Source organism: Saccharothrix australiensis, from assembly GCF_003634935.1.
In the GTDB taxonomy this organism is placed as follows: domain Bacteria; phylum Actinomycetota; class Actinomycetes; order Mycobacteriales; family Pseudonocardiaceae; genus Actinosynnema; species Actinosynnema australiense.
In genome coordinates, this window is sequence record NZ_RBXO01000001.1 from 7,649,361 (window position 1) to 7,705,414 (window position 56,054).

General features: G+C 72.3%; 54 protein-coding genes. 20 read left to right on the forward strand and 34 right to left on the reverse strand.

The features are described from left to right. Nucleotides 1-629: 629 nt before the first annotated feature. Nucleotides 630-1,181: a TetR/AcrR family transcriptional regulator gene (locus tag C8E97_RS32720; RefSeq protein WP_121010043.1), complete on the reverse strand. Its 552-nt coding sequence runs from the start codon at nucleotides 1,179-1,181 to the stop codon at nucleotides 630-632. A gap of 93 nt (nucleotides 1,182-1,274) precedes the next feature. Here C8E97_RS32720 and C8E97_RS32725 point away from each other — a divergent pair, with 93 nt between their 5' ends. After that, nucleotides 1,275-2,015: an SDR family oxidoreductase gene (locus C8E97_RS32725; protein ID WP_121010046.1), complete on the forward strand. Its 741-nt coding sequence runs from the start codon at nucleotides 1,275-1,277 to the stop codon at nucleotides 2,013-2,015. 461 nt (nucleotides 2,016-2,476) lie between these two features. Here C8E97_RS32725 and C8E97_RS36725 read toward each other — a convergent pair whose 3' ends face one another. Beyond that, nucleotides 2,477-2,818, reverse strand: a complete 342-nt coding sequence (locus C8E97_RS36725; RefSeq protein WP_342776272.1) for a GIY-YIG nuclease family protein — start codon at nucleotides 2,816-2,818, stop codon at nucleotides 2,477-2,479. A gap of 28 nt (nucleotides 2,819-2,846) precedes the next feature. Here C8E97_RS36725 and C8E97_RS32735 point away from each other — a divergent pair, with 28 nt between their 5' ends. Next, on the forward strand, nucleotides 2,847-3,773 hold the full coding sequence (locus C8E97_RS32735) for a phosphotransferase enzyme family protein (protein WP_121010052.1): 927 nt from the start codon (nucleotides 2,847-2,849) through the stop codon (nucleotides 3,771-3,773). A 1-nt stretch (nucleotide 3,774) separates the two neighbouring features. On the opposite strand, the gene C8E97_RS32740 is transcribed toward C8E97_RS32735, so the two are convergent. Then, nucleotides 3,775-4,446 (reverse strand): NsdA family TPR-like regulatory protein, encoded by a 672-nt coding sequence (locus C8E97_RS32740; RefSeq protein WP_484336686.1) that lies wholly within the window; start codon nucleotides 4,444-4,446, stop codon nucleotides 3,775-3,777. On the opposite strand from C8E97_RS32740, the gene C8E97_RS32745 reads away from it, so the two are divergent. The 4 genes from C8E97_RS32745 (at nucleotide 4,387) to C8E97_RS32760 (ending at nucleotide 6,255) form a co-directional block, all read left to right on the forward strand. Further along, nucleotides 4,387-4,692, forward strand: coding sequence for a hypothetical protein (locus C8E97_RS32745; RefSeq protein ID WP_246019302.1), 306 nt, complete (start codon nucleotides 4,387-4,389; stop codon nucleotides 4,690-4,692). The genes C8E97_RS32740 and C8E97_RS32745 overlap by 60 nt on opposite strands. Next, on the forward strand, nucleotides 4,664-4,873 hold the full coding sequence (locus C8E97_RS32750) for a helix-turn-helix transcriptional regulator (RefSeq protein ID WP_121010055.1): 210 nt from the start codon (nucleotides 4,664-4,666) through the stop codon (nucleotides 4,871-4,873). The genes C8E97_RS32745 and C8E97_RS32750 overlap by 29 nt, the downstream gene beginning before the upstream one ends. A 441-nt stretch (nucleotides 4,874-5,314) precedes the next feature. Beyond that, nucleotides 5,315-5,491 (forward strand): hypothetical protein, encoded by a 177-nt coding sequence (locus C8E97_RS35055; RefSeq protein WP_170212061.1) that lies wholly within the window; start codon nucleotides 5,315-5,317, stop codon nucleotides 5,489-5,491. Beyond that, nucleotides 5,491-6,255, forward strand: a complete 765-nt coding sequence (locus C8E97_RS32760) for a site-specific integrase (protein WP_121010061.1) — start codon at nucleotides 5,491-5,493, stop codon at nucleotides 6,253-6,255. The genes C8E97_RS35055 and C8E97_RS32760 overlap by 1 nt, the downstream gene beginning before the upstream one ends. Before the next feature lie 218 nt (nucleotides 6,256-6,473). Here C8E97_RS32760 and ddaH read toward each other — a convergent pair whose 3' ends face one another. Further along, nucleotides 6,474-7,352 (reverse strand): dimethylargininase, encoded by an 879-nt coding sequence (gene ddaH, locus C8E97_RS32765; protein ID WP_121010064.1) that lies wholly within the window; start codon nucleotides 7,350-7,352, stop codon nucleotides 6,474-6,476. Between the two features lie 75 nt (nucleotides 7,353-7,427). On the opposite strand from ddaH, the gene C8E97_RS32770 reads away from it, so the two are divergent. From C8E97_RS32770 to C8E97_RS32785, 4 genes are all read left to right on the forward strand, one after another. Continuing rightward, nucleotides 7,428-7,868: an Lrp/AsnC family transcriptional regulator gene (locus C8E97_RS32770; RefSeq protein ID WP_121010067.1), complete on the forward strand. Its 441-nt coding sequence runs from the start codon at nucleotides 7,428-7,430 to the stop codon at nucleotides 7,866-7,868. A 10-nt stretch (nucleotides 7,869-7,878) separates the two neighbouring features. Then, nucleotides 7,879-8,640, forward strand: coding sequence for an enoyl-CoA hydratase (locus C8E97_RS32775; RefSeq protein WP_121010070.1), 762 nt, complete (start codon nucleotides 7,879-7,881; stop codon nucleotides 8,638-8,640). 510 nt (nucleotides 8,641-9,150) lie between these two features. Continuing rightward, nucleotides 9,151-10,971: a 2-oxoacid:acceptor oxidoreductase subunit alpha gene (locus C8E97_RS32780; protein WP_121010073.1), complete on the forward strand. Its 1,821-nt coding sequence runs from the start codon at nucleotides 9,151-9,153 to the stop codon at nucleotides 10,969-10,971. Beyond that, complete coding sequence (locus C8E97_RS32785; RefSeq protein ID WP_121010076.1) at nucleotides 10,968-12,020, forward strand: 2-oxoacid:ferredoxin oxidoreductase subunit beta; 1,053 nt, start codon at nucleotides 10,968-10,970, stop codon at nucleotides 12,018-12,020. The genes C8E97_RS32780 and C8E97_RS32785 overlap by 4 nt, the downstream gene beginning before the upstream one ends. Before the next feature lie 90 nt (nucleotides 12,021-12,110). Here the strand turns inward: C8E97_RS32785 and C8E97_RS32790 are convergent, their stop codons facing one another. Beyond that, complete coding sequence (locus tag C8E97_RS32790; protein WP_121010079.1) at nucleotides 12,111-14,495, reverse strand: sunset domain-containing protein; 2,385 nt, start codon at nucleotides 14,493-14,495, stop codon at nucleotides 12,111-12,113. A 199-nt stretch (nucleotides 14,496-14,694) separates the two neighbouring features. On the opposite strand from C8E97_RS32790, the gene rarD reads away from it, so the two are divergent. Then, nucleotides 14,695-15,621 carry an EamA family transporter RarD gene (rarD, locus tag C8E97_RS32795; protein WP_246019303.1) on the forward strand — a complete coding sequence of 309 codons (927 nt, stop codon included), beginning with the start codon at nucleotides 14,695-14,697 and terminating at the stop codon, nucleotides 15,619-15,621. 41 nt (nucleotides 15,622-15,662) lie between these two features. Here the strand turns inward: rarD and C8E97_RS32800 are convergent, their stop codons facing one another. From C8E97_RS32800 to C8E97_RS32890, 19 genes are all read right to left on the reverse strand, one after another. Beyond that, on the reverse strand, nucleotides 15,663-16,664 hold the full coding sequence (locus tag C8E97_RS32800; protein WP_121010085.1) for a polyprenyl synthetase family protein: 1,002 nt from the start codon (nucleotides 16,662-16,664) through the stop codon (nucleotides 15,663-15,665). Between the two features lie 19 nt (nucleotides 16,665-16,683). Further along, nucleotides 16,684-18,252: an NADH-quinone oxidoreductase subunit NuoN gene (nuoN, locus tag C8E97_RS32805; protein WP_121010088.1), complete on the reverse strand. Its 1,569-nt coding sequence runs from the start codon at nucleotides 18,250-18,252 to the stop codon at nucleotides 16,684-16,686. Nucleotide 18,253: 1 nt separating this feature from the next. Then, nucleotides 18,254-19,819, reverse strand: a complete 1,566-nt coding sequence (locus tag C8E97_RS32810; RefSeq protein ID WP_121010091.1) for an NADH-quinone oxidoreductase subunit M — start codon at nucleotides 19,817-19,819, stop codon at nucleotides 18,254-18,256. Further along, nucleotides 19,816-21,768 (reverse strand): NADH-quinone oxidoreductase subunit L, encoded by a 1,953-nt coding sequence (gene nuoL, locus C8E97_RS32815; protein ID WP_425470688.1) that lies wholly within the window; start codon nucleotides 21,766-21,768, stop codon nucleotides 19,816-19,818. Before nuoL ends, C8E97_RS32810 begins: the two co-directional genes overlap by 4 nt. Before the next feature lie 20 nt (nucleotides 21,769-21,788). Beyond that, nucleotides 21,789-22,088, reverse strand: coding sequence for an NADH-quinone oxidoreductase subunit NuoK (gene nuoK, locus C8E97_RS32820; RefSeq protein WP_015105349.1), 300 nt, complete (start codon nucleotides 22,086-22,088; stop codon nucleotides 21,789-21,791). Then, nucleotides 22,085-22,927 (reverse strand): NADH-quinone oxidoreductase subunit J, encoded by an 843-nt coding sequence (locus C8E97_RS32825; RefSeq protein ID WP_246019456.1) that lies wholly within the window; start codon nucleotides 22,925-22,927, stop codon nucleotides 22,085-22,087. The genes nuoK and C8E97_RS32825 overlap by 4 nt, the downstream gene beginning before the upstream one ends. Nucleotides 22,928-22,932: 5 nt before the next feature. Further along, nucleotides 22,933-23,499, reverse strand: coding sequence for an NADH-quinone oxidoreductase subunit NuoI (nuoI, locus tag C8E97_RS32830; protein WP_121010094.1), 567 nt, complete (start codon nucleotides 23,497-23,499; stop codon nucleotides 22,933-22,935). After that, nucleotides 23,486-24,835 carry an NADH-quinone oxidoreductase subunit NuoH gene (gene nuoH / locus C8E97_RS32835; RefSeq protein WP_121010097.1) on the reverse strand — a complete coding sequence of 450 codons (1,350 nt, stop codon included), beginning with the start codon at nucleotides 24,833-24,835 and terminating at the stop codon, nucleotides 23,486-23,488. The genes nuoI and nuoH overlap by 14 nt, the downstream gene beginning before the upstream one ends. Further along, a complete protein-coding gene (locus C8E97_RS32840; protein WP_121010100.1) occupies nucleotides 24,832-27,450 on the reverse strand; it encodes an NADH-quinone oxidoreductase subunit G in 2,619 nt (872 codons plus the stop codon). Before C8E97_RS32840 ends, nuoH begins: the two co-directional genes overlap by 4 nt. Then, nucleotides 27,447-28,727 (reverse strand): NADH-quinone oxidoreductase subunit NuoF, encoded by a 1,281-nt coding sequence (gene nuoF, locus C8E97_RS32845; protein WP_121010103.1) that lies wholly within the window; start codon nucleotides 28,725-28,727, stop codon nucleotides 27,447-27,449. Before nuoF ends, C8E97_RS32840 begins: the two co-directional genes overlap by 4 nt. A gap of 14 nt (nucleotides 28,728-28,741) precedes the next feature. After that, the gene (nuoE, locus tag C8E97_RS32850; RefSeq protein WP_121012861.1) at nucleotides 28,742-29,482 is read right to left on the reverse strand and encodes an NADH-quinone oxidoreductase subunit NuoE; all 741 of its coding nucleotides are present in this window, start codon (nucleotides 29,480-29,482) and stop codon (nucleotides 28,742-28,744) included. 56 nt (nucleotides 29,483-29,538) lie between these two features. Beyond that, entirely contained in the window at nucleotides 29,539-30,933 is a 1,395-nt protein-coding gene (locus C8E97_RS32855; protein WP_121010106.1) for an NADH-quinone oxidoreductase subunit D, read from the reverse strand. Beyond that, the gene (locus C8E97_RS32860; protein ID WP_121012863.1) at nucleotides 30,930-31,712 is read right to left on the reverse strand and encodes an NADH-quinone oxidoreductase subunit C; all 783 of its coding nucleotides are present in this window, start codon (nucleotides 31,710-31,712) and stop codon (nucleotides 30,930-30,932) included. The genes C8E97_RS32855 and C8E97_RS32860 overlap by 4 nt, the downstream gene beginning before the upstream one ends. Before the next feature lie 5 nt (nucleotides 31,713-31,717). Further along, nucleotides 31,718-32,266 carry a NuoB/complex I 20 kDa subunit family protein gene (locus tag C8E97_RS32865; RefSeq protein ID WP_121010109.1) on the reverse strand — a complete coding sequence of 183 codons (549 nt, stop codon included), beginning with the start codon at nucleotides 32,264-32,266 and terminating at the stop codon, nucleotides 31,718-31,720. A gap of 12 nt (nucleotides 32,267-32,278) precedes the next feature. Further along, complete coding sequence (locus C8E97_RS32870) at nucleotides 32,279-32,644, reverse strand: NADH-quinone oxidoreductase subunit A (protein WP_015105359.1); 366 nt, start codon at nucleotides 32,642-32,644, stop codon at nucleotides 32,279-32,281. A gap of 346 nt (nucleotides 32,645-32,990) precedes the next feature. After that, entirely contained in the window at nucleotides 32,991-34,268 is a 1,278-nt protein-coding gene (locus C8E97_RS32875) for a geranylgeranyl reductase family protein (protein WP_121010112.1), read from the reverse strand. A gap of 84 nt (nucleotides 34,269-34,352) precedes the next feature. After that, nucleotides 34,353-35,048, reverse strand: a complete 696-nt coding sequence (locus C8E97_RS32880) for a demethylmenaquinone methyltransferase (RefSeq protein ID WP_121010115.1) — start codon at nucleotides 35,046-35,048, stop codon at nucleotides 34,353-34,355. A gap of 221 nt (nucleotides 35,049-35,269) precedes the next feature. Further along, nucleotides 35,270-36,379: a glycosyltransferase gene (locus C8E97_RS32885; RefSeq protein ID WP_121010118.1), complete on the reverse strand. Its 1,110-nt coding sequence runs from the start codon at nucleotides 36,377-36,379 to the stop codon at nucleotides 35,270-35,272. Further along, on the reverse strand, nucleotides 36,376-37,479 hold the full coding sequence (locus C8E97_RS32890; protein ID WP_211347178.1) for a glycosyltransferase family 4 protein: 1,104 nt from the start codon (nucleotides 37,477-37,479) through the stop codon (nucleotides 36,376-36,378). The genes C8E97_RS32885 and C8E97_RS32890 overlap by 4 nt, the downstream gene beginning before the upstream one ends. Nucleotides 37,480-37,634: 155 nt before the next feature. On the opposite strand from C8E97_RS32890, the gene C8E97_RS32895 reads away from it, so the two are divergent. Beyond that, nucleotides 37,635-38,459: an inositol monophosphatase family protein gene (locus C8E97_RS32895; RefSeq protein ID WP_121010121.1), complete on the forward strand. Its 825-nt coding sequence runs from the start codon at nucleotides 37,635-37,637 to the stop codon at nucleotides 38,457-38,459. Nucleotides 38,460-38,538: 79 nt separating this feature from the next. Here the strand turns inward: C8E97_RS32895 and paaE are convergent, their stop codons facing one another. Genes paaE through C8E97_RS32925 form a run of 6 tightly spaced genes read right to left on the reverse strand, consistent with a single transcriptional unit; the run spans nucleotide 38,539 to nucleotide 42,680 of the window. Continuing rightward, nucleotides 38,539-39,573 (reverse strand): 1,2-phenylacetyl-CoA epoxidase subunit PaaE, encoded by a 1,035-nt coding sequence (gene paaE / locus C8E97_RS32900; protein WP_121010124.1) that lies wholly within the window; start codon nucleotides 39,571-39,573, stop codon nucleotides 38,539-38,541. Then, nucleotides 39,573-40,064, reverse strand: a complete 492-nt coding sequence (gene paaD / locus C8E97_RS32905) for a 1,2-phenylacetyl-CoA epoxidase subunit PaaD (RefSeq protein ID WP_121010127.1) — start codon at nucleotides 40,062-40,064, stop codon at nucleotides 39,573-39,575. The genes paaE and paaD overlap by 1 nt, the downstream gene beginning before the upstream one ends. Then, entirely contained in the window at nucleotides 40,058-40,939 is an 882-nt protein-coding gene (gene paaC / locus C8E97_RS32910) for a 1,2-phenylacetyl-CoA epoxidase subunit PaaC (protein WP_121010131.1), read from the reverse strand. Before paaC ends, paaD begins: the two co-directional genes overlap by 7 nt. Then, on the reverse strand, nucleotides 40,936-41,220 hold the full coding sequence (gene paaB, locus C8E97_RS32915; RefSeq protein ID WP_121010134.1) for a 1,2-phenylacetyl-CoA epoxidase subunit PaaB: 285 nt from the start codon (nucleotides 41,218-41,220) through the stop codon (nucleotides 40,936-40,938). Before paaB ends, paaC begins: the two co-directional genes overlap by 4 nt. Then, nucleotides 41,217-42,152 carry a 1,2-phenylacetyl-CoA epoxidase subunit PaaA gene (paaA, locus tag C8E97_RS32920; RefSeq protein ID WP_121010137.1) on the reverse strand — a complete coding sequence of 312 codons (936 nt, stop codon included), beginning with the start codon at nucleotides 42,150-42,152 and terminating at the stop codon, nucleotides 41,217-41,219. The genes paaB and paaA overlap by 4 nt, the downstream gene beginning before the upstream one ends. A 42-nt stretch (nucleotides 42,153-42,194) precedes the next feature. Continuing rightward, entirely contained in the window at nucleotides 42,195-42,680 is a 486-nt protein-coding gene (locus C8E97_RS32925; RefSeq protein WP_121012867.1) for a DUF3592 domain-containing protein, read from the reverse strand. 12 nt (nucleotides 42,681-42,692) lie between these two features. Between C8E97_RS32925 and C8E97_RS32930 the strand changes: the two genes are divergently transcribed. The 3 genes from C8E97_RS32930 to C8E97_RS32940 are packed head-to-tail and all read left to right on the forward strand — an operon-like array spanning nucleotide 42,693 to nucleotide 45,659. Further along, entirely contained in the window at nucleotides 42,693-43,961 is a 1,269-nt protein-coding gene (locus C8E97_RS32930; RefSeq protein ID WP_121010140.1) for an isochorismate synthase, read from the forward strand. A gap of 44 nt (nucleotides 43,962-44,005) precedes the next feature. Next, nucleotides 44,006-44,560, forward strand: coding sequence for an RNA polymerase sigma factor (locus C8E97_RS32935; RefSeq protein WP_246019304.1), 555 nt, complete (start codon nucleotides 44,006-44,008; stop codon nucleotides 44,558-44,560). Further along, nucleotides 44,553-45,659, forward strand: coding sequence for a CU044_5270 family protein (locus C8E97_RS32940; protein WP_121010146.1), 1,107 nt, complete (start codon nucleotides 44,553-44,555; stop codon nucleotides 45,657-45,659). Before C8E97_RS32935 ends, C8E97_RS32940 begins: the two co-directional genes overlap by 8 nt. Before the next feature lie 91 nt (nucleotides 45,660-45,750). Here C8E97_RS32940 and C8E97_RS32945 read toward each other — a convergent pair whose 3' ends face one another. Continuing rightward, a complete protein-coding gene (locus tag C8E97_RS32945) occupies nucleotides 45,751-47,247 on the reverse strand; it encodes a M1 family metallopeptidase (RefSeq protein ID WP_121010149.1) in 1,497 nt (498 codons plus the stop codon). Nucleotides 47,248-47,305: 58 nt separating this feature from the next. Then, nucleotides 47,306-48,925, reverse strand: a complete 1,620-nt coding sequence (gene menD / locus C8E97_RS32950; RefSeq protein ID WP_121010152.1) for a 2-succinyl-5-enolpyruvyl-6-hydroxy-3-cyclohexene-1-carboxylic-acid synthase — start codon at nucleotides 48,923-48,925, stop codon at nucleotides 47,306-47,308. Nucleotides 48,926-49,087: 162 nt separating this feature from the next. Here menD and C8E97_RS32955 point away from each other — a divergent pair, with 162 nt between their 5' ends. From C8E97_RS32955 to C8E97_RS32970, 4 genes are all read left to right on the forward strand, one after another. After that, nucleotides 49,088-49,999, forward strand: a complete 912-nt coding sequence (locus C8E97_RS32955; protein ID WP_121010155.1) for a 1,4-dihydroxy-2-naphthoyl-CoA synthase — start codon at nucleotides 49,088-49,090, stop codon at nucleotides 49,997-49,999. Nucleotides 50,000-50,006: 7 nt separating this feature from the next. After that, nucleotides 50,007-51,050 (forward strand): o-succinylbenzoate--CoA ligase, encoded by a 1,044-nt coding sequence (gene menE / locus C8E97_RS32960; protein WP_121010158.1) that lies wholly within the window; start codon nucleotides 50,007-50,009, stop codon nucleotides 51,048-51,050. Nucleotides 51,051-51,188: 138 nt separating this feature from the next. Beyond that, nucleotides 51,189-52,385: a hypothetical protein gene (locus tag C8E97_RS32965; RefSeq protein ID WP_121010161.1), complete on the forward strand. Its 1,197-nt coding sequence runs from the start codon at nucleotides 51,189-51,191 to the stop codon at nucleotides 52,383-52,385. Between the two features lie 49 nt (nucleotides 52,386-52,434). Next, a complete protein-coding gene (locus tag C8E97_RS32970; protein ID WP_121010164.1) occupies nucleotides 52,435-53,307 on the forward strand; it encodes a 1,4-dihydroxy-2-naphthoate polyprenyltransferase in 873 nt (290 codons plus the stop codon). Nucleotides 53,308-53,368: 61 nt separating this feature from the next. On the opposite strand, the gene C8E97_RS32975 is transcribed toward C8E97_RS32970, so the two are convergent. Further along, nucleotides 53,369-53,761, reverse strand: coding sequence for a hypothetical protein (locus tag C8E97_RS32975; protein ID WP_121010167.1), 393 nt, complete (start codon nucleotides 53,759-53,761; stop codon nucleotides 53,369-53,371). Between the two features lie 122 nt (nucleotides 53,762-53,883). Then, nucleotides 53,884-54,933 (reverse strand): L-cysteine desulfhydrase Cds1, encoded by a 1,050-nt coding sequence (gene cds1, locus C8E97_RS32980; protein WP_281275487.1) that lies wholly within the window; start codon nucleotides 54,931-54,933, stop codon nucleotides 53,884-53,886. 80 nt (nucleotides 54,934-55,013) lie between these two features. On the opposite strand from cds1, the gene C8E97_RS32985 reads away from it, so the two are divergent. Next, nucleotides 55,014-55,994 carry an ADP-ribosylglycohydrolase family protein gene (locus tag C8E97_RS32985; RefSeq protein WP_246019305.1) on the forward strand — a complete coding sequence of 327 codons (981 nt, stop codon included), beginning with the start codon at nucleotides 55,014-55,016 and terminating at the stop codon, nucleotides 55,992-55,994. The last annotated feature ends 60 nt before the right edge of the window (nucleotides 55,995-56,054 follow it).

A 56,054-nucleotide genomic window follows, 5' to 3' on the forward strand; every position in this document is an offset into this window, starting at 1 on the left:
GGGTTTCCGGGTTGCTGGTGTTACGGGGATCGACCATGTCGACACATCGGCTCTCCTCCCTTCCCACCGCCGCGGCCGTCGGGTGACGGCTTCGGATACGACGATGCGCGACGCGTGCGTTGCCTGCGGCCAAGCAGGAATTCCACCGCACAACGACTGGGCCCGCTGCCCGAGCCGCCGTGTCGGCGATTACACTCTGCCACGACCCGTTAGTCCTGACAATGATCCCCAGCCCACTGATCGAGTGAAACTCGGGCTCCCAACGCGACAGCGCGGAACTGATCATCCGACTCGCGAGTTTCCCGACTGCGGGCGTTGTACGCGGTGCCGACCGGGGGTCTTCACCGAGGAGATTTCGGTGAAACGACCATTCCGACAACCGCTCCAAACCAGAGATTTCGACCATACGCGGTTCTGCGCTTCCAACAACCGCAATAGGGCACAGGAGCCGCACGTTTCGGTCGTGTCGCCAAGGCCATCTCCCGTCGGTTCACCGTACGAGCCACTTCCAGAGCTGGACGAGGTCGAAGCGGCGACTCTGCCGCGGGCCTTGGGGCGCAAACTCGCGACACCCCCGCCGGCTCGCGCCGGGGACGTGCGGACCGTGCAGTACGAGTGTCAGCGGCTTGTCATTCGCGGGAGCGCAGGCCGTCGAGGACGACGTGCAGCAGGTGTCGGGCGCGGGTGTCCCATTCCTCCTCGTCGAGCCGGGTCAGGTAGCCGATGAGCAGGATGACGTCGCGGGCGTCGATGTCGGGCCGGATGGCCCCGGCGGCCTTGCCGGCGTCCAGCAGCGCGGTCATCGCGTCGCCGATCGGGCCAAGGCTGCGCGCGGAGAGGTCCTGCCACACCCCCACCTCGACAGCGGCGAACACCCCGCGCTTGACCCGTGCGTAGTCGGCCACGCGATCGAACCAGTGGGCCAGTGCGGTTACCGGGTCGTGCTCGACGAGCAGGGCCGGCGCGGCCGCGACGAGTTCCTCGACGTCGTGGCGGTAGACCTCGGCGAGCAGGTCTTCCCGCGTCGGGAAGTGGCGGTAGAGGGTGCCCTGGCCGACCCCGGCCTGCTTGGCGATCGCGTTGAGTTTCAGCTCGTCCGAACTCGCGACGGCAGCCCGCGCGACCTCGACGATCCGGGCGCGGTTCTCGGCGGCGTCGGCACGCAACCGGGGTGTGTTCATCCGCCCTCCGCAGTTCGACGCCGACAATCGGACACGTGTCCGCTACGGTGAACAACCGGACACGTGTCCACTCTAGTCGGGAAAGGGGCACGGATGTCAGCCATCACCGGCAAGGTCGTCGCCGTCACGGGGGCCAGCAGCGGTATCGGGGAGGCGACCGCGCGACTCATGGCCGAACGCGGTGCCGCCGTCGTCCTCGGTGCGCGCCGGAAGGACCGTCTCGACGAACTCGCGCAGGACATCCGCGACCGAGGAGGCCGAGCCGTCGCGTGCGCCATCGACGTCACCCGCCGCGAGGATTTGGAGCGGCTCGTCGACCGGGCCGTGACCGGGTTCGGCCGGCTCGACGTGCTGGTGGGCAACGCCGGCATCAGCAAGATCGGGCCCGTGGCGGACCTGGACGTCGACGGCTGGTCGGCGATGATCGACGTCAACGTCCGCGGCGTGCTCCACGGCATCGCGGCGGCGCTGCCGGTGTTCCGCCGCCAGGGGCGCGGCCACCTCGTGACGACGGTGTCGACGGCCGGCCTGAAGATCACTCCCATCATGGCGGTCTACGCCGGGACCAAGAACGCAGTGCGCACCATCCTGGAAGGGCTGCGGCAGGAGTCGACCGATGGCATGCTGCGCACGACCTCGATCTCGCCTGGCTACGTCAGCACCGAACTCGCCGACTCCATCGACGACCCCGCGGTGCGCCAGGTCATCCGCGAGAACATGGCGGAGTTCGCCATCCCGCCGGAAGCCGTCGCACGGGCCATCGCCTTCGCCGTGGAACAGCCCGACGACGTCGAGATCGGCGACATCACCATCCGCCCGACCGTCCAGGACTGAGGACCGCTGACCCCTCCCGGTATCGGCCGGGGTCGGAGCGCCTCTTCCGCTGTCCGCCATGCAGGTCCGAAGAAGGCCACCATCACCGCCAACCAACCCCGAACACCGCCATATAGCTCCGAACAGGACAGTCGTTCCGTGCATGTTCCGTGAGCGGTGGCAGAGGGCCGCAGCAAGTGACAGTCACTCACCTACAGCACTCACGCTCGTCTGGAGCGTTTGCGTTGGTCAGCATGCCTATTGCACGCCAGACCGGCGGAGACCTCGGGATCTCGGAACAGGCCGTTTCAGTCCCGCAGTTCCATCGTGCGGAGCTTGATCCCTACTGTTGTCAGGCGATCTGCCAGCGTGGAAGCGAGTCATTCGCGCTGTATCTCCCTTGGTGTTCCACGTCTGTTCCACAAGCCGTGAACCACTAGGCACTGGTGCCGCGTTGTGCTTCCGCGTCGACGGCGGAGCGGTCAGCCGGCGATGGGGAGGTTGCGTGCGGCGGCCTTGTGCTGCGCGCGCAGCGCCTTGAGCGTGGCGTGATAGGGGTTGTGGGCGTTGTGCTCCAGGTTGAGCGGGAGCACTTCGCCGGTGATGAGGGCGTGCTCCAGCTTCCAGGGCTCGTCCTCGGCGAGGAAGGCCACGCGGGCGTGGGCGCCCATCCAGTCGCTGAGCTTCGCCTCCCCGGCCGGAGGGTGCCCACACCCTCCACACCGACAAGCCGCACAGCGCCCGACGCCACTTCCACGAAGACGGCGCCGACGTCCGCATCCTCTGGCTCTCCGAACCGCCATCCGACCCCACCACCAGCGCATCCCAGGCAGACGGCGGAGCGCACGTGCGATGATCGGCCGCAATGACGCGAACGAGAGGGCCAACGACTTGACCTCCCGGTTCGATGAGCAGACGGCTCGGGACGCACTTGGCCAAGCCTGTACGGCTGCGGACGTGGAGTGCGTCAACCCGCGACTCCTCCGCCTAGGCGAGAACGCCATCTTCCGGCTCAACGGCCTGGTGGTCCGCGTAGCGCGCGGCCCGGCGCACTGGGACGACGCGGTCAAGGAGGTCAACGTGGCCCGCTGGCTCAGCCAGGCGGACTTTCCCGGCGCCCGTCTCGCCGACCTGCCGCAACCTCTCCTGATCCGGGATACGTACCCGGTGACGTTCTGGAACTTCATCGACGGACCCAACGGCGGTCCAAGCGACATCGACACCTTGGCGGCGCTGCTCAACCGCTTGCACAAGCTTCCCCGCCCCAAGACGTTCGAGCTGCCCGAACAGGAACTGCTGTCAAAGATCGAACCGCGAATCGACACGGCCCCGATCGAGCCGGACGACAAGCGCTTCCTGCTCCAGCTCTGCGACCGGCTGAAGGGCGAGATCGCCGAACTCGACTACGAGTTGCCTGCCGGACCAGTGCACGGGGACGCGCACGTCCAGAACCTGATGTTCACGGGCCACACCCCAACGATGATCGACTTCGAGGCGGTCTCCTGGGGACAGCCCGAGTGGGACCTGGGCCTCACCGCGACGGAGTACGAAACAGCAGGCTGGTGGACCGCCGACCAGTACCAAGAGTTCACCGACTCCTACGGCTACGACGTCACCCAGTGGGACGGCTTCCCCGTGGTGCAGGCGACCCACGAACTCAAGATGACGACGTGGATCATGCAGAACGTCGAAACCTCCGACCGGATCGCCCAGGAGTACGCGACCCGCATCGCGACGCTTCGACGGCGGGAGAACATCGGCAGGTGGAGCGCCTTCTAGGTCACGCCACCCGCGAGAGGACGACGGCCGTCCCCAACGTAATCGACGGGTAGTGCTGAAGGATGCGCTCGGCCAGCTGCCCCAGCAGCGGGTGTCCGCCATGCGACTCCGTCAGTGCGCTGTAGAAGTCGGTCAGGTACCGGACGTACCGGCTGGACTGGAGCGGCCCGGCCATGTCGACCGCGTCCATCGCCAGCGCGGCGGCCTCGTCCAAGTCGCCGTTGGTCAGCGCCCCTGCCGCGCTGACCATGCCGATGAACGCCCTGGTCCTCAACGGCGTCTCCCCCGACGCCACCGCCAGTTCCGCGAACCGCCGGGCCTCGGCGGGACGTCCCAGGTCACGGAATCCGTGTGCTGCTTCGCCCGCCAGCTCGGCGGCGTCGAAGTAGCGGACCCACTCGGGCTCGCCGTTGGGGTCGTGGGCCTCGAAGGCTCGTTCCGCCCTGGTCAAGACCTGCGCGAACATCTTGTGGTCCCCGCTGCTCGCAAGCGCTCGCGCCTCCATCACGAGGAACATTGCCTGCACCGCCGGAGTTGCGACTCCCTGACCTGCCGACTGGGCGGCACGGGCGAGTTGGACCGCATCGGCGTGGCGCCCCAGGTAGTTCGCCTGGTGGCTGAGGTTGGCCAGCAGGCGCCCACCGATGATCGAGTCTCCCGCCTCGCGGGCCAACCGAAGCCCTTGCAGGAAGTACCGCTGAGCGGCGCCTACCGCGCCGCCGAAGTCCTCGAACGCCTCGGCCCCGAACCCGAAACCGTCGTGGTCGTCAACGACTGGACCTATACGGGCTCCGGCCACGCCAACGACGCCGAACGCGAACCGGCAACGGCACTCGCCGACCGCCTCCGCTCACGACGCCAACGCGAGTACGCACGAGAGGGGGACACCCATGAACCTGCCACCGCTACCCGACCCTGACGCCCTGCTGATCGTGGGCGAGTTCTGCGCCAGGCTCCAGATACCCAAAGACACCTTCTACAAGTGGCGGCAGATCCCCGGTGCCACCTCGGTCGCGCACAAGCTCCCGAACGGTTCGCTCCGCATCTCCGGCGCCGACTTCAACGACTGGCTGACCGGCCTGAGGAGTGAGGCCGCGTGAACCTCACCTACAAGGTCAACATCTGGAGCTGAAGACCCTCAAGCCGGACAAGAACGGCCGGAAACGCCCTCGGCCTTACGGCGTCCGATGGATCACCGCAGGTCAGGAACACTCCGAGTGGTACCGGACCAAGACTTTGGCCGATCGGCGGCGTAACAAGCTGATCAGTGCCATGGAGGCGGGCGAGCCATTCGACATCATCAGCGGCCTGCCGAAGTCGGAAGCAGAGAAGCGGTCGGCACGGTCGTTGTTGCGGCTGGCTCAGGAGTTCATCAGCCACGAGTGGGGGGCGGCGCCCAACACCAGGAAGCGGAACGTGGACACGTTGGCGGTTCCGGTGGCGGCGTTCGTCACGGCGGTCAAGAGTGCGCCGGACGCCCGGGTTCTGCGGCGGACTTTGACCACTCACCTACTTGTCCCACCGGACGCACGGACCGGCCGATGACGCCTGAAGAGGACGCCGCAGCGCGTTGGATCGAAGCGGCATCTCGACCCGTCCGGGAGTTGGACAAGATCGAGATGGGCTCGCTGCTCCGGTCGCTCGGACGGAACCTCGACGGCGAGCCGGCTGCCGACTGCCGACTGGACGGACTCGGCGAGGAACGCTCCACAACCTGATGAACTTCGCCGTCGACGCCAAAGAGTTGACGTTCGACCCGGTGACCAGGAACCGGGCGAGTCTCCAGCGCGGCGACGCCGAACTGGACCCTCGGGTGGTGCTCAATCCGGCGCAGGCGCGCAGTTGCCTCGCTGCGGTGACGTACGCGGGCCGCAAGCCGGGCATGTTCGACTACCTCCACGGCTTCTTCGCGACGATGTACTACGCCGCGCTGCGGCCCTGCGAGGTCAACCGGCTGCGTGAAGAGGACTGCAAGCTGCCGGAGTCCGGCTGGGGTGAACTGCTGCTGGAGAAGTCGGCGTCACGGGCACCCAGTCGCTTTGTCGATTCGGGCGAGAAGTGGGAGGAACGCAATCTCAAGCGGCGGGCACAGGGCGCCGCGCGGCCGGTACCGATCCCTCCCCAACTCGTCGCCGTCCTCCGCCGGCACCTCGACACGTTCGGGACCACCGATGACGGGCGGCTGTTTCGAGGGCTGAAGACGGGCGCGCCGGTCGGTGCCTCGGTGTACTGCGATGTGTGGCGCAAGGCCCGGCTGATCGGACTGAGCCCCCAGCAAGCCCGGTCGCCACTGGGAGCCGATCCGTATGACCTTCGTCACGCGACCGTCTCGACCTGGCTCACGGCCGGGGTCTCCCCTGCGGAGGTCGCCGAACGGGCCGAGCACACCGTCGAAGTGTTGCTCAAGGTCTACGCGAAGGTCCTGGACGGGCAGCGGGAGGTGTCGAACCGCCGGATTGACGAGCTGTTGAGCGATGGCTGAGCGGCACGTTCAGGCAGGTAGAGCCGACGACCAGGCCCCCGGTGATGATCTCGCTGGGGGCCTTCGTTGTTCCGTGCATGTTCCATGAGCGGTGGCAGACGACCGCAGTAAGTGACAGTCACTGGCCTATAGCCAAACGGGCATGATTGGCGTTTGCGCTGGTCAGCATGGCTCTACCGCGTTGACCAGCGCGGACCGCGAACCGCGAAAGGCCCGTTTCAGTCCCGCAGTTCCATCGTGCAGCACTTCGGGCCGCCGCCGGACTTCCTCAGTTCCGAGATGTCCACGTACACGGGCTCGAAGCCGCGGCGTGCCACCTGCTCGCCCAGGTTGGTCGCCTCCACCGGCAGGATCACGTGCCGCCCGTCCGACACCGCGTTCAGGCCCAGGCAGGCCGCGTCCTCGGCGTTCGCGATGACCGCGTCGGGGAACAAGCGGCGCAGTGCCTGGCGGCTCCCGGGGGAGAACGCGTCCGGGTAGTAGGCGATCAGGTCGTCCGCCAGCACGAACAGCGCCACGTCGAGGTGGTAGTAGCGCGGGTCGACCAACTGCAGCGAGATGACCGGCACGCCCAGCACCTCCTGCGCCTCCGAGTGCGCCAGGGGGTCGGTGCGGAAGCCCGTGCCGGCCAGCAGGTACTTCCCGGTCCACGTGAAGTCGCCCTCGGCCTCGTTGGTGCGTTCCGGCATCACGACCGTCGAGTAGCCGTTGGCCAGGAACCAGCGCCGGAAGTGGTCGGCTTCCGCCGCCCGCTGCTCGGCGCGGAAGCGGGCGCCGAGGACCCTGCCCTCGATGACGGTGCCCGAGTTGGCCGAGAAGACCATGTCGGGCAGGCCCGGCACCGGTTCGATGACCTCCACCCGGTGGCCCAGGCGCTCGTAGGTCTCCTTCAGCTCCGTCCACTGCGCCAGCGCCAGTTCGGTGCTGATCGGTCGCGTCGGGTCCATCCACGGGTTGATCGCGTACTCCACCGTGAAGTGCTCCGGCGGGCACATCAGGTACCGACGGGTGGTCGGCACGCGCACGGGGACCTCGGGCGTGGTGACGCCCAGCACGATCGGCTCGTCGCCGGGGCCGAGGAGGGAGACCGATGTCATGGATCGAAGGGTAAATAGCCCCTCGACCAGCGAACAATGCCGCAGTATTGCGTCTGATGGTACAGAATGTTGCGTGTGGACTCGATTGACCAGCGGATCATTTCGTGCCTGATGGCCAACGCCCGCTCCAGCTACGCGGACATCGGGAAGGAGGTCGGGCTGTCCGCGCCCGCGGTGAAGCGGCGGGTGGACAAGCTGCTCGACACCGGCGTCCTGCGCGGCTTCACCGCCGTCGTGGACCCGGAGCAGCTCGGCTGGGGCACCGAGGCGTTCGTCGAGGTGCACTGCCGGGGCAACGTGGCGCCCCACGACATCAAGCAGCGCCTGGAACCCATGCCCGAGGTGCGGGCCGCCTACACCGTGTCCGGGGCGGCCGACGCGATCGTCCACCTGCGCGCCGCGAACATCCACCACCTGGAGACGGCGCTGGAGCGGCTGCGGGCCGTCGAGATCATCGACCGGACGGTCTCGACCGTGGTGCTGTCCCGCCTCCTGGACCGCCCGCCCGCGCCCTAGAGTCGCGGCCATGTCCCAGGTGCTGTTGGAACGTTCCGGCCGGGTCGGCGTCATCACCGTGCACGACCCGGACCGGCGCAACGCGTTGACGCTCGACCTGTCCGACCGGCTCGCCGCGGCGGTCCGGGCCTGCGAGCAGGACGCCGACGTGCACGCCGTGGTGGTCACCGGCGCGCCGCCCGCGTTCTGCGCGGGCGCGGACCTCACCGTGCTGGGCGAGGCGCGCGAGGAGGGGCTGCGGCGCATCTACGGCGGCTTCCTGGCGGTGGCGGACTGCGCGCTGCCGACGATCGCGGCCGTGGGCGGCGCGGCGGTGGGCGCCGGGCTGAACCTCGCGCTGGCGTGCGACGTGCGGCTGGCCGGGCCGAAGGCCCGGTTCGACGCCCGCTTCCTCCAGCTCGGCATCCACCCCGGCGGCGGGATGACGTGGCTGCTGCAACGGCTCGTCGGCCCGCAGACCGCGACCGCGATGACCCTGTTCGGCCGCGTCCTGGACGCCGACGCGGCCGTCCGGCACGGCCTGGCGTGGGACCGGGTCGACGGCGGCCACGACGAGCTGGTGGCCGCGGCCGTCGAGTTCGCGCGGGCCGCCGCGGACGCGCCGCGCGAGCTGGTCCGCAGCGTCAAGGCGACCATGCGGGCGACCGCCGCGCTGGACGCGCACGCGGACGCCGTGGACGCCGAGATCGGGCCCCAGCTCGTCTCCGTCGACACGCCCGAGTTCGCCGCCCGGCTCGCCGCGGTGAAGGCCCGGATCAGCGGCCGGGGCTGAACCCGCCGCCGACCCTGGACAGACCGCCGGCAGCGGCTGTAACTTCCGGTAACGGTTACCGCTGGGTACACGCGAACGCGCCGCGATTACCGCCCGGTTGGCGCTTGTGACACCTGGTGGGACGGTTCGTTCCAGCCAGTGGTACGGCAGAGACCGGCACGTGTGCGGGCACGACTACCCTCGGAGACAGGGGACGGGGCGATTTGCCTTCAGCGGGCGTGAAGAGAGGGATCGGCGTAGGACATGACTACCGACGTTGGTAACGGCGCCGCGCCAGGTGGCCCTCCGGAGCACACGGGGCCGGGGCAGGCTGGTCCGGGGGGAACGGGTGCGACGGGCGCCGGTCCGGGCGACACCGCTTCGGGTGCCACCCGTCCGGGTGATCCCGGTTCGAGCGGCACCGGCCCGGCGGACCGCGGCGCGCCGGGCGCGGGTCCGGGCGGCAGCGGCGACGCGGGTCCCGGCGGGAACGGCGCCGGGCGCACCGCCACGGTCCGCAAGCTCGACCGCGTGGTGATCCGGTTCGCCGGCGACTCCGGCGACGGCATGCAGCTCACGGGTGACCGGTTCACCTCCGAGGCGGCGGCGTTCGGCAACGACCTCGCGACCCTGCCGAACTTCCCGGCCGAGATCCGGGCGCCCCAGGGCACCCTGCCGGGTGTGTCCAGCTTCCAGCTGCACTTCGCCGACTACGACATCCTCACCCCCGGCGACCGCCCCGACGTGCTCGTGGCGATGAACCCGGCCGCGCTCAAGGCCAACATCGGCGACCTGCCCCGCGGCGGCACGCTGATCGTGAACACCGACGAGTTCACCAAGCGCAACCTGGTCAAGGTCGGCTACGACGCCGACCCCCTGGAGAACGGCTCCCTCGACGGCTACCAGGTGCACAAGGTCGCGATGGCGACCCTGACCATCGGCGCGCTGGAGGAAACCGGGCTGGGCAAGAAGGACGCCGAGCGCGCGAAGAACATGTTCGCCCTCGGCCTGCTGTCCTGGATGTACCACCGGCCCACCGAGGGCACCGAGCGGTTCCTGCGCGAGAAGTTCGCCAAGAAGCCCGCCATCGCCGAGGCCAACGTGCTGGCGTTCCGGGCGGGCTGGAACTACGGCGAGACCACCGAGTCGTTCGCCGTCACCTTCGAGGTCGCGCCGGCCAAGCTCGACCGGGGCACCTACCGCCAGATCACCGGCAACACCGCGCTGGCCTACGGGATCGTCGCCGCCGGGCAGCGGGCCAAGCTGCCGGTGGTGCTGGGCACCTACCCGATCACGCCTGCCTCGGACATCCTGCACGAGCTGTCCAAGCACAAGAACTTCGGCATCACCACGTTGCAGGCCGAGGACGAGATCGCGGGCATCGGCGCGGCGCTGGGCGCGTCCTACGGCGGCGCGCTGGGCGTGACGTCGACCTCCGGTCCCGGCATCGCCCTGAAGTCCGAGACCATCGGCCTCGCGGTGATGACCGAGCTGCCGCTGGTCGTGATCGACGTGCAGCGCGGCGGGCCGTCCACGGGCCTGCCGACCAAGACCGAGCAGGCCGACCTGCTCCAGGCCATGTTCGGCCGCAACGGCGAGTCGCCGGTGCCCGTCGTCGCGCCCCGGTCGCCCGCCGACTGCTTCGACGCCGCGCTGGACGCGGTGCGGATCGCGCTGACCTACCGCACGCCGGTCCTGCTGCTGTCCGACGGCGCGATCGCCAACGGCTCCGAGCCGTGGCTGATCCCCGACGTCGACGACCTGCCGGACCTGTCGGTGGAGTTCGCCACCGAGCCGAACGGGCCGGACGGCGCGTTCTGGCCGTACCTGCGCGACCCGGAGACGCTCGCGCGCCCGTGGGCGCTGCCGGGCACGGCGGGGTTGCAGCACCGCATCGGCGGGTTGGAGAAGGCCGACGGCAGCGGGAACATCTCCTACGACCCGGCCAACCACGACCACATGGTGCGCCTGCGGCAGCGCAAGGTCGACGGTGTCGAGGTGCCCGACGTCGTGGTCGACGACCCGTCGGGCGAGGCGAAGGTGCTCGTCGTGGGCTGGGGCTCGTCCTACGGCCCGATCGGCGCGGCGGCGCGGCGGGTGCGCAAGCTCGGGCTGCCCGTGGCGCACGCGCACCTGCGCCACCTCAACCCGTTCCCGAAGAACCTGGGCGAGGTGCTCTCCCGGTACGAGCGGGTCGTCGTGCCGGAGATGAACCTCGGTCAACTGGCGATGTTGTTGCGAGCCAAGTACCTGGTGGACGCCATCAGCTACACCAAGGTGCAGGGACTGCCCTTCAAGGCGGAAGAGCTGCAGGACGTGCTCGCCGATGTGATCAAGGGAGTGTCCCAGTGACTTCGACCGATCTCGGTCTGCCCGGCCTGGGCGGCCTCGCCGGGGTTCCGACCGCCCTTGAGCCGCAGAAGGCCAAGGACTACAAGTCCGACCAGGAAGTGCGCTGGTGCCCCGGCTGCGGCGACTACGTCGTGCTCAACGCCGTCCAGTCGTTCCTGCCCACGCTGGGGCTCAAGCGCGAGAACATCGTGTTCGTCTCGGGGATCGGCTGCTCCTCGCGGTTCCCGTACTACATGAACACCTACGGGATGCACTCCATCCACGGGCGCGCGCCCGCCATCGCGACCGGGCTCGCCGTCGCGCGGCCGGACCTGTCGGTGTGGGTGGTCACCGGTGACGGCGACGCGCTGTCCATCGGCGGCAACCACCTCATCCACACGCTGCGCCGCAACGTGAACCTGAAGATCCTGCTGTTCAACAACCGGATCTACGGGCTGACCAAGGGCCAGTACTCGCCCACCTCCGAGGAGGGCAAGGTCACCAAGTCCACGCCACTCGGGTCGCTGGACCACCCGTTCAACCCGGTGTCGCTGGCGCTGGGCGCGGAGGCGTCGTTCGTCGGCCGCGCGGTCGACTCGGACCGCGCCGGGCTGACCGAGGTGCTGCGGCAGGCGGCCGAGCACCGCGGGTCGGCGCTGGTGGAGATCTACCAGAACTGCCCGATCTTCAACGACGGCGCGTTCGACGTGCTCAAGGACGCCGAGGAGGCGTCGCGGCGGATCATCCACGTCGTCGACGGGCAGCCCATCACGTTCGGCGGCGGCGAGTACGCCGTCGTGCGCGACGGGTTCGGGCTGGGCGTCGCCAAGACCGCCGAGGTGCGGCCGGAGGACGTGGTCGTGCACGACGCGTCGGACCTGAACCTGGCGTTCGCGCTGTCGCGGCTGTCGACGCAGGACCTCCGGCACACCGTCACCGGCGTGTTCCGCAACGTCGCCCGCACCACCTACGACGACGCGGCGCGCGCGCAGGTGGAGGCAGCCAAGGAGGCCAAGGCACCCGACCTGCGCGCCCTGCTGCGCGGCAAGGACACCTGGACCGTCGCCTGAGGCGTCGACCGACGCGGAAGGCCGCGGCACGCGGAAGGGCCCCTGTCCGGTGGGACAGGGGCCCTTCGGCGTTCTCTCCGCGCCGCGGGTTCAGGGCGCCGGTCGGAAGCCCGCCTTCTCCGCGTCGGCGATGGTGCGGAACCAGACGTCCGCCCTGGTCTCGCGGAAGTTCGCCGACTCGTCGGTGTAGTAGCGGCGACCGGTGAGGGTGGCCTTGACCTGGAAGTCCGGCGCGGGCGCCATGCCGTCGGACTTGGGCAGCACCGAGCCCGGACCGAACGGCGAGCGCGGGTTGAAGCCCTCCGGCTGCTGGTAGCGGGTCGTCGCGCCGGTCGCCGGGCGTCCGCCGGTGCTGGGGCTGAAGCCGACCGGGCGCGGGCGGACCGGCCGGGGTGGCGGCGGGCTGATGGGCTGCGGCGCGGACGGCGCCGGCGGCGGGGGCGGCGGGGTGCGCGGGCTGTTCGCCGGGCGGGTGGGGCGCTGCGGGAGGCCGCTGCCGGTCGAGGCGAGCAGTTCCGGCGCGAGCTTGGGCACGAACGGCTGCTCGTTGGACGGCGCGGCGGGCTTCGGCGGCGCCGGTGGCTCGTCGTCGATGTCCTCGGGGGTCAGCAGGGGCTCGAAGAGGGAACGGGGGCGGGACGCCTCTTCGGGCTTGGTCCGGGCCGCCGGCTTGGCGGGCGCTTGCCGCTTGGGCAGGGGCGCCGGGCGCCGGGGCAGCGGTTCGGCGCGCGGCGGCTCGGGCTCGGCGCGCGGCGGCTCGGGCTCGGCGCGCGGCGGCTCGGGCTCGGCGCGCGGGGGCACGGGCTCGGCGCGCGGGGGCAGGGCCTCGGCAGGCGAAGGCGTGACCGGTGCCGGCTCGGCGTGAGGTGCGGGCTCGGCACGGTGCGGTGCCGGTTCGGCGGGGGCGTGCGCGGGCTCGGGCTCGGCGTGCCGGGGAACGGACTGGACGGGCTCAGCGTGAACGGGTTCGGCGTGGACGGGCTCGGCGTGGACGGGTTCCGGGTGCCGGGGCTCGGGCTCGGGGCGGGCGACCTCGGGCCGCGCCTGGAGCGACGCCGGCAGGGCGTGCTGGGGGGTGGACGGCCCCGGTGCGGGCTCGGTGGGCGGCTCGGCGCTCACCGGCGGGATGAACTCGGTGTGCGGCGTCGACCGGTCCGGGCGGTGCGTGTCGTCCGGGCGGTGCGTGTCGTCCCGGCGGCGCTGGTCGACGGTGTCGTGGCGCTGGTCGACGGAGTCCTGGCGCAGGTCGTCCGGTGTCCGGTTGGAGCGCGGCGTGAACACCGTCTGCTCGGCGGCGTGCCGCCGGTTCCGCTCCGCGGGCGGGGTCGGCAGTTCCGCCCGGATCGCCGGGTACTCGCCGGTCAGGTCGTGGTCCGGCCAGCGCTGGGCGTCCTCCGCCCGCCACGCCGCGCGCGGTTCCGCCGGTGTCCACACCGGCTCGGCCGGCTCCACCGCGGCGGGTTCCACCTCGGCGTGCCGCCCGCCCGCCGGACGGTCGTGTTCCTCGACCCGGACGGGGTCGGGTTCGGGTTCGGGGTCCACCGCCCGGACGCCCTCGGCGCGGTGCCCGCCGGCGGACCGGTGGTCCTCCTCGTCCCGCTCGACGTCGTCGACCTGCCAGAAGGGCTCCTCCCCACCGGCCTCGTCGCGGTCGACCTCCGCGATCGCCTCCGCCAACGCCGTGGCCGGGATGAGGGCGGTCCGCTCGGCGGCGGGCCGCTCCGGCTCGTCCTCCTCCTCCGCGCCGTCGGCCAGGGCCTCGTCCTCGCCGTACACCTCCTGCACGGCGGCCGGCTCCACGCGCCACACCTCGCGCGGCTGGAACGCCTCCACCTCGGGCGGCGCGGTCGGCTCGGGCTGCGGCGGCGCCACCTCGGCCACCGGCACGACCGGCGGGACCAGGCGGGTCTCCTCCTCGGCGGGCAGCTCGTGGCCGGGGTCCGCGGGCTCCTCCGGGCTCAGGCGCTCGAACAGGCTCCGCGGGCGGTCGTCCTCGGTCCCCGGCGAGTCGGGCCGGTGCGCGGAGGACTCGCCGGCGGAGGACGCCCAAGCGGAAGTCGCCTCGACGGCGGGCACCCGGGCGGCGGACGGCTCGGACCGGTCCCCGAACGACCCGGCGCGCGGCCCGAACGGCGCGTCGCGGCGCTCCTCGAAGTCGGACAGCGGGCGGTGCTCGTCGTCGGGCTCCCCGACGACGCCGTTCCGCTCGTCCGGCTTCCGGCCCGCCACCTCGTAGTGCGTGGGCTCCTCCTGGAGCAGGTCCTCCACCGGGTTGCGGTTCTCGGCGTGCCAGTTGTCGAACTCGTCCCGCACGGGCTTGGCCGGCGCGGCCGGGCGCGGCGACGTGAGCAGGCGCTCCTCCAAGTCCGCCAGCTCCTTCTTGACCGGGCGGACCAGCACCAGCCAGGTCAGCGCGACGCCTGCCACGAACGACAGCAGGCTCCACAGCCACACCTGCCCGAAGAGCGAACCCACGGGAGACCCTCCCACTGCACAGTCCTGACACACCCCGACACGCTCCGCTTCCGAGCCTTCACCCGGTAGGGGAAGCGGTGCCAAACTACCCTGGCCGGCCGCCAGGGCGCGTGCAACCGCCCGGACGGTCGCCCACAGTGGAATGGTAGGCCACCCGGCTCGACTGACCAGGCAAAACGGGCGGCGTAGAGTACCCCGCGTGCCGCCGTTGACCCATCACACCGCCGTCGCGGCGGACTCCGGGCACGCCAACCGCGGCGTGGTCTTCGGGGCCGGCGCCTACGTCATCTGGGGCGTGGTGCCCGCCTACTGGCCCCTGCTCGCCCCGGCCGGCGCGGTGGAGATCCTGGCGCACCGCATCGCGTGGTCGCTGCTGGTGATGGTGCTCGTCACGGCCGCCCTGGGCCGCTGGGCCGGCCTGCGGGCGCTGTCGCGGCGCGGCTGGCTGATGGTCGCCGCCGCGTCCGTGCTGATCGCGGTCAACTGGGGCGTCTACATCCACGCCGTCAACACCGGGCACGTGGTCGAAGCCGCGCTGGGCTACTTCGTCAACCCGCTCGTCAGCGTCCTGCTGGGCGTGCTGGTGCTGCGGGAGCGGCTGCGCGCGGCCCAGCTCGCGGCGATCGCCATCGCCCTGGCCGCCGTGGTGGTGCTGGCCGTGGACTACGGGCGGCTGCCGTGGATCTCGCTGGCGCTGGCCTGCTCGTTCGGCCTGTACGGGCTGCTGAAGAAGACGGTGCCGCTGGACGCGACGGCGAGCCTCACCGCGGAGGGCGTCGTGCTGGCCCCGGTCGCGATCGGCTACCTGGTGTGGCTCGGACCGGCGGGCACGTTCCACGACCACGGCGTCGGCCACGCCCTCCTCCTGGTGTCGTCGGGCGTGGTGACCGCCATCCCGCTGGTGCTGTTCGGGGCGGGCGCGCGGCGCGTCCCGCTGAGCACGATGGGGATGCTCCAGTACCTCGCCCCGGTCCTCCAGTTCGCGTGGGGCGTCTTCGTGATGCACGAGCCGATGCCGCCGTCGCGGTGGTTCGGGTTCGCGCTGGTGTGGGTGGCGCTGGCGGTGTTCACCGCGGACGCGCTGCGATCACGCCGCAGGCAGCACCTCCTGGCGCCCGTCGAGTGAGGTCGAGCCGGGAGGTGCCCGCCGCGCGGGACGAGCGGGTTTCAGCGCGACCGGCTGACCACGTACTCGGCGACGGACTCCAGCGCGTCCCGCGCCGCACCCGCCGGCAGGCCGTGCAGCGTGGCCCGCGCACGCGCCGCGTAGTCGTCCAGCGTCCGCCGCGCCCGCACCAGCCCGGACGACGCGCGCAGCAGCGCCAGCGCCTCGTCCACCTCGGCGTCCTCGGTCAACGGCCGCGCCAGCAGCCCCGCCAAGCGCGAGCCCGGCTCGTCGGCCAGCGCGTACAGCATGGGCAGGGTCTTCACGCCCTCGCGCAGGTCCGTACCGGGCGTCTTGCCCGACTCCGACGACGGGCTCGCGATGTCGATCACGTCGTCGGAGATCTGGAACGCCGCCCCGATGATCTCGCCGTACGCGCGCAGCGCCTCGACCTGCTCGGGCGCGACGTCGGAGAACATCGCGCCGAACCGGGCCGCCGTGGCGATCAGCGACCCGGTCTTCTCGGCGATCGTGGTCAGGTAGTGCGACACCGGGTCCTCGCCGGGGCGCGGGCCCAGCGTCTCCCGCATCTGGCCGGTGACCAGCTCGGAGAACGTCTCCGCGATGATCCGCGCCGCGCCCGTGCCCAGGTCGGCGACCAGCGTCGAGGCGTGCGCGAACAGGTAGTCGCCGGTCAGGATGGCGATGCTGTTGTCCCACTTGGCGTTGGCCGACTCCGCGCCGCGGCGCATGGTGGCCTCGTCCATCACGTCGTCGTGGTACAGCGTGGCCAGGTGGGTCAGCTCGACCACCGCCGCCGCCTTCACCACGGCGTCCCGGTCCCACTCGGTCCCGAACTGGGCGGACAGGATGGTGAACAGCGGGCGGATGCGTTTCCCGCCCGCGTCGACCAGGTGCAGCGACGTCTCCGTCACCGGGTGGAACTCGCTCTGCACCGCCTTGTGCAGCAGTTCCTCCACCTCGGCCAGCCCGGCCTGCACCACCTCCGCGAGCACGGGGTCCGCAAACCGGAACCCCGTCCCCGCGCGCTCGCTACTGGTCACGCCTGAAGCCTACGTACCGCTAGAAGACGAAGCCGCCGGCACCCGCCCAATCGAGGGCGAACGCGGGCCAGACGCCCAGCACCAGCGTGATCGCGGCGCCCATCGTGATGGCCACCGTGGTGAACGCGCCGGGCACGCTCACCGTCGGGCCGTCCGCGGCCGGCTCGCTGAAGTACATCAGCACGATGACCCGCAGGTAGAAGAACGCCGCCACCGCCGACGCGATCAGGGCGATCACCACCAGCGGCGCCATGCCGCTCTTCAGCGCCGCCGCGAACACCACGAACTTGCCGATGAAACCACTGGTGAGCGGGATGCCGGCGAGCGCGAGCAGCAGGAACGTGAACACCGCGGCGGTGATCGGCGAGCGCTTGGCCAGCCCGGCCCACTGGGACAGGTGGGTGGCCTCGCCGTCGGCGTTGCGGACCAGCGACACCACGCCGAACGCGGCGATGGTCGTGAAGCCGTACGCCATCAGGTAGAACATCGTCCCGGACAGGCCGTCGTCGGTCAGCGTGATGGAGCCGACCAGCAGGAAGCCCGCGTGCGCGACCGACGAGTAGGCGATCATCCGCTTCACGTCGGTCTGGGTGAGGCCGAGCACCGCGCCGATGAGCATGGACGCGATCGCCACGCCCCACAGCACGCCGTTCCACTCCCAGCTCGACTTCTCGAACGCCACGAACAGCACCCGCAGGATGCCGCCGAACGCCGCCACCTTCGTGCACGCCGCCATGAACGCCGTGATGGGCGTCGGCGCGCCCTGGTACACGTCCGGCGTCCACGCGTGGAACGGGCCGACCGACGCCTTGAACAGCAGGCCCACCACCAGCAGGCCGAAGCCCGCGTACAGCAGCGTGTCGGACCGGTCCGTGCCCGCGGTCGCCGTGGCGATGTCGGACAGCTTCACCGAGCCCGAGTAGCCGTACAGCAGGGCCACGCCGTACAGGAAGAACGCCGACGCGAACGCGCCGAGCAGGAAGTACTTGACCGCCGACTCCTGCGACAGCAGCCGCCGCCGACGGGCCAGGCCGCACATCAGGTACAGCGGCAGCGACAGCACTTCCAGCGCGATGAACATGGTGAGCAGGTCGTTCGCCGCGACGAACACCATCATGCCGCCGAGCGCGAACAGCGTCAGCGGGAACACCTCGGTCTGCATCCCGAACCGGCCGGCCTGGGCCCGGTCCTGGATGGTGCCGGGCCGGACGGCCGCGTCGGCGACGAACGCGCCGCCGGGCTCCACCGAGCGGTCCGCGATGAGCAGCACCGCGCCGAACCCGAGCACCAGCAGGGTGCCCCACAGGAAGATCACCGGCTGGTCGACGGCGATCGTGCCCGCGAGGGTGACCTTGCCCTGGTCGGGCGTGTCGTCGGAGCTGCCGTACCACGCCAGCGCGCCGCCCGCCAGGACGATCGTCAGCAGGGTCAGCACGACCTGGGCGGCCCACCGCTGCGCCTTCGGCAGGAACGCCTCCACGAGCACGCTGAGGCACGCCGCCCCCAGCACGATCAGGATCGGCGCGACCGCCAGGTAGTCGATCTCGGGGGCTTGCAGCCGCTGGGTCTGAGCGAGGAGCGTCTCCACGTCACTTGCCTTCCTGCGCGACCGGGTCGGCCACCCCGACCTCGCTGAGCGTCGCCCCGACGGACGGGGTGATCACGTCCAACACGGGCTTCGGGTAGAACCCGAGCACCAGGATCAGCGCCACCAGCGGCGCGAGCACCGCCAGTTCCCGCTTGCCCAGGTCGCGCACGTCGGCGCGCTCCGGGTCCACCGTCGCGCCGGGACCGCCGGTCGCGCCGATCAGGGCGGTGCCGCGCACCGGGCCCTGGAACACCCGCTGGTACACCCACAGGACGTACAGCGCCGCGAGCACCATGCCCACCGCGGCCAGCACCGTGAACACCGGCTGGTTCGGGTAGGACCCGATCAGCACCAGGAACTCGCTGACGAACGAGTTGGTGCCGGGCAGCGCCAGCGACGACAGGCCGGCCACGAAGAACAGGCCGCCGAGGACCGGTGTCAGCTTCGCCATGCCGCCGTAGTCCTCGATCAGGCGCGAGCCGCCGCGGGCCATCACCATGCCGACGACCAGGAACAGCATGCCGGTGGAGATGCCGTGGTTGACCATGTAGAGCACCGCGCCCGCGCCGGCCTGCGAGCTGAACGCGAAGATGCCCAGCGCGATGAAGCCGAAGTGCGCGATCGACGTGTACGCCACGAACCGCTTCAGGTCCGACTGGCCGACGGCCAGCAGCGAGCCGTACAGGATGCCCGCCACGGCCAGCACCAGCACCAGCGGCGCCAGCTCCCGGCTCGCCGCCGGGAACAGCGGCAGGCAGTAGCGCAGGAACCCGAACGTGCCGATCTTGTCCAGGATGCCGACCAGCAGCACGCCCGCGCCGACCGGCGCCTCCGCGCCCGCGTCGGGCAGCCAGGTGTGCAGCGGCACCAGCGGCGCCTTGATCGCGAACGCGACGAAGAACCCGAGGAACAGCCAGACCTGCGTGGACAGCGGCAGCTCGCGGGTGACCGCCACCAGGGTGGCCCAGTCGAACGTGCCGGACCCGAGCCGGTCCTGCGCCGCCACGTACACGCCGATCACCGACGCGAGCATGATCAGGCCGCCGAGCAGCGAGTACAGGAAGAACTTCATCGCCGCGTACTGCCGGTTCGGGCCGCCGAACCGGCCGATCAGGAAGTACATCGGGACCAGCACGGCCTCGAAGAACACGTAGAACACGAACACGTCGGTGGCCGCGAACACGCCCACCATGCCGGTCTCCATCGCCAGCAGCAGGGCGAAGAACCCGCCCGCGCTGCGGCCCTCGGGCAGCTTGTCCGCCCACGAGCCGCCGATGACGACCGGCACCAGGAACGCGATCAGCGCGATCATCACCAGCGCGATGCCGTCCACGCCGAACGACAGGCGCACGCCGAACGCGGGGATCCACTCGGCCGAGCTGGTCAGCTGGAGCCGCTCGCCCGACGACGGGTCGAACCCGACCCAGGCCAGCACGGCGAGCACCAGCTCGACCAGCGACACGGCCAGCGCGACCGCCTTCGCGACCCGGTCGTCGCCCCGCAGGAAGGCCACCACCACGCTGCCCGCGAGGGGCAGCAGGAGCAGCGCGATCAGCGTCCAGCTCACGAGAACCTCACCATCAGCAGCGCGCCCAGGACGAAGATCGCACCCAGGAGCATGGAGAGCGCGTACGAGCGCACGAAGCCGGTCTGGAGCCTGCGCAACCGGCCCGAGCTACCGCCCAGCAGCGCGGCCGACCCGTTGACCAGGCCGTCCACGCCCTTGTTGTCCACGAACACCAGCGCGCGGGTGAGCCAGGTGCCCGGCCGCGCGAACAGCGCCTCGTTCAGCGCGTTGCCGTACAGGTCGGCGCGCGCGGCGCGGACCGGGAACGACACCCGCTCGGGCCGGGTCACCGGCTGCGGCGCGCGGCCGAACAGCAGGTACGCCACCAGCACGCCGAGCGCCGACAGGCCGAGCACCAGGGCGTTCACGACGCCGTGCGAGAGCACGCCGTGCTGCTCCTGGAGCTCGCCGAGCGACGGCGTGAGCCAGCCCGCGAGGTTGTGGTCCGCGTCGAAGAAGAAGCCCGCGCCGACCGAGCCGAACGCCAGCACGATCATCGGGATCGTCATCGACGGCGGCGACTCGTGCGGGTGGTAGTCGCGGCCGTCCTCGCTCTTGAGGTCCCGCCACCGCGGCTTGCCCAGGAACACCAGGATCAGCAGGCGGGTCATGTAGAACGCGGTGATGCCCGCGCCCAGCGCCGCCGCGCCGCCGAACACCCAGCCGCGCCAGCCCGGCTCGCTGAACGCCGCCGCGATGATGGCGTCCTTGGAGAAGTAGCCGGACAGGAACGGGAAGCCGATCAGCGCGAGGTAGCCCAGCGCCCACGTCACGAAGGTGATCGGCATCTTCCTCGCCAGGCCGCCCATCCGGCGGATGTCGCCCTCGTCGTTCATGCCGTGCATGACCGAGCCCGCGCCGAGGAACAGCCCGGCCTTGAAGAAGCCGTGCGTGAGCAGGTGCATGATGCCCAGCGCGTAGCCGACCGGGCCGAGGCCGACGGCGAGGATCATGTAGCCGATCTGGCTGACCGTCGAGTACGCGAGGACCTTCTTGAAGTCGTCGTAGGCGCAGCCGATGATGCACCCGATGATCAGCGTGACCGCGCCGATGACCATCACGACCAGGCGGCCGTCGGCGGAGGCGTTGTAGATCGGGTTGGACCGGGCGATCAGGTAGACGCCCGCCGTGACCATCGTCGCCGCGTGGATCAGGGCCGAGACCGGCGTCGGGCCCGCCATCGCGTCCGGGAGCCACGCCTGGAGCGGGAACTGGCCGGACTTGCCGCACGCGCCGAGCAGGAGCAGCAGCGTCACCGCGGTGACCTCGGCGGCGGACAGCTCGCCCACCCGCGCGAACACCTCGGTGTACTGCGTGGTGCCCAGCTCCTTGAACAGGATGAAGATCGCGATCGCGAGGCCCAGGTCGCCGACCCGGTTCATCAGGAACGCCTTCTTCGCCGCGGACGCGGCCTCCGGCTTGTACTGGTACCAGCCGATCAGCAGGTAGGACGCGAGACCCACGCCCTCCCAGCCGAAGTACAGCGTCACGAACCCGTTGCCCAGCACCAGCAGGAGCATCGCGGCGACGAAGAGGTTGAGGTAGGCGAAGAACTTCCGCCGCCCGGCCTCGTGCGCCATGTACCCGATGGAGTAGATGTGGATCAGCGCGCCGACGCCGGTGATGAGCAGGACGAAGGTCAGCGACAGCGGGTCGATGCGCAGGCCGAACTCGACGTTCAGCGCGTTGACCGGCACCCAGTCGAACAGGTGCAGCTCGCTGGTGCGCTGCCCGGTCCGCCCGAGGGTGTCGAAGAACAGCACCAGGCCGTAGGCGAACGCCGCGATGACGGTGGCGCAGCCCAGCAGGTGGCCCCACTTGTCGGTGCGCCTGCCGCCGAGCAGCAGCACCAGCGCGCCGAACGCGGGCAGGGCCAGCAACAGCCACGCGAGACCGCCGATCCCGCCGGCGGCGACCACGTCCGAGGACCCGCTCGCGGGGTCGAGCATCAGAGCAGACACCGTGTCCCCTAGTACTTCAGCAGGTTGGAGTCGTCGACCGAGGCCGAGCGACGGGTCTTGAAGATCGCCATGATGATCGTCAGGCCCACCACGACCTCGGCGGCGGCGACGACCATCACGAAGAACGCCATCACCTGGCCGTCGAGCGCGCCGTTGATGCGGGCGAACGTGACGAGGCTCAGGTTCACCGCGTTCAGCATCAGCTCGACGCACATGAACACGACGATGGCGTTGCGCCGCACCAGCACGCCGACCGCGCCGAGGCTGAACAGCAGGGCGGACAGCAACAGGTAGTAGGTGGGTGTCACGGCTGCTCTCCCTTGAGGGCGTGCGCGTCGGCCTCCTGACCGGAGCCGGAGACCTCGGCGACGTCGTCGTCCAGGTCCTCCTTCGCGGTCGTCTCGATGAGGTCCGACAGGGACTCGGCGGCCACCGAGCCGTCCGGCAGCAGCGCCGGGGTGGCGACGGAGTTCGCCGTGGCGAACACGCCGGGACCGGGCAGGGAGCCGACGCGGTCGCCGCGGAAGCGCTCCTCGACCAGCTCGCGCTGCGTCTTCTTGGCGTCCTTGCCGGTCCGCGAGCTGAACGCGAGCACCATCGCGCCGACCGCCGCGGTGATCAGCAGCGCCGACGTCAGCTCGAACGGGAACAGGTAGTCCGTGAACAGCGCCTCGCCGATGTTGGCGACGTTGCCGCCGCCCTGCGTGTTCTGCCGCTCCAGGCCGACCGGCTCGACGTCGGTCAGCGCCCGCGCCAGCGAGCCCACCACCAGGCCGGCGAACCCGATGCCCAGCACGGTCGCCGCGAGCCGCTGCCCGCGCAGCACCTCGACCACCGAGTCGGAGCTGTCCCGGCCGACCAGCATCAGCACGAACAGGAACAGCATCATGATCGCGCCGGTGTAGACGATGATCTGCACGAAACCGAGGAACGGCGCCTGCTGGACCATGTAGAGCACGCCGAGGCTGAGCATGGTCAGCACCAGCCACAGCGCGGAGTGCACGGCGTTCCGGGCGAACAGCATCCCCAGCGCGCCGGCCAGCGCCAGCGGGCCGAGCACCCAGAACGCGACGGCCTCGCCCGTGGTCACGGTGTCCACGACGGCCTGCTGCACGGGTTCCGGCTGCCGCGCCAGGAAGGAGAGCACCGCGTTCACCTCCGCGCCTCCTCGGGGCCGGTCTCGACGGTGGCGCCTTCCGGCACGCCCGCCTGCCGGGCGAGCGCCGGGCCGTTCACGTAGTAGTCCTGCTCGTTGTCGCCGAGCCGCATGGGGTGCGGCGGCTGCTCCATGCCGGGCAGCAGCGGCGCGAGCAGGTCCTCCTTGGTGAAGATCAGCTTCTGCCGGTCGTCGTCGGCCAGCTCGTACTCGTTCGTCATGGTCAGCGACCGGGTCGGGCACGCCTCGATGCACAGGCCGCAGCCGATGCACCGCAGGTAGTTGATCTGGTAGTCCGCGCCGAACCGCTCACCGGGCGAGTAGCGCTCCTCCTCGGTGTTGTCACCGCCCTCGACGAAGATCGCGTCCGCCGGGCAGGCCCACGCGCACAGCTCGCAGCCGACGCACTTCTCCAGCCCGTCCGGGTGCCGGTTGAGCTGGTGCCGGCCGTGGAAGCGCGGCGCGGTGACCTTCTTGACCTCGGGGTACTCCTCGGTGACGACCTTCTTGAACATCGTCCCGAAGGTCACGCCGAACCCCTTGACGGGATCAAGCATCCCCATCGCCGGCCTCCTTCGCTGAAGCGGTAACCGCTGCGGGTGCCGCCGCCCGCTCGCCCGTCGACGGCAGTTGCGCCACCGGGACCTGCCGGCGCGGCGGCGACTTGGGCACTTGCAGGTCGAGCGGCGGCACGGGGAACCCGCCGCCGGTCACCGGCACGGCGTGCGGGTCGCGCTGGTCGCGCTTGTCCGGCAGCAGGAACGCGATGAGCAGGATCACCGCGAGCACCACGCCGAAGACGGCGAGCAGGACGCCGGTGCTGGTGTTGCCCGCCTGCTTCTCCTGGGACAGGTACCGGGTGAACGCCACCGCGACGAACCAGAACAGCGCGATCGGGACCAGGAACTTCCAACCCAGCCGCATGAACTGGTCGTAGCGCAGGCGGGGCAGCGTGCCGCGCAGCCAGATGAACAGGAACAGGAAGCCCAGCGTCTTGATGACGAACCAGAGCAGGCCCCACCAGCCGCTGTTCAGGAAGTGGTCGACGCCGACGAACGGGAACTGCCAGCCGCCCAGGAACAGCGTGGTGGCCAGCGCCGACACCGTCACCATGTTCACGTACTCGGCGAGGAAGAACAGCGCGAACTTCAGCGAGCTGTACTCGGTGTGGAAGCCGCCGACCAGCTCCGACTCGGCCTCGGGGAGGTCGAACGGCGCGCGGTTGGTCTCGCCGACCATCGAGATCACGTAGATGACGAAGCTGACCGGCAGCAGGATCGCGTTCCACGCGGGCAGCGCGCCCCAGAGGATGGTGCCGGACTGGGTGCCGACGATGTCCGCCGTGGACAGCGAGTGCGAGCTCATCACCACGGCGACGATGGACAGGCCCATCGCGATCTCGTAGGAGATGACCTGCGCGGCCGACCGCAGCGCGCCCAGCAGCGGGTACGGCGAGCCGGACGCCCAGCCGGACAGCACGATGCCGTAGACGCCCAGCGACGAGCAGGCGAGCACGACCAGCACGCCGACCGGCAGGTCGACCAGCTGGAGCGCGGTGGTCTCGCCGAAGATCGAGACCTCACCGCCGAGCGGGATGACCGAGAACGCGACGAACGCGGGGATGCAGGAGATCACCGGCGCCAGGAAGAACACCCACTTGTCCGCCAGGACCGGGCGGATGTCCTCCTTGAACGCCAGCTTCAGGCCGTCGGCCAGGGACTGGAGCCAGCCGCCCGGCCCGACCCGGTTGGGTCCCGGCCGCTGCTGCATCCGGGCGACCACCTTGCGCTCCCAGTTGATCATGAACAGGGTCATGACCACGAGGAACGCGAAGATGCCCACGACCTTGACCAGGATCAGCCAGACCGGGTCGTCGGCGAGGAGTTGTGCGGTGCTCATGCCTTGCCTCCGGGCGACGTGATTTCCCCAGCGGAGCCCGCGGCGGACGGGGCCGACGTGATGTCCCCAGCGGAGCCCGCGGCGGACGGGGCAGACGCGATGTCCCCAGCGGAGCCCGCGGCGGACGGGGCCGACGCGGTCTCCCCGGCGGGCGACACGGTCACGACGGAGCCGTGGCCGGCGGCCAGGGTCCGCCGCACGGTGACCGCGCCGGAGTTGCCGGGCAGCCACACGACGCCGTCGGGCAGGTCCGCCGCCTCGACCGGCAGGGACACCGCGCCGCGCTCGGTGGACACGGTGACGTCGCCGCCGAGCCGCACGCCCAGCCGGTGCGCGGTCGCCTCGGACAGCTTGGCCACCACGGGCCGGGCGGTGCCCGCCAGGTTCGGCTCGCCGTCCTGCATCGAGCCGTTGTCCAGCAGCCGCCGCCAGGTCGCGAGGACGACCTGGCCGTCCTTGGGCTGCGGCAGCAGCGGCGCGGCGACCGCCGGGGCGGCGACGCCGGTCGACGAGTCGCCGCGGCCGAGGCGGGCGAAGTCGGCGGCGGCGGACGCCGGGGTCTGGGTGAACAGGTCGGCGTCCATCTCGACGGCCAGCGTGTCCAGCACCCGCCCGTCGGGCAGCGCTCCGGTGCCCTCCAGCGTGGTGCCGAACGGGCGGTGGCGGCCCTCCCAGTTCAGGTAGCTGCCCGCCTTCTCGACCGCGGGCGCGACCGGGAGCACCACGTCGGCGTGCGCGGTGACCGCGCTGTGCCGCAGCTCCAGGCTGACCACGAAGCCGACGGCGGCCAGCGCGCGCTCGGCCAGCGCCGGGTCCGGCAGGTCGAACGGGTCGACGCCGCCGACCACCAGCGCGTCCAGCGCGCCGCTCGCGGCGGCGGTGAGGATGCCCGTGGTGTCCCGACCGGCCGACGCGGGCAGCGCGCCCGCCGCCAGGCCCCAGACCCGCTCGACGTGCGCGCGGGCCTCGGCGTCGGACACCGACCGGCCGCCGGGCAGCAGCGTCGGCAGCAGGCCGGCCTCCAGCGCGCCGCGCTCACCGGCCCGGCGCGGGATCCACGCGACCTTCGCGCCGGTCCGCCGCGCCAGCGCCGCGACCGCCGAGAACAGGCCGGGCACCTCGGCGGCGCGTTCGCCGACCAGGATGACCGAACCCGGCTTGCCCAAATCCTCCACCACGTCGGCGGCGTGCTCGGGCAGGGCGTTCAGCGCGGCGGGCTCGCCGCCGGGCACGCACGCCAGCAGCGTGCCGAACGTCTTCTCCACGGCGGGCGAGGTGAACTGGCCCAGGTGGAACACCTTGGTCTTCTTCGCACGGGCCGCCTTGCGCAGCCGCAGGAAGACGATCGGCGCCTCCTCCTCCGGCTCGAACGCCACCAGCAGCGCGGCGGGCGCGGCCTCGATGCCCCGGAAGGTCACGCCGTCGGCAGGCGTGGTGCCCAGCACCGACGACGTGAGGAACGCCAGCTCCTCGTCCGAGTGCGGCCGCGCGCGGAAGTCGACGTCGTTGGTGCGCAACGCGATCCGGGCGAACTTCGAGTACGCGTAGGCGTCCTCCACGGTCAGCCGCCCGCCCGCGAGCACGCCCGCGCCCCGGCCGTCGCGCGCCTTGGCCAAGCCCTCCGCCGCGATCCGCAACGCCTCGGTCCACGACGACTCGCGCAGCTCACCGGACTCGGCGTCGCGCACGAGCGGCCGGGTGATCCGGTCGTCGGCGGTGGCGTAGCGGAACGCGAACCGGCCCTTGTCGCAGATCCACTCCTCGTTGACCTCGGGGTCGTCGCCGGCCAGCTTGCGCTGCACCTTGCCGCGCCGCCAGTCGGTGCGCTCCGCGCAGCCCGACGAGCAGTGCTCGCACACGCCGGGCGTCGACACCAGGTCGAACGGCCGGGCGCGGAACCGGTAGGCGGCGGACGTCAGCGCGCCCACCGGGCAGATCTGGATGGTGTTGCCGGAGAAGTAGGACTGGTTGCGATCCCCGCCGGCGCCGTTGATCTCGGCGGTCGACGCCGTACCCACCTGCTGGTGCGCGCCGCGCTCCAGCAGGTCCAGGAAGTTGTGGTCACCGGCGATCTCCTTCGAGAACCGCGTGCACCGCTGGCACAGCACGCACCGCTCGCGGTCGAGCAACACCTGCGTGCTGATCGGGATCGGCTTGGGGAACGTCCGCTTGTGCTCGTGGAACCGGGACTCCGCGCGGCCGTGCTTGAGCGCCTGGTTCTGCAGCGGGCACTCGCCGCCCTTGTCGCAGACCGGGCAGTCCAGCGGGTGGTTGATCAGCAGCAGCTCCATCACGCCCTGCTGCGCCTTGTCCGCGACCGGCGAGGTCAGCTGGGTCTTCACCACCATGCCGTCGGCGACGGTCATGGTGCAGGACGCCTGCGGCTTGGGCATGGGCCGCCCGCCCATCTCCACCTCGACCAGGCACTGCCGGCACGCGCCCGCCGGGTCCAGCAGCGGGTGGTCGCAGAACCGCGGCACGACGATGCCCAGGCGCTCGGCGGTGCGGATCAGCAGCTCGCCCTTGGGCGCGACGACCTCCAGGCCGTCGATGACCAGCTTGACGTGGCCCTCGGGTACCACGACCTCCGTGCTCTTGTCAGGCGCGATCGTCATGCGCTTGCTCCTGCCAACACCTTGGAGTTCTGGTCGCACAGGGCGAGGAACTCGTCCTTGAAGTACTTGATGCCGCTGGTGATCGGGCTGACCGCGCCGTCGCCGAGCGCGCAGAACGAGCGGCCCAGGATGTTGTCGCAGATGTCCAGCAGCGTCTCGATGTCACCCGCGGTGCCCTCGTTGCGGTTCATCCGCTGGAGGATCTGGACCAGCCAGTAGGTGCCCTCGCGGCACGGCGTGCACTTGCCGCACGACTCGTGCTTGTAGAACTCGGTCCACTTCATGACCGCCCAGGGCACGGACACCGTCTCGTTGAAGATCTGCAACGCGGTGGTGCCCAGCATCGACCCGGCTTCCGACGCGCCCTCGAAGTCCAGCGGCACGTCGAGGTGCTCGGCGGTGAACAGCGGGGTGGACGAGCCGCCCGGCGTCCAGAACTTCAGCGGGATGCCGTCCTTCATGCCGCCCGCCAGCTCCAGCAGCTGCCGGAGGGTGGTGCCCATCGGCGCCTCGTACTGGCCGGGCCGCTCGACGTGGCCGGACAGCGAGTAGATCTTCGGGCCCGGCGACCGCTCGCGGCCCATCGCGCGGAACCAGTCCGCGCCGCCGTTCACGATGTAGGGCACCGACGCGATGGTCTCGACGTTGTTCACCACGGTGGGCGAGGCGTAGAGGCCGGCGGTCGCGGGGAACGGGGGCTTGAGCCGGGGCTGGCCGCGCTTGCCCTCCAGCGAGTCCAGCAGCGCCGTCTCCTCGCCGCAGATGTACGCGCCCGCGCCGGCGTGCACGACCACGTCGAGGTCGAACCCGGAACCGAGGATGTCCTTGCCCAGGTAGCCCGCCGCGTACGCCTCCTGCACCGCCGCGTTCAGCCGCCGGATGCAGTGCAGCACCTCGCCGCGCACGTAGATCGCGGCGAAGTTGGCCCGGATGGCGTACGAGGTGATGATGACGCCCTCGATCAGCGAGTGCGGGTCGGCCATCATCAGCGGGATGTCCTTGCAGGTGCCCGGCTCGCCCTCGTCGGCGTTGATGACGAGGTAGTGCGGCTTGCCGTCGTTCTGCGGGATGAAGCCCCACTTCAGCCCGGTCGGGAAGCCCGCGCCGCCCCGGCCGCGCAGGCCGGAGTCCTTGCACTGCTGGATGAGCTGGTCCGGGTGGGCGGTCAGCGCCTTGCGCAGTGCCGTGTACCCCTCCAGCTGCTCGTAGGTCTTCAGCGTCCACGAGCGCGGCGACAGCCACCGCTTGGTGAGGACCGGAGTCAGGTTGTCGACCACTGGTCAGCCTCCCCCTACTTCTTGTCCGGCAGGGCAGGGAACTCGGCGTGCTCCGGCATCGCCGGCGCGGTCCAGCCGCGGTCCGCCGCGAGGGCCGCGCCGCGCACCGTCTCCGGCGCGGCCGACGGGCCGTCGACGTCCGCGTCCCGGCCGTCGAAGAAACCCGCGAGCTGGAGCTCGGCCTGCCGGAAGTCGGTCAGCGGGGCGCCCCGCGTCGGGTGCGGCTTCTCACCGGCCTGCAACGACTTCACCAGCTCCAGCGCCTTCTCCGGGGTCTGGTTGTCGAAGAACTCGTAGTTCACCTGGAGCACCGGCCCCAGGTCGCAGGCCGCCAGGCACTCGGCGTGCTCCAGCGTGATCGAGCCGGGCGCGCCGGGCTCGCCCGAGGTCTCCTCGTGGCCAAGCGGCCTGCCGTCCGAGCCCAGGTGCTCGCGCAGCCGGGCGTAGATGGCGTCACCGCCGAGCGCGGCGCACAGCGTGTTCGTGCAGACGCTCACCAGGTGCTCGCCGCACGGGCGGCGCTTGTACATGGTGTAGAACGTCGCGACCGCGCTGACCTCGGCGTTGGTCAGGTCGAGCTGGTCGGCGCAGAACGTGATGCCTGCCTGGCTCACGTAGCCCTCCACCGACTGCACGAGGTGCAGCATCGGCAGCAGCGCGGACCGGGACTGCGGGTAGCGGGCCACGATCGCCCGCGCACGCGCCACCGTGTCGGGACCGAACACGGTGGTGTCCGCCGTCGTCGCCTCGGCCATCCGCCGGGTCTCCGCCGGGTCCAGCGGGGACGCCGCGATGACGTTCTCGGGAGTGCTCATCGGTCACAACCACCCATCACCGGGTCGATAGAGGCCACCGACGCGATGACGTCGGCGACCATGCCGCCCTCGCACATCGCGGGCATCGACTGGAGGTTCACGAAGCTGGGTTCGCGGACGTGCACGCGCATCGGCCGGGTGCCGCCGTCGGACACCACGTGGTAGCCCAGCTCGCCGCGCGGCGACTCGATCGGCACGTACACCTGGCCCGCCGGCACCTGGAAGCCCTCGGTCACCAGCTTGAAGTGGTGGATGAGGGACTCCATCGACTGGCCCATGATCTTGCGGACGTGCTCCAGCGAGTTGCCCATGCCGTCCGCGCCGATGGTCAGCTGCGCGGGCCACGCGATCTTGGCGTCCTCCACCATGACCGGGCCGGGCGCGAGCCGGTCCACCGCCTGCCGGACGATCTTGAGCGACTCGTGGATCTCGGCGACCCGCAGCCGGTACCGGGCGAACGAGTCCGCCTCGTTCGAGGTCGGCACCTCGAAGGTGTAGTGCTCGTAGCCCGAGTACGGCTCGATCTTGCGCAGGTCCCAGGGCAGGCCCGCGGACCGCAGGACCGGGCCGGTGACGCCGAGCGCCAGGCACGCGTCCACCGGCAGGTAGCCGATGCCCTGCAACCGGTTCCGCCAGATCGGCTGGCCGGTGAGCAGCTTGTCGTAGTCCGGCAGGCGCGAGTCCATCACCTTGATGAAGGCGCGGATGCGCTCCGGCGCGTCGGCCGGGATGTCCTGCGCCAGGCCGCCGGGGCGGATGTAGGCGTGGTTCATCCGCAGGCCGGTCAGGTACTCCAGCAGGTGCAGGACTTCCTCGCGCTCGCGGAACCCGGCCGTCATGCCGGTCAGCGCGCCCAGCTCCATGCCGCCGGTGGCCAGCGCCACCAGGTGCGAGCTGATCCGGTTCAGCTCCATCAGCAGCACGCGGATCGTCTGCGCGCGCTCGGGCACCGCGACGCCGAGCAGCTTCTCCACGGCGAGGCAGTACGCGGCCTCGTTGTGCAGCGGCGCCAGGTAGTCCATGCGGGTCACGAACGTGACGCCCTGGGTCCAGTTGCGGTACTCGACGTTCTTCTCGATGCCGGTGTGCAGGTACCCGATGACGCTGCGGGCCTGGGTGACGGTCTCGCCCTCCAGCTCCAGCACCAGGCGCAGCACGCCGTGCGTCGACGGGTGCTGCGGACCGAGGTTCATGACGATGCGCTCGTCACCCGCCGCGTCGGCCAGCACCTCGTCCCAGTCGCCGCCGGTCACCGTGTAGACGGTGCCCTCGGTGGTCTGGCGGGACGAGGCGTAGGGGTCGGCCTGCTGGTTCGCGCCGTACGAGTCGCTGTCGCGCCCGGCGGGCCCGGTGGCGGTGCCCGTGGTCACGTCGGAAAGCCGTTCGGTCATGAGTAGGACCGCCTCTGGTCTGGCGGGGGGATCTCCGCGCCCTTGTACTCCACCGGGATGCCGCCGAGCGGGTAGTCCTTGCGCTGCGGGTGGCCGTCCCAGTCGTCCGGCATGAGGATTCGGGTCAGTCCGGGGTGGCCGTCGTAGACGATCCCGAACATGTCCCAGGCTTCGCGCTCCTGCCAGTCCGCGGTCGGGTAGACCGACACCACGCTGGGCACGTGCGCGTCGTCGACGTCGACCGCGACCTCCAGCCGGATGCGCCTGTGGTAGGTCATCGACGTCAGGTGGTAGACGGAGTGCAGCCGCTGCGGCGCGTCCACGCCGTAGTCCACGCCGGACACCGAGCTGCACAGCTCGAACCGCAGCGCCGGGTCGTCGCGCAGGATGCGCGCGACGTCCACCAGGTGCTCGCGGCGCAGGTAGAACGTGATCTCGCCGCGGTCGACGGTGACCTGCTGGACGGTGTCGGCGGGCAGGCCGCGCTCGTGGATCGCGGCCAGCAGCTCGTCGGCGACCTCGTCGAACCAGCCGCCGTACGGGCGCTCGCTGGGCGCGACGACGTGGGCGGGCAGCCGCAGGCCGCCGAACCCGGAGGTGTCGCCGGAGCCGCTGGCGCCGAACATGCCCTTGCGCGCCTTGCCCGCGACGACGCCGCCGCGCTCCCGGTGCTCCTCGTGCTGGGCCTCGCTCGCGCTCGCCGAGCTGAGCGCCTGCCCGTTCCGGCTCGGGGTGTCCGCGCCGGGGGTCTTCTCGACCTCGCGCTTGTCGTCAGCCATGCCGCTCACTTCTTCGCAAACCGCTGGGAGGACGGGACGAGCTGCGTCGTGTGGCCGGATTCGGCCAGCAGCGCGGCCCGGTTCGCGCCCAGCGGCTCGTCCATGATCTTGGCGTGGATCTTGAGGATCGCGTCGATCAGCATCTCCGGCCGCGGCGGGCAGCCGGGCAGGTACATGTCGACCGGCACGACGTGGTCCACGCCCTGCACCACCGCGTAGTTGTTGAACATGCCGCCGCTGGAGGCGCACACGCCCATCGCGAGCACCCAGCGCGGCTCGGGCATCTGGTCGTAGATCTGGCGCAGCACCGGCGCCATCTTGTTGGTCACGCGGCCCGCGACGATCATCAGGTCGGCCTGGCGCGGCGAGGCGCGGAAGACCTCCATGCCGAACCGCGCGAGGTCGTAGCGCGGTCCGCCGGTGGTCATCATCTCGATGGCGCAGCAGGCGAGGCCGAACGTGGCAGGCCAGAGCGAGGACTTGCGGGTCCAGTTGACCAGCTTCTCCACGCTGGCGAGCAGGATGCCGTTCGGGAGCTTCTCTTCGAGACCCACGGGTCTTCCCCCTCAGTTCCAGTCGAGGCCGCCGCGCCGCCACACGTAGGCGTACGCGAAGCCGACCGTCGCGACGAACAGTGCGATCTCCACCAGGCCGAACAGGCCGAGCCGGTCCGCGGAGACCGCGAAGGGGTAGAGGAACACCATTTCGATGTCGAACAGGATGAACAGCATCGCCGTGAGGTAGTAGGCGACCGGCATCCGGCCGCCGCCCACCACGGGCTGGGGTGACGGTTCGATGCCGCACTCGTACGCGTCGAGCTTGGCGCGGTTGTAGCGGCGGGGACCGATGTACGGCGCGGCCGTCACGGAGAACAGCGCGAAGGCCCCGGCGAGGGCGAACATCAATACGAGGGGGAGGTAAGGGTCCAGCACTCTCCGTCGTCCTTTCCTCGCGTGTCGCGGTGGTGGTGCACCGCCGACCGTTGCGCACCCTAAGGGGTGTTCTTGCGCCCTCCGGAAGTTAGGCGGGCCTAACGATCCGCAGGTCGCTTGTGAAACACTTCACAAGGCATCTCAGCCGGTTGTGAACTGATTCACAAGACCTGAGGGCCAGTGTAGAACGTCACACAGAGGCGTGACGGCCACCCCCTGCACGCCTGCTACCTGGTCTTACCGCCCGCCGGTCAACGGCTTCGGACCCCGGTGGTGAACGGCGCCACACGCAAAACGAAACAGCGCCGACCCACAAGTCGGCGCTGCGTCGGATAGCGGTGTGCGATTAGGCCGTTGGGGCGAGTTTCGTGGCCGCCGTGATGATGCGGTCGAACGAGTCGCCGTCCTTCGGGTCGTAAAGGCCCGCGAGCAGCTTCAGGACCAGTTTCATCAGCGTCTTCCGAGGTAGGCCGTACTTCGTCGCGGTGCGCATGACGGCCGGGTTGCCGATGAGCCGGCTGAAGACGTTGCCCAGCCGGTAGTAGCTGCCCAGCGCCTGCTCGATGCGCACGGGGTAGCCGTGCAGCGCGCGCTCCCGGCTCGCGCCCGTGCGGGCCAGGGCTTGCACGACGCTCTCCGCCGCGATCCGGGCCGACTCCATCGCGTAGCCGATGCCCTCGCCGTTGAACGGGTTCACCATGCCGCCCGCGTCGCCGACCAGCAGCAACCCGTCCCGGTAGTGCGGCTTGCGGTTGAGCCCCATCGGCAGCGCCGCGCCGCCGATCCGGCCGACGGCGTTCTCCTCGCGGAAGCCCCACTCCTCGGGCGTGCCGTCGAGCCAGGACCTGAGGAGGGCTCGGTAATCCGTAGTCCCGTACGCCTTGGAGGTGCTGAGGATGCCCAGCCCGACGTTCACCGTGCCGTCGCCCATGCCGAAGATCCAGCCGTAGCCGGGCAGCAGGACGTCGTTCGCGCGGTCCCACAGCTCCAGGTGGGATTCGAGGTAGTCGTCCTTGGTGCGGGGGCTGGCGTAGTAGCGGCGGACCGCGACGCCCATCGGCTTGGCGTCGTCCTTCTGGATGCCGACGCTGAGCGCGAGCCGCGCGCTCACGCCGTCGCAGCCCAGCACGATCGGGGCCCGGTAGGTGACCGGCTCCCGGTCCGGCCCGGCCTTGGCGGTGACGCCGACGACCCGGCCGCGCTCGGTGAGCGCGCCGGTGACCGTGGTCCGCTCGCGCAGCCGCGCGCCCGCCTGCTGCGCCGTGCGGGCCAGCAGCTCGTCGAAGTCCTGGCGGGGCCGCACCACGCCGTAGGGCGGGAAGGTGGCCAGGTCCGGCCAGTCCAGCTCCAGCGTGACGCCGCCGCCGACCACCCGCAGGCCCCGGTTGTGCAGCCAGCCCGCCTCCTCGCGGGTGTCGATGCCCAGGTCGACGAGCTGCTTGACGCCGCGCGGCGTCAGGCCGTCGCCGCAGACCTTCTCGCGGGGGAACACCGACTTCTCCAGCAGCAGCACGTCGAGGCCCGCGCGAGCCAGGTAAGCGGCGGCCGTGGAGCCCGCCGGGCCCGCGCCGACCACGATCACCTCGGCGTCCTCGCCTGCCTTGCGGCGGCTGGGAGTCGTCATCCCCGCTCCTTGTGCCTGGGTTCACAAAGTCGAGGCCGAGTCTACTTGCGGCCTGCTGAGAGGCCCGTCAGCCGGGGCGGGCGGTCACGCGGCAGGCGGCTTGGTGGCGCGGTGGAGGGCGACCACGCCGCCGGTCAGGTTGAGCCAGGCGACGTCCTCCCACCCGGCCTTGGCGATGATCTCGGCGAGCGAGCGCTGGTCCGGCCACGTGCGCATGGACTCGGCCAGGTACTGGTAGGCGTCCGGGTTGGACGACACGAACCGGGCGACGAGCGGCAGCACCCGCAGCAGGTAGCGCAGGTAGACGAACCGGAACGGCCGGAACGTCGGCGTCGACACCTCGCAGACCACCAGGCGGCCACCGGGCCGGACCACGCGGGCCATCTCGCGCAGGGCGGCCTCGGTGTCGTTGAAGTTCCGGATGCCGAACGAGACCGTGACGGCGTCGAACACCCCGTCCGCGAACGGCAGGCGCAGCGCGTCGGCGGCCACCTTCGGCACGGGCCGGTGCGCGCCGCCGAGCAGCATGCCGAGGGAGAAGTCGGCGGCGACGCACCAGGCGCCGGACGAGGCGTACCCGACGGTGGACACGGCGGTGCCCGCCGCGAGGTCGAGCACCCGCTCACCGGCGCGGGCGTCCAGGACCCGGCGGCTCCACTCCCGCCAGCGCCGGTCGAACCCCAGGGTCATGACGGAGTTCGTGCGGTCGTAGCCCTTGGCCACGCCGTCGAACATCTCGGCGACCTCGCGGGGGTTCTTGTCCAGACCTGCGCGCGACATGGCGAAAGCCTAGGTGACGCCCGCTGAGACCGGCATCCCGTCCACCGCCCACCGTGCCTGAGCAGCGTCGACGATAGCCCGATCGTGGTCGGTGGGCGGTGTGCGGCGAGGGGGTGCGACGGCCGTCGCGGAGGGGGTTCCCGGCGGGGCGCGGTTCCCCGGCAGGACCGGGCTCCGGCCGGGTGCGGCGGTCGGCGTGACGGGGCCCGACGTGACGGGGCTCAGGCCGCGCGCAGCGCCGAGAGCATCCCGTCCACCGCCGCCTGCCACGGGTACTCCTCGGCCCGCGCCCGAGCCGCCGACCGGCGCGCCGGCTCGGGGCCGTCCAGCAGCGCGCTCACCGCGCTCGCGAACGCCGGCGCGTGGTCCGGCACCGCCGCGCCGCACCCCGGCCGCACGATCTCGCGCAGCGCCGACGACGCGGACACCACGACCGGCGTGCCGGAGGCCAGCGCCTCCAGGGCCGCCAGGCCGAACGTCTCGTGCGGGCCCGGCGCCAGCGACACGTCGGCCGTCGCCAGCAGGTCCGCCACCGCGGTGCGCCGCCCGACGAACCCGAGGAACGTCACCGGCAGGCCCGCCGCGCGGCGTTCCAGCGCCTCCCGCCGCGGCCCGTCGCCGGCGACGACCAGCCGCACCCGGTGGCCGGCGGCGTGGAGTTCGGCGGCGGTGTCGACGCTGCGCTCGACGTGCTTCTCCGGTGACAGCCGGCCGCAGTGCACCAGGAGGGCGTCCGCGCCCCTGGCCAGCTCCGCCCTGAGCGACCGGTCGTGGCGGGTGGGCGTGAAGGTGCGCAGGTCGACGCCCAGCGGCACGCGGGCCACGTTGCGCGCGCCGATGCGGTCGAACTCCTCGCGCGCGAAGTCCGTCGTGCACACCACCGTGTCGTACGAGGCGGCCATCCGCGCGTTCGCCCGGTCCGCGCACCGCCGCGCCCGGTCCGGCGGCAGGAGGAACTGCTCCAGCAGGCGGTCCAGCCGCTCGTGCGAGACCACCGCGTTCGGCACGCCGCGCTCCGCCGCCCAGCGCCCCATGCCCCGCAGCGTCAACCGGTCGGAGACCTCCAGCCGCTCGGGGCGCAGGTGCTCCAGCAGGGCGCGCACGCGCCACGGGTCCACCGCCCGGTAGCCGCCCGTGCCGGGTATGCGGGGCGCGGGCAGCGTGACGCGGCGGACGGCGGGCGCGAGCCGGTCGTCCGCCCGTGTCGGTCCGGGCACCACGAGGGTCACCTCGTGGCCCGCCGCCGCGTACCCCCTGCCCAGGTGGTGGAGCGCGGTGCGCAGGCCGCCCGAGCGCGGGCCGTAGAAGTTCGCCAGTTGGACGATCCTCATGCGGCGCGGCGCTCCGGCAGGCCCGCGACGGCGCGGTAGTGGCCGATCAGCTCGTCGCACACCGCCGACCACGTCCGGCCGCGCACCCAGCGGCGGGCCGCGTTGCCGTACCGCCTGCGCCGCAACGGGTCGCGCAGCGCCAGCACGGCCGCGCGCAGTTCGCCGTCGGTGGTGAACAGGTAGCCGGTGTCCGGCCGCACGAGGTCGCGCGGACCGCCCGCGTCCGGCGCCACCACCGGCACACCGCTGGCCAGCGCCTCCTGCACGGCCTGGCAGAACGTCTCGTGCGGGCCGGTGTGCACGAACACGTCGAGCGACGCGTACGCCGCCGCCAGCTCCACCCCGCCCCGGAACCCGAGGAACGCCGCGTTCGGCAGCTCGCGGCGCAACGCCGCCTCCTCCGGTCCCCCGCCGACGACCACGAGGCGGACGCCCGGCACGTCGTCGAGCGCGCGCAACCGGTCGACCCGCTTCTCCGGTGACAGCCTGCCCACGTAGCCGACGAGCAGCGCGCCGTCGGGCGCGAGCGAACGCCGCAAACCCTCGTCCCGCCGGGCCGGCGTGAACAGGTCGACGTCCACGCCCCTGCCCCACCGGTGGACCCGCGGGATGCCGTGCGTGCGCAACGCGTCCACCGCCCACGTCGACGGCGCGAGCGTGCGGTCGGCCTGCGAGTGCAGCCGGCGCGTCCACCGCCACGCGGCCCGCGCGGTCAGGCCCAGGCCGTAGTGGCCCGCGAAACCGGCGACGTCGGTCTGGTAGACGGCGACGGTCGGCAGGCCGAGCCTGCGCGCCGCCGACAGCCCGCGCGCGCCCAGCACGAACGGGCTGGCCAGGTGCACCACGTCGGGCCGGAAGTCGGCCAGGGCGGTCAGCACCCGGCGGGTCGGCACGCCGACCGGCAGCGAGCTGAACCGCGGCAGGTCGACCGCGGGCACGCGCACCACGGGCGTGCCGCGGTACCGGTCGGGACCCGCGCCGGGCGCGACGACGAGGGCCCGGTGGCCACGCGAGCGCAGGTGCTCCAGCACGCGCAGGACGGAGTTGGTCACCCCGTTCACCTGGGGCAGGAAGCTCTCGGTGACGATCGCTACACGCACGTCGATCACCCTGCGGTGCCGAGGACACGGCGGCGTGACGGATCGGGGAACGACGGTCGAACTCCTCGCGTCACGGTTGACGTTGACCCGGAGATCGTCATCGCTTCACCTGGTGGTCGTGTCGCGGACACCAGGAGGGGTGAGACTAGTGCGGCATGACCGTCTTGTCGTCCCGGCCCACCCAGCCCGTCGATCCCGGCCTGGTGTCGATCGCGCTGGAGGTAGCGGGCCGCCTCGCCAACGACGCGTCCGACGTCATCATGGCGACGGCGGGCCGAGGCGCCCACCCCGATGACGACGAGTCGCCGTTCGACTGGGTGACCGACACCGACCGGACCCTCGAACGGCACACGCGGCGCGTGCTGACCGCGGAGTTCCCCGACATCCCGGTGTTCTGCGAGGACACCGACGCGGACGTGGCGGCGGACGCCGAGTTCCGCTGGGTGGTCGACCCGGTGGACGGGACGGCGAACTACGTGGCGGGCGTGCCGTGGTGCGCGTACAGCCTGGCCCTGGTGGACCGCTGGGGCCCGGTCGTCGGCGTGGTGGCCGACCCCTACCGGGCGCAGATCTACGCGGCGGCGCGCGGGCGCGGCATGCGGGCGAACGGGACGCCGGTGCGGCTCGACGGGCTGCCCGCGAGTTCGATCGTGTGCACGGAGATGACCCGCACGGGGCCGTGGCCGGGTATGGGCGAGTTCATCTCGCGGGCGGCCGTGGCGGGCACCGGTGTCCGGGTGCTGGGCTCGAAGGCGCTGGCCGTGGCGCAGGTGGCGCTGGGGCACGCGGCGGCGGCCGTGCTGCACAGCTACCACGAGTGGGACGTGGCCGGGGCGGTGGCGCTGGCGGTGGAGTCGGGCGCGGCCGTGCTGGACCGGCGGGGCGAGGACGCGTCCCTGCCGGTGGACGGCCTGCTCGTGGCCGTGCCGGGGATGGCGGACGAGGTCCTGGAGTGGTGGCAGTCCTCCATGACCCGTTAGCTGATCGGCCGAGGGGCACCGCTCGCGATGTGGTTTTTCCGCCGCAGTTTTTCCGCCGACCCCAACAGGGGCCGGTGGGTCAGGCGTCGTAGTCGACCGTGACCGACGGCGTCAGCGGCACCGCCTGGCAGGTCAGCACGAAGCCCTCGGCCACCTCGCGCGGCTCCAGGGCGTAGTTCCGCCGCATGTCGACCGCCCCGGACAAGACCCGCGCCCGGCACGTGCCGCACACCCCGCCCTTGCACGCGAACGGCAGGTCGGCGCGCACGCGTTGGGCCGCGTCGAGGATCGGCGTGCCGGCCGGCAGGGGCACGGTCGTCGTGCGGCCGTCCAGCACCACCACCGCCTCGGCCGGCGCGGCGCTCGACTCCTCGGCCCGGCGCGGCGGCGGTGGCGGCTCGTCCACGTAGAACAGCTCGCGGTGCACGGTCGACGGGTCCGCGCCGAGCGACGACAGCACCTCCTCCGCCTCCCGCACCATCCCGTAGGGCCCGCACAGCCACCACTGGTCGACGGACCGGAACGGCACGACGGTGGCGCACAGCGCCCGGAGCTTCGCCCCGTCCAGCCGACCGCTGAACAGCTCCACGTCCCGCGGCTCCCGCGACAGCACGTGCACGAGCTGGAACCGCGCCGGGTAGCGGTCCTTCAGGTCGGCCAGCTCGTCCGCGAACATCACGGTGTCCGCCCGCCGGTTGCCGTACAGCAGGGTCACCCGCGCGCCGTCCGCGAGCACCGTGGCCGCGATGGAGAGCGCGGGCGTGATGCCCGAGCCGGCGACGACCAGGCCGTGGTGCCCGCCCCCGTCCGGCGCGAAGTTCCCCGCCGGCGGCAGGACCTCCAGCACGTCGCCGCACCGCACCCGGTCGACCAGGTGCTCGGAGAACAGCCCGCCGTCGACCCGCCGCACCCCGATCCGCGGCGGCGAGCCGACGGGCGCGCAGATCGAGTACGAGCGCCGCTGCTCGCCCATCCGCAGCGTCAGGTACTGCCCGGCGCGAAAGGCGAACGCGTCCGCCAGCTCGTCGGGCACGTCGAAGGTCACCGCGACGGCGTCCTCGCACAGCCGGTCGACGGCGGCCACGGTCAGCTCGTGGAACACCGGCCGCGCCATCAGATCTCCTTGACGTGCTCGAAGGGTTCGGCGCAGTCCGCGCACCGCCGCAGCGCCTTGCACGCCGTCGAGCCGAACCGGGACAGCTCGGTGGTCCGGGTCGACCCGCACCGGGGGCAGGCGACCCGCCGCGCCGGCGGCACGAGGTTCAGCGGCACCGGGCCGGCGGCGCGCGGCCCGAGGCGCGCCGGCGGCGCGATGCCGGCGGCCGCGAGCTTCCGCCTGCCCTCCTCGCTGATCCAGTCCGTGGTCCACGCGGGCGTGAGCGACAGCCGCACCTCGACGTCGGCGTACCCGGCGGCGCGCAGCGACCGGCGCAGGTCCGCGCCCATCTCCTCGATCGCGGGGCACCCCGAGTAGGTGGGCGTGATGGTCACCAGCACCCGCCCGTCCGCCTCGACCACGTCCCGCAGCACGCCGAGGTCGGCCAGCGTCAGCACCGGCAGCTCCGGGTCGGGTACCCGCGAGGCGACCTCCAGCGCGGTCACCACGTCGCACCCGGCAGCGACCGGTGGACGTGCTGTAGCTCGGCCAGCAGGTAGCCCATCGCCTCGGTGTGCACGCCGTCGCGCCCCGCCCGCCCGGCGACCCGCGCGGCGGGCACGGGTTCCGGGCGGGTCAGCCCGGCGGCCCGGAACACCTCGGCCAGCACGCCGTCCACTTCGGACCGGAGCGGGGCCGGGTCGACGCCCAGCCGCAGCTCCACCGCGTGCCCGGTGAACAGCTCGTCCAGGTAGGGCCACACCCGCCGCACCCCGGCGCGCATCCGCTCGTGCGACTCGGGCGTGCCGTCGCCGAGCCGCACGACCCACTGCGCCGCGTGGTCGCGGTGGTAGGCCAGCTCCTTCAGCCCCTTGGCGGCGACCGCGGCCACCACCGGGTCGGCGAACGCCCGCAGCCGCCCGTACTGCGCGACCTTCCACGACGAGAACACCAGCAGCCGCGCCATCGTGGTCGCGAAGTCGCCGCCCGCGCGCGGACCGCACTCGATCTCGGCGAGGTGCACGTTGCGGAACTCGCGCTCGTCGCGCAGGTACGCCAGCGCGTCCTCGTCCCGACCCGCGCCCTCGACCTCGCCCGCCCGCGTCAGCAGCAGCCGGGCCTGGCCGAGCAGGTCGAGGGCGATGTTGGCGAGCGCCACGTCCTCCTCCAGCTCGGGCGCGCGGGAGCACCACTCGGCCAGCCGCTGGGCCAGCACCAGCGCGTCGTCGCCGAGCATCAGGCAGTAGGCGAACAGGTCGTCCCGGTCCACAGTGGACGGTACGGCGCGGTCGACGCCGGGCAGCGGCTCCGCGAACCCCGTCCCGAACGCCCAGTGCGCGTCCTCCTGGTCGACCAGCGACCCGTAGGCGTTGTCGAAGCTCATAGGTGCGGCACGTCCTCGGGTATCGCGTAGAACGTCGGGTGCCGGTACACCTTGTCGCCGCTCGGCGCGAAGAACGGGTCCTTCTCGTCCGGCGACGACGCGGTGATCTCCGCGGCCGGCACGACCCAGATCGACACGCCCTCGTTGCGCCGCGTGTAGACGTCACGGGCGTTGCGCAGCGCCATCTCCGCGTCCGGCGCGTGCAACGACCCGACGTGCACGTGGTTGAGCCCGCGCTTGCCGCGGACGAACACCTCCCACAACGGCCACGACCCGCTCATGCCGCGCCCTCCCGGACCTCGCGGCGCTTGGCGGCGTGCGCCGCGGCGGCGGCACGCACCCACTCGCCGTCCTCGTGCGCCTTGCGCCGGTGCGCGACGCGCTGCGCGTTCGCGGGCCCGTTGCCCTGCACGACCTGCCAGAACTCGTCCCAGTCCGGCTGGCCGAAGTCGTAGTGCCCGCGCTCCTCGTTCCACCGCAGCGCCGGGTCGGGCAGCGTCACGCCCAGTTTCTCGGCCTGCGGCACGGTCATGTCCACGAACTTCTGCCGCAGCTCGTCGTTGGTGTTGCGCTTGATCCGCCACGCCATCGACCGCTCGGTGTTGGCGCTCTCGGCGTCCGGCGGGCCGAACATCATCAGCGACGGCCACCAGAACCGGTCCACCGACTCCTGCACGAGGGCGCGCTGGGCGTCCGTGCCGCGCATCATCGTCATCAGCAGCTCGTAGCCCTGCCGCTGGTGGAACGACTCCTCCTTGCAGATCCGGATCATCGCCCGCGCGTACGGCCCGTAGGACGTCCGGCACAGCGGGACCTGGTTGCAGATGGCCGCGCCGTCCACGAGCCAGCCGATGGTGCCGACGTCGGCGTAGGACAGCGTCGGGTAGTTGAAGATCGAGGAGTACTTCTGCCGCCCGGAGATCAGGTTCCCGGTCAGCTCGGCCCGGTCCGCGCCCAGCGTCTCGGCCGCGGCGTACAGGTAGAGCCCGTGGCCCGCCTCGTCCTGGACCTTGGCGAGCAGGATCGCCTTGCGGCGCAGCGACGGCGCGCGGCTGATCCAGTTGCCCTCCGGCTGCATCCCGATGACCTCGGAGTGCGCGTGCTGCGCGATCTGCCGGATCAGCGTCCGGCGGTACCCGTCCGGCATCCAGTCGCGCGGCTCGACGCGGTGCTCCGCCGCCACGGTGCGCTCGAACTCCGCCTCCAGGTCCATGCGGCCGATGTTACACCTGGAGGCGGTTTTCGGGAACAAGTGTCACAAGCGCCGGCGGACCCACCAGGACAGGGGCAGCAGCACCGCCCACACGGCGAGCAGGAACGTCGAGATCGGCAGGATCGCCAGCGTCCAGGTGCGCTCGGCCACCCGCGCCAGCTCCGGGTCGGCGGTGTCGTACTCGATGCGCACGAGCTGACCGGGCTCCAGCCCCTCCGGGTACAGCACGCCCTGCGACGGGCTGTGCACCGCGCCGTCCGGGGTCGCGAACCGCACCACCGTCCGCTGGTACGAGACGGACACCACCTCGGCGGTCGCCTTGCCCAGCCGCCGCTCGATCGCCAGGTCGTCCCGCAGGCACGCGGCCAGCAGGATCACGCCGATCAGCGTCACCACCGAGCCGAGGACCAGCAGCGCCCGCGCGACCAGCAGCCCGACCTTCCGGCGACGACCGGTCCGCACCGCGTTGTCCACCACAACCGAGCAGTCTAGGGCCGCCCGGACGCGGTACCTCAGCCGCGAGTCCATACCCTCGGTCACGTGACCACAGCTCCCGCCTCCCGTGCCCGGCACCGGCTGGGCGTCCACTCCAGGCGCGTCGCCGACGCGGGTCTGCTGGGCAGGCTGCCCGCCCCGACGGGCGCGCTGGCCTGGGTGCGGGACGGCGCGGGGCTGGTCGGGTGGGGTGAGGCCGCCCGGTTCGAGGTGTCCGGACCGGACCGGTTCGCCGCCGCCGACCGCTGGTGGCGCGAGTTCACCGCGGCGCTGGAGGTGCGCGACGAGGTGGGCGTGCCGGGCAGCGGTCCCGTGGCGTTCGTCTCCCTGGCGTTCGCCGACCGGCCCGGCCACTCGGTGCTGGTCGTGCCCGAGGTGGTGGCCGGTGTGCGTGACGGCGAGGCGTGGGTCACCACGATCGGCGGCCGGCCGGGCGCGCACGGCGGGCCGCGGGACACCGCGCTCCCCGGCGTCACGGAGGTGCGGCCGGTGCGCCGCCCGTCGTCGGTGCGGTACACCGACGGCCGGTTCCCCGTGCCGGCCTACCGCGAGGCCGTGCGCGCCGCCGTGGCCCGGATGCGGGCGGGCGAGCTGGCCAAGGTGGTGCTCGCGCACGACGTGCTCGCGGTCGCCGACAGCCCCATCGACGAGCGGTTCGTGCTGGAGGGCCTGGCCCGCCGCTACCAGGGGTGCTGGGTGTACGCGGTGGACGGGCTGGTCGGCGCGACGCCCGAGCTGCTGCTGCGGCGCTCCGGCGCGGTCGTCGACTCGCGGGTGCTCGCGGGCACCACGTGGCCCCGCGCCGGGGTGCCCGACGACGACCTGGCGGCGGCCCTGCTGGCGTCCGGGAAGGACCTGGCGGAGCACGAGTACGCGGTCCGCTCGCTGACCGACGCGCTGCGGCCGTTCTGCGCCGCGATGTCCGTCGACGGCCCGTCGGTGCTGCGGCTGCCGAACGTGTCGCACCTGTCCAGCGACGTCGTCGGCACCCTGAGCGGCACGCCGTCGCTGCTGCGGCTGGGCGAGGCGCTGCACCCCACGGCGGCCGTCGGCGGCACGCCGCGCGCGGCGGCGGTGGCCGTCATCGAGGAGTTGGAGGGCATGGACCGGGGCCGGTACGCGGGCCCGGTGGGGTGGGTCGACGGCAACGGCGACGGCGAGCTGGGCGTCGCGCTGCGGTGCGCGCGGGTCGAGGGCCGGACCGCGCGGCTGTTCGCCGGCTGCGGGCTGGTCGCCGACTCCGACCCCGACGCGGAGGTGCGCGAGGCGCACGCCAAGACGCAGCCGCTGCGCGAAGCACTCGAAGGTCCGTGACGGAGGTCACGGGGACGCCGGGCGGCCGGTCGGTCGATCGGTGTGTGACCACAGCACTGGAAAGGCCCCCGGACTTGCGCGGGCCGGACGCCGCCGCCGCGTTCGCCGAGCTGTTCGACGCGCACGCGCGGCGGCTGCGCGGTTACCTGGCCGGCCGGGTCGGCGAGTCGACCGCCGACGACCTGGTGGCCGAGACGTTCCTGGTCGCCCTGCGGCGGCGGCACAGCTACGACCCGGAGCGCGCACCGGTCAAGGGGTGGCTGTACGGCATCGCGACGAACCTGATGCGCGAGCACCTGCGCCGGGAGACGCGCGGTCGCCGGGCCGGCCTGCGGTCGGTCGGCCGCCCGGAACCGGACCACGGGGCGTTCGTCGCCGACCGGGTGGACGCGCAGCGCGCGTCCGCCGCGATCGCGCAGGCGCTGACCGAGCTGCGCGACGAGGACCGCGACGCGCTGCTGCTCACGTCCTGGGCCGGTCTCACCCCCTCCGAGGTCGCCGAGGCCATCGGTGAACCCGCCAGCACCGTCCGCTCCCGCCTGCACCGGGTCCGGACCCGCCTGCAAGCCCTGCTCACCGAGGAGAACCGCGATGCGTGAACTCGACGACGCACTCGACAGCATCAACCACGCCGCGCGCACCGCCGAGCCGTCGCTGGACGACATCCGGGCCCGCGTGCTGGCCGCCGCGGCCACCGGGCAGGCCCCCCGCCGCTCCCGCCCGACGCGGTGGCTCCTCCCCGTCTCCGCCGCCGCGGCGGCCGCGCTCATCGCCGGTGTCGTCGTGACCAACGGGGTCGGGCGGCCGGACGCGGGCGGCGGCACCGCGGCGACCGCGCCGGGCACCTCGGCGTCCGTGCCCGCCATGGCGCTGCTGTCCGCCCACGAGGTGCTGAACAACGCCGCCGACGCGATCAAGACCGTCGACCCGCAGCTCGCGCCCGGCCAGTACCGCTACATCGACGAGCACGCCTGGTACGAGCGCGGCACGCAGTTCGGCGTGCCCGTCGACGCGCCCGACCAGACCGTCAAGGGCTTCAGCTACTCGAAGGAGGTCCGCCGCGAGGTCTGGATCCCGCAGGACCAGTCCGGGGAGTGGCTGGAGAAGCGGAGTTGGCTGCCCGGCGTGAAGTGGCTCGGCGGCAACGTCCCGAGGTCCGAGGCGCCCGAGCCGACGGCGATCGACACCGACACCGGTGAGCGGCGTGGCAAGTGCGGCAACTTCTTCCCCGACTCCGGGGGCGCGAAGTCCTGCGGCGACCCGACCGACTGGAACAACCCCGCCTTCTACGCCAACCTGCCGCGCGACCCGCAGGCCCTGGTCGAGTACCTGCGGGAGAGCACCGCGCACCGCGGCTCGACGCCGGCCGTGATGTTCCACTGGGGCGTGGAGATCCTGCGCGCCGGCCTCATGCCCGCCGACCTGCGCGCCTCCTGGTACCGGGCGCTGGCGCAGCTCGACGGCGTCCGGGTCTACGAGGCCGCGGCCACCCTCGACGGCCGGACCGGCACGGCGATCGGCATCGAGGACGAGAAGGAGCGCCGCGACCTGATCGTCGACCCCGCCACCGGCGAGTTCATCGGCGAGCGCACCGTGGCCGGCCCGAAGCCGCACTACGCGTGGGTCGAGCCCGGCACCGTGACCTCGTCCAGCTCCATCACCACGAAGGTCGTGGACGGCATCGGCCGGACCGGCTGACCCGCCCGGTGAAGACCGTGGCCGCGTCCGTCGGGGGACGCGGCCACGGGTGTTCCCGGCGGGGTCCGCCCGGCGGCGGGGCCCCGTGCGCTCAGTGCGCGTGCCCGGCCGCGAGCAGCTCGTGCGTCTCGCGGATCTTCCGGTACGACGGCGGCTCGGCCACCGCGCCCGCGGTCGCGAACGTCGCGCCGCCCGGCCCCACCGCGGGCTTGCCCTTGGTGAACAGCCACGTGCGGAACAGCTCGTCGAGCTGCTGCCCCGACACCCGCTCGGCCAGCGCGATGAACTCCTCGATGGTCGCGGTGCCGTACTTCTTCGCCTGCGTCCACCGCTTGAGCAGGGTGAAGAACGCCTCGTCGCCCACCGCGACCCGCAGCGCGTGCACGGCGAGCGCGCCCCGGTCGTACACCGCGCCGTGGAACTGGTCGGCCGCGCCGGGGTCGCCGGGCAGGACGTTCCAGAACTCGTCCGTCGCCGGGTGGGAGTCGTAGACGTACTGGGCGTTCTCCTGCGCCGTGCCCTCGCCCACGTGCTCCGACCACAGGAACTCGGCGTAGCTCGCGAAGCCCTCGTTCAGCCAGATGTCCCGCCAGCGGTGCACCGACACCGAGTCGCCGAACCACTGGTGCGCGTTCTCGTGCGCCACGACGTAGGTGTTCGCGCCGCGGCGGAAGAACGCCGGGTCGTAGGTCGACCGCGTCTGGTTCTCCAGCGCGAACCCGATGCCGGGCGCGACCACGCCGCCCTGCGCCTCGAACGGGTAGGGGCCGAAGCTCTCCTCCAGGAACTCGACCACCTCGGGGGTGCGCTCGATGCTGGCCTTGGCCGCGCTGTCGTCCGCGCCGAGGTTCAGCGAGTAGGCGTTGACCACCGGTTGGCCGTTCGGCGCGGTGGAGTGCCGCACGTCGAACTGGCCGATCGCCACGTAGGCGAGGTACGGGGCCTGCGGCTTGACGCTGCGCCAGCGCCAGCGCGTCCAGCCGTTGATCTGCTTGGCGGTCCCGTTGAACAGGCCGTTGGAGAGCACCTCGACGCCGTCCGGCACGGCCACCGAGACGTCGAACGTGGCCTTGTCCGTCGGGTGGTTGTTGCTGGGGAACCACCACGGCGCGATGTCCGGCTCGTCGATCGCGAGCGCGCCGTCGGGGGTGCGCTTCCAGATCGACACGCCGCCGACCTGGTGGCTCGACGGCACGTCCGAGTACGTCACGACGATCGTCAGCTCGGAGCCCTTCCGGAGCTCGCCCCTCGGGTCGACGACCAGCTCGCCGCCCTCCTGCGTGAACCCGGCGACCCGGTTGTTCACCCGGACCGAACCGACCTTCAGCAGGAAGTCCAGGTTGAACCGGTTCAGGTCCTGGGTCGTCCTCGCCAGGATCGTCGCGGTGCCGGAAAGGAGGTCCGTGGCCGGTTGGTAGTTCAGCCTGAGGTCGTAGTGGGAAACGTCGTAACCGCCGTTGCCCGCATTCGGGTAGTAGGGGTCCCCGATGCCCGGCGAGCCCGGTTGCGCGGCGGACGCCGTGCCGGTCAACAACAGCAGTGTCGCCGCGGTGGCGGTGCCCAGCGTGAGCTTCGATCTCGGTGACATGGAGGGCAAGCTAGCTCCCGCGCCCGGCGCGGCTGTACCCCCGTCCGGCGGTTCCTGGCTAGTGGAATGCGGTTGACACCGCCGACTTCAGGCGGTGGTGCAGATCGCGCAATTCGGTGCGGTCCGCGCGGATTTCCACCACGCGGATTCCGCGCGGGACGCCCAGCGCGCGGCGCAGCTCGTCGGCGTTCTCGACCCTGGTGTGCGGCACGTGGTGCGCGGCGCACAGGGCGGCCAGGTCGACGCCGTGCGGCGTGCCGAAGACCCGTTCGAACGCGGACGCGTGCTCGGGCGCGCCCTGCTCCAGCAGCGTGAAGATGCCGCCGCCGTCGTCGTTGAGGACCACCACGGTCAGGTCGGGGCGCGGCTCGTCCGGGCCGATCAGCAGGCCGTTGGTGTCGTGCAGGAACGTCAGGTCGCCTATCAGGGCGACGGTGGGGCCGCGGGTCAGCGCGATGCCCGCCGCCGTCGAGACGCTGCCGTCGATGCCCGCGACGCCCCGGTTGGCGTGCACCCGGATGTCGTGGCGCGGCGCGGCCACCAGGTCCACGTCGCGCACCGGGTTCGACGAGCCGAGGAACAGGTTGGTGTGCGCGGGCAGCGCCTCGACCAGGTCCTTCGCCACCTGGAGGCCGGTCGGCCAGCGCTCCTTGGCGAGCAGCTCGTCCACCACGTCGGCGGCGGCCTTGTCGGCGTGCTGCCAGGCGGTCAGCCACTCGTCGTCCACCTCGTGCTCGCCCAGGACCAGGGCCGTCGAGGTGTGCGTGGCGGTGAACTGCGGGTCCGGCCAGTCCGGCTGGTCGGACAGCACGTGGACGACGCCCGTGTCGGCGATGAGCCGCATGACGCCGCGCGACAGGGTGGGGCGACCCACCACCACCACGGCGTCCGGCCGCAGCTCGTCGGGCAGCTCTCCCGCGTTGAGCAGCAGCGTCCCGTGGCGGAGGCCGTGCGCGGTGGGTTCGGCGATCACCGGCCAGCCCGCGCGGTCGGCGAGGTCGGTGACGTCGTCCGCGGTGTCGCCGACGACGACCAGCGTGCGGGGGCCGAGGTGGTCGGCGGCGTGCAGGGACGTCGTGGTCCTGGCCGCCACGCGCGTCCAGGGCATGTCGAACGGCCGCCCGTCGAGTGGTTCGAGCCACTCCGTGTCATCGGGCACCAAGGGCTCCCGGAACGGGATGTTGACGTGCACCGGCCCCTGTTCGCGGGCGCTCGCGACGGCTCGGCAGACCAGGGAGCGCCACAGGCCGTTCTGGCCGGCGCGGCGCTCGGCGATGGGGAACTGGAGGGTGTCGAGGCCGAAGACGCGCTGCTGGTCGACGGTCTGGCTCGCGCCCGTCCGGTACAGCTCGACGGGGCGGTCGGCGGTGAGGGCGATGAGCGGCACGCGGGCGTGGCGCGCCTCCAGCACGGCGGGGTGCAGGTTCGCGACCGCGGTGCCGGAGGTGCAGGTCACGGCCGTGACGTCGCCGCTGCCCTTGGCGAGGCCCAGCGCGAGGAAGCCCGCGCTGCGCTCGTCGACCCGGACGTGGAGGGTGAGCCGTCCGGCTGCCGCGGCCTCGGCCAAGGCGAACGACAGCGGAGCGTTGCGCGATCCGGGGCTCAGCACGACGTGCCGGACGTCGTTGCGGACGAGTTCGTCGACAAGCACCCTGGCCTGCGCGGTGGACGGATTCACCCGAACATTGTCGCTCAGTCCACGAACCGGTGATTCCGCTTGCTGAGTCGAACACGTGTTCGATGATCCACCCGGAGGCGGTCACTCAGCGCAAACACCGCCGCCACGCCCGCCGGCGGGCTGGGCCCCTCTCAGGTTCGGCGCGGGCCTATTGTCCGTGCCGTGGCAGATCACGGCGTCTCCGAGCTGTTCGACCCGACCCGCTGGCAGCCGGTCGAGGGGTTCGACTTCACCGACATCACGTACCACCGCGCCGTCGACCAGGGCACGGTGCGCATCGCGTTCCACCGGCCCGAGGTGCGCAACGCGTTCCGCCCGCACACGGTCGACGAGCTGTACCGCGCGCTGGACCACGCCCGGATGAGCCCGGACGTCGGCTGCGTCCTGCTCACCGGCAACGGCCCGTCGCCGCGTGACGGCGGCTGGGCGTTCTGCTCGGGTGGCGACCAGCGCATCCGGGGCCGCAGCGGCTACCAGTACGCGTCCGGCGAGACCGCGGAGACCGTGGACCCGGCCCGCGCCGGCCGGCTGCACATCCTGGAGTGCCAGCGCCTGATCAGGTTCATGCCGAAGGTGGTCATCGCGGTGGTGCCGGGCTGGGCGGCCGGCGGCGGGCACAGCCTGCACGTGGTGTGCGACCTCACCCTGGCGAGCGAGGAGCACGCGAGGTTCAAGCAGACCGACGCCGACGTCGGCAGTTTCGACGGCGGTTACGGGTCGGCGTACCTGGCGCGCCAGGTCGGCCAGAAGTTCGCGCGCGAAATCTTCTTCCTGGGCCGCACGTACGGCGCCGCCGAAATGCACCGGATGGGCGCGGTGAACGCCGTGGTGCCGCACGCCGAACTGGAGGACACCGCCCTGGAATGGGCGAAGGAGATCAACGGCAAATCGCCGACCGCGCAGCGCATGTTGAAATACGCCTTCAACCTCATCGACGACGGCCTGGTGGGGCAGCAGCTCTTCGCCGGTGAAACCACCCGCCTCGCCTACATGACGGACGAGGCGGTGGAGGGCAGGGACGCCTTCCTGGAAAAGCGACCGCCGGACTGGTCCGACTACCCGTACTACTACTGACCGCGCCATGACGAGCCTCGACGAACTGCGCCGAGCCCTGTCCCGCACGCCGACCGGCGGCGACCCGGCCCACCGCTCCTGGGAGGACGCGGCGGCGCTGGCGGTCGGCACCTCCGGGTCGACCGGCGAGCCGAAGGAGGTGCTGCTGTCCGCGTCGGCCCTGACCACCTCGGCCGAGCTGACCCACGCGCGCCTGGGCGGTCCGGGCACGTGGCTGCTGGCCCTGCCCACCACGCACATCGCCGGCATCCAGGTCCTGGTCCGCTCCCTCGTCGCGGGCACCGAGCCGGGCGTCCTGGACCTGGCGGCTGGCTTCCGCGCGTCGGGCTTCGCCACCGCGGCCCGCGCCGTCCTGGCCCGGCCGGGCAGGCACTACACGGCCCTGGTGCCGACCCAGCTGGCCCGCCTGGTCGCGACCGACGGCCCCGGCCTGGCGACGGCCCGCGACTTCGACGCCGTGCTGGTCGGCGGGGCCGCCGCGCCGCCGTCCCTGCTGGCCCGCGCCCGCGCCGCGGGCGTGCGGGTGGTCACCACCTACGGCATGAGCGAGACCGCGGGCGGCTGCGTCTACGACGGCGTGCCGCTGGACGGCGTCCGGGTGCGCCTGGTCGACGGCCGCGTCGAGCTGGCCGGCCCCGTCCTGGCCCTCGGCTACCGGGGCGGCGAGCCGTTCGGCGAGTGGTTCCGGACCGGCGACCTCGGCCGGTGGGCCGACGGCAGGCTGGAGGTGCTCGGGCGGGCGGACGACGTGATCATCAGCGGCGGCGAGAACGTCTCGCCGGTCGAGGTGGAGCGCGTGCTCGCGGCCCAGCCGGGCGTGCGGGAGGCGTGCGTCGTGGGCGTGCCCGACCCGGAGTGGGGCCAGGCGGTGGTCGCCGCGGTGGTGCCGAGCGACCCGCACGCGCCGCCGTCCGCCGACCACCTCGCCGGCGCGGTCCGGGAGGCCGTCGGCCGGTCCGCGGCGCCCAAGCGGGTGGCCTTCGTGACCGCGTTGCCCGTGCGGGGACCGGGGAAAATCGATCGGGTGGCCGTGGCTCGCTCCTTCGAGTGACTTCCCCTCGGGCGGCCCGGTCCATCCGTTGACAATGGACATCCCCCGCGCTTGGCTCACCCCAGCCGTGCGGGAGGCCCCACCGCGGCACCCGCGCCGGTCGACGACGCCCTCCGCCCAGCCCGACGAGGAGTGCCGATGACGAGGCGCCACGTGTTACCGCTGGCCATCGCGGCGGTGCTCATCACCTCCGCCGCACCGCCCACCCCGGCGCAACCGGTCGGCGCGCCCGCACCCTGGCGACCGGACGTGTCCACGATCGACGCCGACGACACCGGCGTGGTCCGGGACGGGCCCGTGGTGCGCCTGGACGACGCCGCGCCGACGGTCGCCGGCACCGCCGTCCGCACCGGCCACCTCGTGCTGCCCCCGCACACCCTGGACGAGCCCGCCGACACGGTCGCCGCGACCGTCGAGGGCCGGGTGCCCGAGGGCGCGGAGGTGGCGGTCGACGTGCGCGGCGCACGCGACGGCGGCCGGTGGACGGAGTGGGCCGAGGCGCGCCCGGACGCGCCCGCCGTCCTCCCGACCGAGGTCCGCACCGTGCAGGTCCGCCTGGTCCTGTCCGCCACCGGGCGGAGCCCGGAGGTCGCCGGCCTCGCGCTGACCCCGTCCGCCGCGGGCGCGCCCACGAGGCCGGCGGGCGCGGCGGCCCTGGCGTTCCCGGTCTACGCGACCCGCGAGGGCCTGGTCGGCGGCACGACCGCCAACGGCCACGTGATCGCCGAACGGGACCACTTCGCCGCCCTGCCGTCCCGCCGCGCCCTGGCGACGAAGGACGACGGCGCCTACAGCGTCCAGGTCTGCGCCGCCAACGGCCGCTGCGCGTGGGCCCCGGTCTGGGACGTCGGCCCGTGGAACACGAAGGACGACTACTGGAACCCGCCCGACACCCGCGAGATGTGGCGCGACCTGCCGCAGGGCAAGCCGCAGGCGCAGGCCGCCCACCAGGACGGCTACCACGGGGGCAAGGACGAGACGGGGCGCGAGGTCACGAACCCGGCGGGCCTCGACCTGGCCGACGGCACCTTCTGGGACGGCCTCCGGCTCACCGGGAGCGAGTGGGTCACCGTGACCTACCTGTGGACCGGCGGCGGCCCGGTCGCCGTCGTCCGCACCGACGGCGAGCCGATGAACGTGCGCGCCGCCGCCACCACCGGGGCCGACCAGGTGGGCCTGGCGGCGAACCACGCGCAGGTCGGGGTCGAGTGCCAGGTGACCGGCGAGCCCGTCACCGGCACGCAGGGCACGTCCGACGTCTGGTTCCGGATCGCGCCGGGCAAGTTCGCGGCGAAGGCCAACGTGGCGGGCGTCGCCGAGGCCCCGCCCTGCTGAGACGCACCCCACGGGTGCGCGGGGAGATCCATGTCGGAGGATGGGCGACATGGCCACAGTCGCCCAGTGGATCTCGGGAACCCGACCGCGCACCCTGCCGAACTCCATCGCGCCCGTCCTGGTGGGCGCGGGGGCGGCGCACCACGTCGACGGCTTCGTCCCGCTCTGGTCGGCGCTGGCGCTGCTCGTGTCGGTGGCGCTCCAGATCGGGGTGAACTACGCCAACGACTACTCCGACGGCATCCGGGGGACCGACGCGCACCGCGTCGGCCCGTTCCGGCTCGTCGGCTCGGGGGCGGCGAACCCGAAGGCGGTGCGCGCGGCGGCGTTCGCGGCACTGGGCGTGGCCGCGCTGGCGGGCGCGGCGCTGATCGCGCTCAGCGGTCGCTACTGGCTGGTCGCGTTCGGCGCGGTGTGCATCGCGGGCGCGTGGTTCTACACCGGCGGGCGCAAGCCGTACGGCTACTCGGGCCTGGGCGAACTGGCCGTCTTCCTCTTCTTCGGCCCCGCCGCCGTCCTGGGCACCCTGTACGTGCAGACCGGCGAGATCACCGGCATCGGCATCGGCGGGGCGATCGCGATGGGCTCGTTCTCGACCGGCGTCATGATCGCGAACAGCCTGCGCGACATCCCGACCGACCGGGAGGCGGGCAAGCGCACCCTGGCGACCACCCTGGGCGACCGCGACTCCCGCCGCCTCTACCTGGCCCTCATCACCATCCCGTTCCTCATCACCCTGGCCATCAGCCTGCGGCAACCCCTGGCGCTGCTGGCCTTCCTGTCCCTCCCCCTGGCCGCCCTGGGCGCGCTGCGGGTGGCGAGGGGCAGCAAGGGGCCGGCCCTCATCCCCGTGCTGCAGCACACGGGCCTGGCCATGCTCCTGTGGGCCGTCATCACCACGGCCACCCTGGTCATCGCCTGACACCAGCCCTCGGGACGGCCACGCGCCGGCACGCACCGGGCACCGCACGGGTCGAGCCCACCTACCACGCGTCCTCGGTGAAGCTCATCGGCTCGTCGTCATCCCGACGCTTGGGTCGGGGCGGTGCGACCCGCGGCTCCTCGCCCCGGCACAGCGCCGCCAACCGCTCCCGGTCCTTCTCGAACGCCGCCCGCACGCCGGGGTCGTCCGCCGCCTCGCCCGACAGCACCTGCCGCCAGCTCAGGTACCCGCCGGCGATCCGCCGCTGCAACGCCTGCAACTCGGGCGACGCCTCACCCGACTTGGCGAACAGCATGACCCGCCGCACGTCCTCGGCCGACGGCTCACGGGCCGGCCGGCGCAGCACGGCCGCTTCCCGCATCGCCTGGTCCGCGGCGGCCACCGACCTGGCCAGCACGTCCTCCGCCGTCAGCACTTCCGCGGTACGCCACATGCTCACGGCAACCCCTTCCGACCCGCCGACCGGCCCGACGCACCGGTCGACGCTGCGACGCGGCGCACCCGCCCCGCGTTCCCCCCACCGCGCACTTTCCCGAAGGACCGCACCGCCACCCCTCAGGCCGACCAGGTCCCCGTGGCCCGGAACCGGGTCAACGTCGCCAGGTACGGCGCGAGGTCCATGCCCTGGGCCGCCACCCACTCGTCGTCGTAGTACGTGTTCGCGTACCGCTCACCCCCGTCGCACAGCAGCGTGACGACGCTGCCGCGCGTCCGGGACGCCCGCATCTCCGCGATCAGCTGGAACGCGCCCCACAGGTTGGTGCCGGTCGACCCGCCCACCCGGCGGCCGAGGACGTCCTCGACGTGCCGGATGGTGGCGATCGACGCCGCGTCCGGGACCTTGACCATCCGGTCGATCACCTGCCCCACGAACGAGGGCTCGACGCGCGGCCGGCCGATGCCCTCGATGCGCGAGCCGCGCGAGCCCACCAGGCCGGGGTCGCCGTCGCGCCACGCGTCGAAGAACACCGAGTGCTCCGGGTCGACGACGGCCAGCCGCGAGCGCAGCTTGCGGTAGTGGATGTAGCGGCCGATGGTCGCGCTGGTGCCGCCCGTGCCCGCGCCGACCACCACCCACTCCGGTTCCGGCGCGGCTTCCAGGGACATCTGCTGGAAGACGGACTCGGCGATGTTGTTGTTGCCGCGCCAGTCGGTGGCCCGCTCGGCGTGGGTGAACTGGTCCATGAAGTGACCGCCGAGCTCGGCGGCGAGCCGCCGGGACTCGTCGTAGATCGCGCCCGGCTCGTCCACGAAGTGGCACCGCCCGCCCTGGCGCTCGATCAGCGCCACCTTCTCCGCGCTGGTGGACCGGGGCATCACCGCGATGAACGGCAGCCCGAGCAGCCGGGCGAAGTACGCCTCGGACACGGCCGTCGAGCCCGAGGACGCCTCGATCACGGGCGTGCCGCCGACGACCCACCCGTTGCAGATGGCGTAGAGGAACAGCGACCGGGCCAAGCGGTGCTTGAGCGAGCCGGTGGGGTGGGTCGACTCGTCCTTGAGGTAGAGGTCGATCCCCCATTCGAGCGGGAGCGGGAAGTGCAGCAGGTGCGTGTCGGCGCTGCGGTTGGCGTCCGCCTCGATGATCGAGACGGCCTCGCACACCCACTCCCTGGTGCGGGAACTACATCGGTCTACCGAATTAATCACGCCGGCACGATAACTTCTACGAGGTGACCTCACGCGTGAGCAGTTCCCTCCGCGGTTGCCTGCTGGCCGGCGCGGTCGGCGACGCGCTCGGCGGCTCGATCGAGTTCGACCGCATCGACCGCATCCGGGACCGGTTCGGCCCGGCCGGCCTGACGGACTACGCGCCCGCGTACGGCAGGCTCGGCGCGATCACGGACGACACCCAGATGACCCTGTTCACGCTGGAGGGCCTGGTCCTGGCCCGACGGCGGGGCAGCGACCCCCTGCACGAGGTGCGCGTCGCCTACGGCCGCTGGCTGCGCACGCAGGGCGGGCCGGAGGTGGCGCCCGACGGGTGGCTGCTGGACGTGCCCGCGCTGCACCAGCTCCGCGCGCCGGGCAACACGTGCCTGACGGCGTTGCGGTCCGGCGTGCTGGGCACGGTCGACGCGCCGATCAACGACTCGAAGGGGTGCGGAGCGGTGATGCGCGCCGCGCCGGTGGCGCTGTGGTCCGACGACGTGCGCGAGGTGTTCATGCTGGCCGCGGCCACCGGCGCGCTCACCCACGGCCACCCCAGCGGCTACCTGTCGGCGGGTGTGCTCGCCGTGGTCGTCCGGCGGCTGCTGGACGGCGCGGAGCTGACCGACGCGATCGACGTCGCGCGCGACGAGCTACAGCGGTGGCACGGGCACGAGGAGCAGCTCGTGCTGCTGGACCTGGCCGTGGAGATGGGCACGCGCGGCGTCAGGCCCACGCCGGAGGTGATCGAGACGGCGCTCGGCGGCGGGTGGGTCGGCGAGGAGGCGCTGGCCATCGCGGTGCTCACGGCCCTGGCGGCGGAGAGCACCGCCGACGGGCTGCTGCTGGCGGTGAACCACTCCGGGGACAGCGATTCGACCGGCGCCCTGTGCGGGAACCTGCTCGGGGCGCGGGACGGCGTCGAGGCGATCCCGGAGCACTGGCTGTCCGGCCTGGAGCTCGCCGACGTCGTGGACCGCCTGGTCGCCGAGGCCGCCGAGGTGTTCGGCCGCTGACGGCGCACGGCGGCCTCGACCCGGAGCCGGGCCTCCCCTCGCGGGCGTCGCCGCGGCAAC

What these genes read in the sequence shown, in the direction of transcription:
- C8E97_RS32760 (WP_121010061.1), top strand. Translation starts at nt 5,491, where the DNA reads ATGAACTTCGCCGTCGACGCCAAAGAGTTGACGTTCGACCCGGTGACC.
- C8E97_RS32750 (WP_121010055.1), top strand. Translation starts at nt 4,664, where the DNA reads ATGAACCTGCCACCGCTACCCGACCCTGACGCCCTGCTGATCGTGGGC.
- C8E97_RS32895 (WP_121010121.1), top strand. Translation starts at nt 37,635, where the DNA reads ATGACCGTCTTGTCGTCCCGGCCCACCCAGCCCGTCGATCCCGGCCTG.
- C8E97_RS36725 (WP_342776272.1), bottom strand. Translation starts at nt 2,818, where the DNA reads ATGCGCTGGTGGTGGGGTCGGATGGCGGTTCGGAGAGCCAGAGGATGC.
- nuoH (WP_121010097.1), bottom strand. Translation starts at nt 24,835, where the DNA reads ATGAGCACCGCACAACTCCTCGCCGACGACCCGGTCTGGCTGATCCTG.
- C8E97_RS32940 (WP_121010146.1), top strand. Translation starts at nt 44,553, where the DNA reads ATGCGTGAACTCGACGACGCACTCGACAGCATCAACCACGCCGCGCGC.
- C8E97_RS32725 (WP_121010046.1), top strand. Translation starts at nt 1,275, where the DNA reads ATGTCAGCCATCACCGGCAAGGTCGTCGCCGTCACGGGGGCCAGCAGC.
- C8E97_RS32885 (WP_121010118.1), bottom strand. Translation starts at nt 36,379, where the DNA reads ATGAGGATCGTCCAACTGGCGAACTTCTACGGCCCGCGCTCGGGCGGC.
- ddaH (WP_121010064.1), bottom strand. Translation starts at nt 7,352, where the DNA reads ATGACATCGGTCTCCCTCCTCGGCCCCGGCGACGAGCCGATCGTGCTG.
- C8E97_RS32875 (WP_121010112.1), bottom strand. Translation starts at nt 34,268, where the DNA reads ATGACGACTCCCAGCCGCCGCAAGGCAGGCGAGGACGCCGAGGTGATC.
- C8E97_RS32720 (WP_121010043.1), bottom strand. Translation starts at nt 1,181, where the DNA reads ATGAACACACCCCGGTTGCGTGCCGACGCCGCCGAGAACCGCGCCCGG.
- C8E97_RS32855 (WP_121010106.1), bottom strand. Translation starts at nt 30,933, where the DNA reads ATGACCGAACGGCTTTCCGACGTGACCACGGGCACCGCCACCGGGCCC.
- C8E97_RS32860 (WP_121012863.1), bottom strand. Translation starts at nt 31,712, where the DNA reads ATGGCTGACGACAAGCGCGAGGTCGAGAAGACCCCCGGCGCGGACACC.
- nuoE (WP_121012861.1), bottom strand. Translation starts at nt 29,482, where the DNA reads ATGGCCGAGGCGACGACGGCGGACACCACCGTGTTCGGTCCCGACACG.
- C8E97_RS32840 (WP_121010100.1), bottom strand. Translation starts at nt 27,450, where the DNA reads ATGACGATCGCGCCTGACAAGAGCACGGAGGTCGTGGTACCCGAGGGC.
- C8E97_RS32880 (WP_121010115.1), bottom strand. Translation starts at nt 35,048, where the DNA reads ATGTCGCGCGCAGGTCTGGACAAGAACCCCCGCGAGGTCGCCGAGATG.
- nuoL (WP_425470688.1), bottom strand. Translation starts at nt 21,768, where the DNA reads ATGCTCGACCCCGCGAGCGGGTCCTCGGACGTGGTCGCCGCCGGCGGG.
- C8E97_RS32975 (WP_121010167.1), bottom strand. Translation starts at nt 53,761, where the DNA reads ATGTGGCGTACCGCGGAAGTGCTGACGGCGGAGGACGTGCTGGCCAGG.
- C8E97_RS32925 (WP_121012867.1), bottom strand. Translation starts at nt 42,680, where the DNA reads ATGGACTCGCGGCTGAGGTACCGCGTCCGGGCGGCCCTAGACTGCTCG.
- menE (WP_121010158.1), top strand. Translation starts at nt 50,007, where the DNA reads ATGACGAGCCTCGACGAACTGCGCCGAGCCCTGTCCCGCACGCCGACC.
- C8E97_RS32735 (WP_121010052.1), top strand. Translation starts at nt 2,847, where the DNA reads ATGATCGGCCGCAATGACGCGAACGAGAGGGCCAACGACTTGACCTCC.
- C8E97_RS32945 (WP_121010149.1), bottom strand. Translation starts at nt 47,247, where the DNA reads ATGTCACCGAGATCGAAGCTCACGCTGGGCACCGCCACCGCGGCGACA.
- paaA (WP_121010137.1), bottom strand. Translation starts at nt 42,152, where the DNA reads ATGGACCTGGAGGCGGAGTTCGAGCGCACCGTGGCGGCGGAGCACCGC.
- C8E97_RS32970 (WP_121010164.1), top strand. Translation starts at nt 52,435, where the DNA reads ATGGCCACAGTCGCCCAGTGGATCTCGGGAACCCGACCGCGCACCCTG.
- nuoI (WP_121010094.1), bottom strand. Translation starts at nt 23,499, where the DNA reads ATGGGGATGCTTGATCCCGTCAAGGGGTTCGGCGTGACCTTCGGGACG.
- paaE (WP_121010124.1), bottom strand. Translation starts at nt 39,573, where the DNA reads ATGGCGCGGCCGGTGTTCCACGAGCTGACCGTGGCCGCCGTCGACCGG.
- C8E97_RS35055 (WP_170212061.1), top strand. Translation starts at nt 5,315, where the DNA reads ATGACGCCTGAAGAGGACGCCGCAGCGCGTTGGATCGAAGCGGCATCT.
- paaB (WP_121010134.1), bottom strand. Translation starts at nt 41,220, where the DNA reads ATGAGCGGGTCGTGGCCGTTGTGGGAGGTGTTCGTCCGCGGCAAGCGC.
- C8E97_RS32965 (WP_121010161.1), top strand. Translation starts at nt 51,189, where the DNA reads ATGACGAGGCGCCACGTGTTACCGCTGGCCATCGCGGCGGTGCTCATC.
- C8E97_RS32775 (WP_121010070.1), top strand. Translation starts at nt 7,879, where the DNA reads ATGTCCCAGGTGCTGTTGGAACGTTCCGGCCGGGTCGGCGTCATCACC.
- paaC (WP_121010131.1), bottom strand. Translation starts at nt 40,939, where the DNA reads ATGAGCTTCGACAACGCCTACGGGTCGCTGGTCGACCAGGAGGACGCG.